Source organism: Luteolibacter arcticus, assembly GCF_025950235.1.
Classification (GTDB): Bacteria; Verrucomicrobiota; Verrucomicrobiia; order Verrucomicrobiales; family Akkermansiaceae; genus Haloferula; species Haloferula arctica.
Genome location: NZ_JAPDDT010000006.1, coordinates 288,357 through 345,746, shown reverse-complemented (window position 1 = coordinate 345,746; position 57,390 = coordinate 288,357). Strand labels below are relative to the sequence as shown.

Genomic DNA, 57,390 nt, shown 5'->3' with positions numbered 1-57,390 from the left:
GCTGAGCTCAACATTCCCGCTCCCGTCCCCCAGACGACGGTCGGGCGCGACGACTCCGCTTTCTCGCCCTACGCACCGCCGACCGCCGCGCCGCTGAGCGGCGTGGACTGGAGCGCGCATGCCTCAGGCTCGTATGTTCCCGAGGGACCCCAAATCCGGCCGTGGGTGCGTTATTGGGCGCGGATCTTCGACTTCCTGACCTTCTGCGTGATTTTCATCATCGGGGCTGCAATCGTGGCACCGGAACTCATCGAGATGAATGACACTCTCTCCACGGTCATTCTGATCTTCGCCTATGCCTTCTACGAGCCCTTGCTGTTGACAATCTTTGGAGCAACTCCATTCAAGGCCCTCCTGAAAGTGCGGGTGAGAAACAAGGACGGGTCCAAGCTGAGCTACGTCCAAGGATTCCGCCGCACGCTCTCGGTGTGGATTGCCGGTCAAGGGCTCGGAATTCCGATCATCGCTCTCGTCACGAACATCTACTCCTACAGTCGCCTGACCGGCCAGGGGATCACTTCGTGGGATCAATCCGGGAACTTCACCGTCAGCCATCAACCGGTTGAATGGTGGCGGTGGCTCTTGCTCCTCGGATTCGTCGCGGGCTTCATCGGCCTGATCATCCTCGGCAGCGAGGCATGACGAGATATCCAGCCATCACGCATTCCCCATCTGCCAGAGTCCCGGGGTGATCAGTTCAACGGCGTGGTCGTCTGGATCGCGGAAGTAGAGGCTGACGGCACCGGCGGGCCAGTTGACGCGGCTCTCGATTGGAATCCCCTGCTCTTCCAATCGGCTTTCCCACAGGCCAACGTCGTCTCTTCCGATCCCGAAAGCCACATGCAAAGGTCCCGCACCATCATGCGCGGGAATCACTCCGCCCTCGACATGCGACGGTTGCAGCGAGTTCCCACGCACGAACAACAGCAGCACCTGATCTTCCGCGATACCGAGCGCGCAAAAGTGTTCGTCACGACGCAGCGCCGGCGAACCAAAGAGGACGGTGTAGAAGCCAACGGCGCGATCGAGGTCGTCCACGTAAAGCACGGTCTCGGCGATATGGGTAGGACGGAGCATGGAGGTTATTTAGAGAGGATCGCAGGCATCCACATTCCTTGGCCAGCCGTTTCATCGGCCGCTTGCGAGAGACGGCGTCGGCTGCTTGTCTGGTCCCATGCCCCTGCCCTACCCGACCGTCATTCCCGGCCTGCGCAGCCCTTCCGAAACGACCCTCGGCCTCGTCTACTTCGGCCGCATGCTCGACAAGATCCGGCTCGCTGCGGCAGGCAAGCTGCCGGAAGGCTGGGAGGTCGCACGCGGCTTGGCCTACAAGAACAGCTTCGACGACCGCTGCTGCCGGTTTCTCGGTATCGACTACGCGGCTCTGGAAGCCGAGACGCTGAAGGACGGGAAGACGGATGAAGAGCTGCTAGAGTGGGCTTTCATTCAAGGTCGCCGACCAACCGACGAAGAAGTGGAAGTCTGGAACGGCTTCATGCTGAAGCGCGGCTGGCGCGATTCCGGGGCGCAGCGGGTGCACGAACGGCTCGCCGAAATCGGCCTGCCACCCGGCACCGTGGAGACGATGTTCGAGTTTATCGATCTGGACGAAGGACGCATCGTCGCGCCGCAGTGAGCTACTCCTTCAAGAACTTGTCCGAGAGCTTCTCTTCCACCGGCGGCTCATCGGGGCGATCGGTATCCAGGGTAAGGAAGTAAGTGCCGGTATTGCAGTAGGCGCGAAAGCGGACCTTCGTGTTGGAGAGCCACTCGATCTTGAGAAAAGAGGGTCGGAACAACTGATGCACCTCGGGATCGGACTCACGGAACTTTTTCTCCAGCTCGCGAAAGGGCTCGATCAAGCGGGTTTGCCATTCCCATTCGTCGGGTGACTTGTGAACGGCCAGCCAAGTCCGAGGGCCACCGTTGTCCGGCGCATCGGCAATGACGCAGCGGGAAGACGAGGGATTCCAAGCCGCCTGCGTGTCGCGAGGCGAGCTCACCACTGAGAAGAGCGTGTCTTGATCGATGGCGTAGCGCAGGAAGATCGAGCGAATCTCGCCCAGCGGTGGCCCGAGGTCGTGATCCACCCAGGCGACGAACATCTTGCCATCCGGTGAACTCCGGATTTCCCGGGTGGGTGGCGCAGCCACCTTGAAGGCACCCATTTCCAGCGCGATGACCGGGCGACCGCCTGCCTCCGCGGTGCGAGAGAGCGTCCCGTAGCAAGTCACCGACGACTTGGTCTCCGCCGCCGCGGCGATCAGCCTGTCATCTCCTGCAAGCCGGACTTCGCTGACGTCGCGCTCAAGGATCTCGGTCTCTCTGCCTTTCTTGGGGTTCACGGTGACCGGCCGGGGCAGGCGCAGTATCCACGACGGTTTCGCCTGTCCGGCAGGACTGGACTCTCCTTCAGGTGCCTGCTTGACGATGATGCCAGTGAGCTGCGTGTGAGTCGGAACGTAGAAGAGCTGCGTTTCTTCAGCCCTCAACGCGAAGCACAGCAGCGGGGTAAGAAGCAGCAGTTTCAGGGCAGTCACAAACGAACGATACGGACCGCCAAGAGAAGGAATTACGTCACCTCGGCTGCAATCGCGGGATCACTCCGCTGCCGGCTTGTCCTTGGCCTTGGCGGCAACCGGCGTGATCGTAAGGGTCAGAGACTCGGTCTTTGTCTTGTAGACGACCATGGTGCCCGTGCCATCGAAGGGCGCGGTGACCTCGAAGAGTTCGACGGGGGCCATCCAGCTTGTTCCCTCCCTTACTCCCTGCCTGAGGAGCGACGTGTCGCTCACACTCAGGTACATCAACTCGGGATTTTGAACGCGGAACTCCACCGTCCAGTATCTGGGCAGCTCGGCCGTGCCAGCATTGAAGGAGAGGGTGCCGCCCAGTTCCAAGCGATCCTTGACGGCCGTGATCGTCGTGACTTCCTCGAGTTTTTCTCCGCTCGGCAGCTTGGTGCGCGTAAGCGTGACCTGCATGGGCATTGTCGCCTGCTTCTCCTCGGCGGAAACGGCGGGCAGAAACGCAAGAGCGGAGGCAAGCATCAGGACGCGGTGGGTATGCATGGTTCCTCGTGAGACTTGATGAAGTTCCGCCCTATTCAAGGCGGTTCCCGTTGAAGGCAGTCAATTTGCGTTTTCGAGGATCGCCTTGCCGCCGGCCCTCCGGAATTGCGCTCCCCGGTCGCTTCCCCAAGCATGCCAAAAGATGAACACATGGATCGGGACCTCGGGCTTCCAGTACAAGGAGTGGAAGGGCTCCTTCTATCCGGAGAAGCTGTCGCTTCCGAAGATGCTGGCGTTCTATGCCGGGGAGTTCAACAGCACCGAGATCAACTACACCTTCCGTAGCTTGCCGAGCGACAAGACGATCGCCCGCTGGAAGGCCGAGACGCCGGCCCACTTCCGCTTTAGCCTGAAGGCGCCGCAGCGGGTAACGCACTTCGCGAAGCTGCGAAAGTGTGGCGACACGATCAGCAAATTCCGGAAGTCTGTGAAGGGACTCGGCAAGAAGTTGGGGCCAGTCCTGTTCCAGCTTCCGGAGACTTTCAAGGCAGACGCTGCTCTCTTGGGCGACTTCCTCGAATCATTGCCCGGCGGCCTGCGCGTGGCTTTCGAGTTCCGCCATGAGTCGTGGTTCACCGATGAGGTCTTTGACCGGCTCGCGAAGTCAAATGCCGCCCTGTGCTTGGCCGAGTCGGAAGATCTCATCACGCCGCGAGTCGCCACCGCGGACTTCGGATATCTGCGGTTGCGGCGCGACGCCTACACGGCGCGCAAGATCCGCGATTGGGCGGATTTCATCCAAGACCAGTCGGAGAAATGGCCGGAGGTCTTCGGCTACCTCAAGCACGAGGACACCGCAGCCGGCACGGGGTTTGCCAAGGCGCTGGTAAAGAAGCTGGCCCCCTAGCCTCAGTGAGCCTGCTGCGGGTGGATCTCTTCCGCGACGATGCGTCCCCCGCTCATCTTCACCACCCGATGGGCCATGGCGGCGAGCGTGGGATCGTGCGTGACCAGAACTAGCGCGGTGCCAGCCTCGCGGTTCAGCTTGAAGAGCATCTCCACGATCGGCCCGGCCGTATCCGCGTCAAGATTTCCGGTCGGCTCGTCGGCGAAGAGGATGCGCGGCCGGTGAATAAAGGCACGGGCCAAGGCGACCCGCTGCTGCTCGCCACCGGAAAGCTGGAGCGGATAGTGATCGAGCCGGTCGCCGAGGCCGACCTGGCGGAGCAGCTCCTCAGCATCCTTCTCGCGACCGGTTTCACCGCGGAGTTCGAGTGGAACCAGCACGTTCTCGATCGCGGTCAGGGTCGGGATCAGTTGGAAACTCTGGAATACGAAGCCTACCAGCCGGTTGCGCAGCGCGGCGCGAGCGTCTTGATCCAGATCCTCGAAAGCCTGACCGGCCAGCTTGACCGAGCCGCTAGTCGCGTTGTCTAGCCCGGCGCAGAGGCCGAGCAGCGTGGTCTTGCCGCTGCCGGATGGCCCGATGATGGCGAGCGAGTCGCCTTCCTCCAAGGTCAGCGAGACCTCGCGCAATACGGTCAGCTCATGGCTGGCGGTGCGGTGGACCTTGGTCAGTTCATGGATCTCAAGAAGGGGTCGTTTGACAGCATCTGCGGCGGATCCTAGGCTAGCGGGCGATGACATTGCGGGGATTTCTGGGACTGATGCTGGCATTGGCGGGCGGCGCACTATGGGCACAGGATGCGCCGGATGCAAATGGCGGGAAGAAGCGGATCGTCGTGCTCGGCGACAGCATCACCGCCGGCTACGGGCTCGACCCGCAGGAAGCCTACCCAGCGCTGCTGCAAAAGAAGATCGATTCCGCCGGCCTGCCCTATACCGTGGTGAATGCTGGCGTCAGCGGCGACACCACCGCAGGAGGCCTGCGACGGGTCTCGTGGGCCTTGGGAAAAGGCGCCGACGTGCTGGTCGTCGCGCTCGGCGGCAATGACGGCCTGCGCGGGATTTCCCCGGAGCAGACGGAGAAGAACCTTTCCGGGATCATCGACAAGGCGCGGGAAAAGAACCCGGCGATCAAGGTCGTCGTGGCCGGCATGCAGATGCCGGACAACATGGGCGCGGAGTTCACGGAAAAGTTCAAGGGACTCTTTGCCAAGGTCGCCACCGAGAAGAAGGCGGCGCTGGTGCCATTCCTCCTGGAAGGCGTCGGCGGCAGCGAGGAGCTGAATCAGCAGGACCGCATCCACCCCACCGAAAAAGGGCAGGAGAAGGTGGCGGAGAGTGTTTGGAAGGTCTTGAAGGGCGAGCTCTGATCGTACCGGGGCGTCACTTCAGCAGCAATTCCGGCAGCCATCGTTCCAGGAACGCACCTGCCGCCATGGATAGCCCTAGCAGGAGCGGGGTGACGGCAGCCAAGAGGGGACGACGCCACGTATGGAAGGACGCCCACGGCCCGGTCGTGATCCACGTGGCCGCCGCGACGAGAAGGTAAGCAACAAGCCACGATTCCCAACCGCGGGCTTCACCGACCATGGCCAGCCTCGCTGCGAAAGCAGACACGAATGGCGAGATCCACACGTAAACCGGCCAATCCTCGCCCGGATCGTCCAACACCCGCAGCGCCAGCAGGAACAGCGCGACGAACAGCAGCAGCGCTACCCAACCCGAGATGCCAATCCGGGCGGCGCTCAGGGAGCTGATGGCAAGCCATACCATTTCCCCGGGCACAGTCCCTTCCACCCTCCGGCTTACCAACAAAAAACGCCCGGAGTTGCCTCCGGGCGTCTTTTGAAATCGGACGATTCCTTGCGGAAATCAGCGCGAGTAAAGTTCGACGATGAGCTGCTCGTTGACGAGCGGGTCGATGTCGGAACGCTCTGGCACGCGGGAAACGGTGCCTTCAAGGCCTTCCTTGTCGATCGTCAGCCAATCCACCAGCGGAGCTGACTGGGTCAGGTCGAGGGCGCGAAGGGCGAGCTGCTGCGAGGACGGCTTACCGCCGATCTTGATCTTGTCGCCGGGCTTCACCTGATAGCTCGAGATGTCGACGCGCTTGCCATTGACGAGCACGTGACCGTGATTGACGAGCTGGCGGGCGGCCTGACGGCTGTTGCCGAAGCCAAGACGGTAGCAGACGTTGTCGAGGCGGGTTTCGAGAAGCTGGAGCAGGATCTCGCCGGTGACGCCACGGCGGCGGGCAGCTTCTTCGTAGTAGCCGCGGAATTGCTTCTCAAGCACACCGTATTGAAAACGGAGCTTCTGCTTTTCGCCGAGGGCGACGGAGTAGTCGCTCTTCTTCTTGCGGCCGGCGCGCAGGCCGTGCTGGCCTGGCGGGAAATTGCGGCGCTCGAGCGCTTTCGAGGAACCGAAGAGAGCCACGCCAAAGCGGCGGCTGATCTTGGTGCGGGGTCCGGTATAACGAGCCATGATCTGATAAAAGTGCGATTAAACGCGGCGCGCCTTCTTCGGACGGCAACCGTTGTGCGGGATCGGGGTGACGTCCTTGATCGAGAGCAGCTCGATGCCGAGGGCTTGGACGGCGCGGACAGCGGACTCGCGGCCGGAGCCCGGTCCCTTGACACGGACTTCAGCTTCCTTCAGGCCGTGGCCCATCGCTTGGCGGCAGGCGTCTTGGGAGACGACCTGGGCGGCGTAGGCGGTGGACTTGCGGGAGCCCTTGAAGCCCATCTTGCCGGCGCTCGACCAGCCGAGCGTGTTACCGTTGGAGTCGGTGACGCTGACGATGGTGTTGTTGAAGGTGGCGGTCACGTGGACGATGCCGCGCGAGATGTTCTTGGACCCCTTTGCCTTGTGGATCTTGATCTGGGTCTCTTCGGCACCAGCGATCTCAGCAAAGATGTCGCGCTTCTTGTCGTCCTTCTTGGGAGCGACTTCTTCCGCGGCAGGAGCAGCCACAGGCGCTGCGGCGGGTGCCGGAGCGGCGGCGGCAGCCGGGGCAGCAGCCTCGGCCGGGGCGGCTTCAGCAGCCGCGGGGATGGTTTCTTCGTCAGCCATTTGTGAAAAACGTTCTGAAATTCAGGGCAATTACTTCTTCACGCCGACGGTGCGGCGCTTGCCCTTGCGGGTGCGGGCATTGGTGCGGGTGCGCTGGCCGCGGACGGGAAGGCCGCGCTTATGGCGCAGGCCGCGGTAGCAGTTGATGGAGGTGAGACGCTTGAGCTGTGCCTGCTTTTCGCGGCGGAGGTCACCTTCGATGATGATGCCCTGGCTCTGGATCACGGTGGCGATCTTCACGAGCTGGTCTTCAGTGAGCTGACCGGTGCGGATGTCCGGGTCGATGCCCGCTTGCTCGAGGATGCGTGAAGCGGTGGTCGCGCCAACGCCATACATATAGCGGAGCGACGCTTCGATGCGCTTCTCGTTGGGGATTTCGATGCCGAAAATACGTGCCATGTGATGCTGTGGTGAGCGGAGATCCGATTTAGAGAGGAAAGACGTGAATAGACGTGAATACGCGTCCGGCCCTCCGAAGCGGGCGGGCTGTTTAGCAGACGCGACCCCTCTGGCAAGTGGGAAATCGAAATTTTCCGGTGAAGAATTTCACGAGCCTTCGGGATTGGGGGAAGATCGGAGGAATCGACCACGAAACGAGCGAAATAGACGAAATTTGAAAGCACCGGGAACTCCCCCGCCCTTCCCATTTCGCTCGTTTCGCCGATTTCGTTGTTCTCCGCTCAAAGCTCCCGAATCCGCAGATTCCGAAACCAGACCTCATCATCGTGGTCCTGTAGCAGGAGTTTCCCTGCAGCCGGGCCGGCGAAATCATCGAACTTCGCAAACTTGCTGGCCTTTTTCAGCTCCGGCCACTCCTTGCCGGCTGTGTCGATCTTCACCGCCAGCTTCCCGTTGAGCCAATGCTCCAGCACGGTGCCCTTGGCCACGATCTTGGAAACATTCCACTCGCCGGCCGGCTTGAGGTCCTTGTCCTTGGCGGCCGGGGCGATTTCGTAAAGGGAGCCGGCCGTGGTGTCCGCAACCTTGCCATTCGGGTGTCCGGCGTCATCCAGCACCTGATATTCCGGGCCCAGCCAGCCGGCAGGCGACTTTTGCACCCGGTATTTCACGCCGCTGTTACCCTTCGCGGAGATCTTCCACTCAAACTCGAATTCGAAATCCTTGTACTCCTTCTCGCTGAGGATATCCCCGCCCTTCCCGGCCCGGTGGATGCAGCCGTCCTCGACCTTCCAGCCGTCGCCCGGCTTCCCCCCCTTGGCCGCGACCCAGCCGGAGAGGGATTTCCCGTCGAAAAGCGAGGTCCAGGCGGCCTCTTTCGCGGAGGCGGCACCCGCGATGAACGCGGAGAGGAGAAGTTGGCGTAGCATACTGGCAGCCTGACTGCTAGCCCCTCCCTCACAAGTCGCATTTGGTTCATCATTCTCGACAAAACGAGACCCCTCTCTAGCTTCGCTGAAATTCCGCAAACCGCCCGCTTACATGGAAGAAACCATCGCCGACCCACCCGTCGTCCCCACCAGTTATTCGGATCACCAGCTCCCGCCCGACGATGTGGCGGCCATTGACCAGCTCGGCAAAACCTACGGCGCCCTGAAGGCGGAACTCGGCAAGGCGATCATCGGCCAGGAGCGGGTCATCGAGCAGCTCGCCATCTGCCTGTTTGCAAAGGGCCACGCCCTGCTGATGGGCGTTCCCGGCCTTGCGAAAACGCTGCTGGTTTCCTCCGTCGCCAAGACCTTCGACCTGACCTTCAACCGCATCCAGTTCACCCCGGACCTGATGCCGGCCGACATCACCGGCACCGACATCATCCAGGAATCCGGCGTCGGCGGCCGCCGCGAGTTCGAATTCGTCCGCGGCCCGGTATTCGCGAATATCGTGCTGGCGGATGAAATCAACCGTGCCCCGGCCAAGACCCAGTCCGCCATGCTGGAGGCGATGCAGGAGCTCAAGGTCACCGTGCTGGGCCGCAGCTACGATCTCCAGCCGCCGTTCTTCGTGCTCGCGACGCAAAACCCGGTCGAGCAGGAAGGCACCTATCCCCTGCCCGAAGCACAGCTCGACCGCTTCATGTTCCTGATCGAGGTCGACTACCCGAGCCGGGAGGAAGAAAAGCGGATCGCCCGGGAAACCACCGGCACCGCCCGCACCACGCTCAATCACCTGCTGGATGGCCACGCCGTCTTGGCCTACCAGCAACTCGTCCGCCGCATGCCGGTGCCGGAGCACCTCTACGACTACGCCGTCTCGATCGTCCGCAAGACCCGCCCCGGCACACCGGAAGCGCCCGCCTGGATCAAGGACTACGTCGCCTGGGGTGCCGGCCCGCGCGCGGTGCAGTATCTTGTGCTCGGCTCCAAAGCCCGCGCTGCCCTCCGCGGCAGCTACATGGCCAGCCTCGAGGACCTCGAAGCTGTCGCCGTCCCGGTCCTCGGCCACCGCGTGATCACCAACTTCGCCGCCGAATCCCAAGGCATGACCTCGAAGAAAGTTGTCGAGCGACTGATCGCCGAAATGCGCGAAGATTGAGAGACCAGAAACCAGAAGCAAGAGACCAGAAAATGCACTCACACAACTTTGAGAACCTAGAGGTTTGGCGGCGCGGCTGCCGTCTGGCGGTCGACGTCTTTGTGGCTTCTCACGGTTCCCGCGACTTCGCGCTGAAAGACCAGATCCAGCGGTCAGCACTTTCGATCCCCTCAAACATTGCCGAAGGAGCTGAACGACCAAGCGACGCCGATTTCTGCCGCTTTCTCGGCTACAGCAAGGGCTCCTGCGGCGAATTGCGGACCCAACTCATGGTTCATCGCGAGGTCTGCCGGGAGCTTGGCCTCGATCCCTTCGCCAAAACAGACTCCATGATCGAGGAAACCCGCGAGATTTCGCGGATGCTTTCCGGCCTCATGCAAAAAGTCGGCCACGAATCATGATGCCTTTCTTCTGGTCTCTGGTTTCTTGTCTCTGGTCTCTGAGGGCCGATTTTGCGCAATGAAGTATGACTTTCTGGACAGCGGCCTGCTTGCCCGGCTCGGCTCTATCCCGGTGGAGACGCGGGTGCCGATGCTTGGCAATGTGGCCGGCAAGCACCGCTCGCCGCACCGCGGGTCGTCGGTGGAATTCGCGGAGTATCGCAAGTATGTCCCAGGTGATGACACCCGCCGCTTGGACTGGAAGGCCTTCGCCCGTTCCGACCGGTTTTACATCAAGGAATTCGAGGCCGATACCAACCTCCGCGCCTACTTCGTGGTGGATGCATCGGGCTCGATGAAATTCCACGGCCAAGGCGAGTCGAAGATCGCCTATGCCAATCGCATCGCGGCCTCGCTGGCCTACCTGCTCGTCAACCAAGGCGACGCCGCCGGCCTGTCGGTCTGCACCGACAAGCTCCACCTTGAAGTGCCGCCGAGCCGCCGCCCCGCGCATTTGCAGCACATCTTCGACACGCTCGGAAAGCTCGAGCCATCCGGCGAAACCGGCCTTGTACCCGCGCTGCACACCATCGCGGAAAAGATCGGCCAGCGCGCCTTCGTCGTCATTCTTTCCGACCTCTTCACCGACCCACAGGCCTTTTCGGACGCCCTCCAGCACCTCCGCTATCGCAAGCACGACATCTGCGTCTTCCACCTGATGGACCCGCAGGAGCTCGGCTTCGAGTTCGATCGCCCGCACCGCTTCGTGGACATGGAAGACGGCACCTCGCTGGTCGTGGAGCCCACGCTGATTGCCGACGACTATCATCGCGCCCTGCGCGACTTCCTCGCGACGGTGAAGGTCAAGTGCCACGACGCCGCGGCGGACTACCAACTGGTCCCGACGAACACACCCCTGGAGCCGCTGTTGCGTGACTTCCTGACCGCACGCTTGCCGAAAAAAGGCCACTCATGAGTTTCCTCCAGCCACTGCTGCTTTGGGGCCTGCTCGCGGCGGCGATCCCGATCGTCATTCACCTGCTCAACCGCCGGCGGCACAAGACCGTCATGTGGGCGGCCATGCAGTTCCTGCTCAAGGCCACCCGCGAGTCGCGCGGCAAAAAGCGCCTGCGTCACATCCTCATCCTCACCTGCCGCGCCCTCGGCGTCGCCGCACTGGCCACCGCCGCGGCGCGACCACTGCTCAGCAATGTCCTTGGCTGGAGCGGCGGCAAGCCGGACCTGGTGGTGCTTTTGTTAGACCGTTCGGCGAGCATGGAGGCGACTCCCAAGAACGGCACCGTCCCCCGCCGCGAACTCGCGCTGGAGCGGGTGAAGAGCGCGCTCGCCGATCTCGACGGCACCCGGCTTGTGCTCATCGACAGCGCCTCCGGCCAACCGCAGGACGTGCCAAGTCCGGAAGTTCTCACCTCGATCTCCTCGACGGCTGCCACCGACACCGCCGCCGACCTTTCCACGCTTGCCTCGCGAGCCGCCGAGTTTCTTACCGAAACACCGGGCCGCGCCGAGGTGTGGATCGCCTCCGACATGCAGGCGACGAGCTGGCAACCGCAGAACGACCGCTGGACGTCCGTCCGCGCGGCGCTTTCCTCGCTGCCCGAGCAACCGAAGCTTCGCGTCCTTTCCCTCGGCGGCGAGGCTTCGCCAAACCAGTCCATCCGCCTGCTTTCCTCCCGTCGTGCCGGCGCGCAGCTCGTGCTCGACATCGAGATCACCCGCAATGACGACTCCTCCGCGCCTGTCAACCTGCCACTGACCGCCACGCTCAACGGGGTGCGCAGCACCTCGAACGTCACGCTCGCCGGCCAGAACTTCCGCTTCCGCAAGACCGTGCCGATCCCGCCGAGCGAGGATTCCGGCTACGGCTGGCTCTCGATTCCCGGCGATGGCAATCTCCGCGACAATGCCGCCTTCTTCGCCTACGGCCCGGCCCTGCCGATCAAGAGCCTGTTGGTCGCCCCGCCCGGCGAGGCTGCCGACTACCTCACCATCGCCTCCGCGCCCGGCGGCCACCATGGGCAGACCGTCGAACGACTCGATCCCGCGCAGATCTCGCGGCTCGATCTCGATGGTGTCGCCGCGATTTTCTGGGCCGCGCCACTGCCCACCGGCCAAGTCGCCGAGTCGCTCGTCCGCTTCCTCTCCGATGGTGGGCAAGTGCTGTTCTTCGCCCCGCTGGAGGACAGCGATGCTGCCTTCGCCGCCATGAAATGGTCGCCCATCACGCAGTCGGAGGAGGGCAAGTTCTTCATCCTCGATTCGTGGGATCACGACGACGGCCTGCTGAGCGACGGCCTCGATGGCACGCCGGTCCCCGCCGACCGGTTCAAGGCGGTGAAACGCCGCCTGCCCGAAGGCGAGGGCACCACCCTCGCCCGCTGGGACGATGGCCGGCCGTTCTTGTCCCGCCGTGTCTTCGACCGTGGCACCGCATGGTTCATCAGCTCGCAGCCGGACTACACGTGGTCGAATCTCGCCGATGCCGATGTGCTGCTGCCGGTCAGCCAGCGTCTCGTCATCGAGGGCGCAAAGCGTTTCGATACCGGCTACCTCGCCACCATCGGCAGCCGGCTCTCCCAGCCACGTCCCGGTGAAGGCCGCATCCGGCTCGACGACTACGGCGCGCCGGTTCCATCGAACGAAGCGTATGAAGCAGGCATCCACCGCTTCGGCGAGCGCACCCTCGCCCTCAACCGCCCGGCGGCGGAGGACGACCTGGAGCTGCTGGAGAACAATGCCGCGAAGGGACTTTTCGAGGGCCTCGACGCCACCTTCTTCGAGGACCGTAGCACGACCACCCGGGCCAATGGCAGCCAGCCGCTGTGGCAGGCCTTCCTCATCGCCATGCTCTGCTTCCTGCTGTCGGAGGCGCTGCTTTGCCTGCCGAAGAAGAGCGCGGCCTCCAATGCCCCGCTTCCGGGCCGCCCGTCCAACGCCTGACCGCCTTGTCTTTCCACTTCTACAACCTCCATTTCACCCCGACCCCGGCCACGCTGGTGATCGGGTTGATCGCGCTCGCGGCTGTCGGCGTGCTGTGCGTGTTGTCGTGGAAGCGCAGCCCGCATCCGAAGCGCACGGCCCTGTTAGAAGGCTTGCGATTCGTTTGTACGCTATTCGTCGTACTTCTGCTGTGGAAGCCGGAGTGGCTCACCATCCTCCACCCGGAGACCAAGCCGCGCATCGCCATCCTGTGGGACGCGTCGCGGTCGATGGAAACGCTCGATGCCGAGATGCCGGACATCCTTTCGCCACAGCGCGGCGTCGTTTCCCGCGCCCAGTGGACCCGCGCCGCGCTCGATAGCCCACTGTGGGATTCGCTGGAGGATGGCGGAAAGAATGAACTCGTAGATCGCTCCTTCGGCGAACCACCGGCCGATCCCGCCGCCGCCGCGCTCGCAGGCACCGACCTTTCCTCGCCGATCGAAGACCTGCTCGAAAACGAAACCAATCTCCGCGCGGCCGTGTTGCTCTCCGATGGCGACTACAACACTGGCCAGCCGCCGGTCGTGGCCGCCCAGAAGATGCTCCAGCGCGGCGTGCCGCTCTTCACGATCCCGGTCGGCAGCAAGAAGCGGTTGCCCGACCTCGACCTGCTCGCGGTGACCGCACCGGCCTACGGCATCGTTGGCGAGAACGTGCAGATCCCCTTCACCATCCGTTCCTCGTTGGAGCGCGAGGTCCGCACCATCGTCCGCCTCAAGGACGATGCCGGCCGCGAGAAGACCAAGGAGATCGTCCTGCCACCCGGTGAGACCACCTACGATGCCATCCTCTGGCGACTGGAGAAGGAAGGGGCGTCCACGCTCGAACTCTCCGTACCGGTGGCCGATGGCGAACGCATCGAGGCGAACAACTCGCGCAAGTTCACCCTCTCCGGCCGGCCTGAGTCGATCAAGGTGCTGGTCATCGAAACCCTGCCGCGCTGGGAATACCGCTACCTGCGCAACGCCCTGTCCCGCGACCCCGGCGTCGAGCTTTCCTGCCTGCTGTTCCACCCGCAGCTCGGGAGAGGCGATGGCCCGGACTACATCCAGGAGTTCCCCTCCAAGCCGGAGGACCTTTCCAAATACGATGTGATCTTCCTCGGCGACGTCGGCGTCGCCCCGGACCAGTTGACCAAGGACCAGTGCGAGCTGCTGCGCGGCTTGGTCGAGAATCAGGCCAGCGGTATCGTCTTCATGCCCGGCCCGCAGGGCAACCAGTTCACGCTGTTAGATTCCGCGCTCGGCGACCTGGTTCCGGTGATCTACGACGAGGAAACCAAGGGAGGCTTGCACGATCCGGTCGCCTCGCCGCTCACCCTGACGGGCGAGGGCCGGGGCTCACTCCTCACGATGCTGGCCGACTCCGAGGAATCGAACCCGGATGTCTGGCGCAGCTTGCCCGGCTTTCACTGGCATGCGCCGGTGCTGAAGTCCAAGGGCGGCACCGAAGTGCTTGCCGTGCACGCCAACCGCCGCGGTCGCTTCGGCCCCGTGCCGCTGATCGTCACCAAGTCGGCGGGCAACGGCAAGGTGCTGTTCATGGGCATCGACTCCGCCTGGCGTTGGCGCCGCGGCGTCGAGGACAAGTATCACTACCGCTTCTGGGGCCAGGTGGCGCGCTGGATGTCCTACCAGCGGAACATGGCCGCCGGCCAGCGGGTGCGCCTGTACTTCACCCCGGAGCGCCCGGTGCCCGGCGACACCGTCACCTTCAATGCGAACGCCTTCGACAAGAATGGCGCGCCGCTCCAGGAGGGCGACGTGTATGTCGATGCCACTGCGCCCGACGGCACCAAGGAGCGCGTCGTCCTTGAGAAGAACGACACCGCCTGGGGTGCCTATTCGGGCCGCCTGCGCATTAGCCTTCCGGGCGAGTGGCAATTGAAAGCCTCTATCGACGAAGCCGGTGCCGAGCCGGTGGAAACCAAGCTGCTCGCCCAAGGCGCGGAGCTTGAACAAACCGGCCAACCGGCGCGGCCCGACGTGCTGCAGGAGATGGCCCGCATTGCCCGCGGCCGGACGATTTCACCCGAGCAACTCCCGGAACTCATCAAGGAGATCACCGCCCTGCCCGAGCCCCGCCCGATTGAGAATCGCGTGGCCCTGTGGTCGCACTGGGCGGCCGTGGCGCTGGTGGTGCTGCTGCTGGCCATCTTCTGGACCGGGCGGAAGTTGAACGGAGCGTTCTAACAGCCCTACTCATTGTGGTAGCTGTCGGTCGGTGTGGGCAAACCTAGCATGGCGGAGCGCCGTGAAACCCAATCGCTTCGTAAGCTGTGTTACCCGGCTCTCGGGGCAGCACGAATTCCGCGCTCCTTGTAAACCCACTCCGCTGCTACAAAGCGATCGATGCCCCGCCTTCCGCAACTGATCCTGCTGTTGCTGGCGATCCTCTGTCCCGCCGCGCTGGCGCAGGACACGGGCGACATGCGCTTCGCCACCCGCTCGTGGGAGACCGACGAGGGGCTGCCGCACAACAGCGTGAACGCGATCTATCAGCGGCCGGACGGCTTCCTATGGGTGGCCACCCAAGGGGGCTTGGTCCGCTTCGATGGCATCGAATTCCTCCCGCGCCGGTCACCGTTGCTGAAAAGCCCGCGGACCTCCCGGGTGGTGGAACTGATCGACGAGAATCCGGAAACGCTCTTGATCGCCTGCGACCAAAGCGGACTGGTGCGGCTGACCCAGGACGGCTTTTCGGTCCATCCCCTGAGTGAAAAGCTGGGGAACGCACCGCGCATCATCGCGCTGTTCCAAGAGGCCGCCGATGTCTTCTGGGTGATTTCGGAGGGCCGGCAGGTATGGCGATGGGACCACGGTAAGGTGCAGCATTTCCCGCGACTGGAAGCCACGCAGATCCTGACTCCCGGCTCGCTCGCGATGGATCGCTCGGGCACAGTCTTCCTCGCCCGCGGAAGCGGCTTGGAGCGCTTCGATGGAAAATCATTGCTGCCCGTTCCCGAAATTCCCGCGCGTGCAGTGACCATCGCCCCCTGCAGCACCGGCGGGCTGTGGGTGGCTTCGGGCGACGCGCTGTGGCGCTGGGACAGCGAAACGCCAGCGCAGGTCGCCGCGACCACGCCTTGGTCCTCTGCCCCTCCCGCGGCCCTCTTGGAAGACGGTGAGGGCGCGGTGTGGATCGCCACGAAGTCCAATGGCTTGTTCCGTTGCGCGGGAACGACCTTTCAACCCATTCCCACCTCGCACCAGCGGATGGCATCCCTCTGCCGGGATGCTGAGGGCAACATTTGGGCCGGGACCACCGGAGGCGGCCTGAATCTGGTGCAACCGGCGCGCTTCCAACTGCTCGACGCCAGTGCCGGCTGGGCGCCCGCCATCGAGGGCGGTGTCTGCGAAGGCCCTCCCGGCCGAATCTGGTTTGCCAATAGCGTGCTCGGTCTGCGGCGGGTGAGCGACGGCAAGATCCAGCCGCCGCCCGATCTTCCAGGCTGGCCGGCGAAGGCAATCGCCGTCTTTCCCGATACCATGGGGCGGCTGTGGTTCGGCGGGCACAACCGCGTCGGCTCGGTGTCGAGCGACCTGACCCTGCCGCCCGAATGGCTCGACCTGCCACCTCTGGGCCGGGTCCACGCCATTCATGTCACCCGCGACGGCACCGTGTGGACCGGCGGTGAAGGCAAGCTGTTGGCCAGCGCGCAGGAGGGCAAGGTGACCCTCTACAACGAGTCCCACGGATATACCGGCGTGCAGGCGCAGGCCATTTGTGAAGATGGCTCGGGCGCGATTTGGGTCGGGACGGAAAAGGGCGCGCTATTCCGGGGAAAAGACGGGCGTTTCACTCGCCAGCAACTCCCCGGCGATCTCGAAGGCACCGGCATTCGCGCCTTGGTCAGCGACGCGGACGGCACGCTCTGGGTAGGCACGGGCGGCGGTGGCCTGCTCATCGGACGCGACGGACGGTTTGCCCTGCTCAATCAGGAGCAAGGACTGCCGGACGAGGTCGTGTCACAATTGCTGTCGGACGACTACGGCGCGCTCTGGTTCGGCACCAGCCGCGCCTTGTTCAAGGTGGACAAGAGCGAACTGCTCGACTGCGCGGATGGAAAGATCGATGCCGTGACGCCGGTGAAATTCGGCGCGGCCGACGGGTTGCCAGGCTTCTCCGCCTCCGCGAACTACCAGCCCAGCTCATGGAAAACGTACGATGGCCGGCTGTTCTTCGTCTCCCGCAAGGGCCTGGTCATCGCTGATCCCGCCCGGCAGACGCGGACGCGCAAGAGCCCGCGGGTTCACATCGAAAAGCTGCTGGTCGACAACAAATCGGTCGCGCTCGACACCGCCCGGCTTCCCTCCGCCGCCCGCAAGCGGGAGTTCATCTTCACCGCGCCTACTTTCATCTCGCCGGAGAAAGTCCGCTTCCGCTATCGCCTCGATCCTTTCGAGAGTGAATGGAACGACGCCGGCACACAGCGCACCGCCACCTACTCCCAGCTCAAGCCCGGCCACTACCGCTTCGAGGTGATGGCGACGAATGGCGACCTTTCCTGGCGCTCTGCCACGGCGACGGTCCCGCTCGAGGTCGTCCCCGCCTGGTGGGAGACGTGGTGGGCACGTATGCTCGGCTTGGCCAGCGGCACCACGCTGCTCATCCTGGCGGTCCGCTACTGGTCGCACCAGCGGCTGCAGGCACGCCTGCTGGAACTGGAAGCGACCCGCCGGGTCGATCTCGAACGCTCGCGCATCGCCCGCGACTTGCACGATGGTCTCGGTGCCAGCTTCACGCAGATCGGCATGATGGCGGAGGAACTGGCGGAAGACGTCAGCGAACCGGAGGAGATGAAAAGCTACTCCGTCCGCCTCGCCAGCCGCGTGCGCGGGATCGCCCGCGACCTGGATGCCGCCGTGTGGACCGTCAGCCCGCAGAATGACACGCTGGCCGCGCTCTCCTCCTACATCTGCCAGTACGCCATCGAGTACTTCCGCGACTCACCCTTGCGCTGTCGCGTCCACGTGGCGCCAGACATTCCCGGTCAACCGCTCTCGCCGGATGCGCGGCACCACCTGTTCCTCACCGCCAAGGAGATCATGAACAACGCCCTGAAGCATTCCGGGGCAAGTCACCTCGACCTCGACATTCGCGTGGAAGACGGGTGCTACCGCCTTGGCTTCCGCGACGACGGGCACGGCCTGCCCGAAGATGCGGAGACCAGCGGCCGTCACGGGTTGCATAACATCCGCGAACGTGTCATGGAATTGGGAGGCTCGGTCGAAATCCAGAGCTCCAGCCAGGGCACCTCGATCACCGTCATCGTCCCGCTTTCAAAGTAAAGTAATCCCCATGCCCATCAGCGTCGCCATCGTCGAAGACAACGTCGAGATCCGCGAAATGCTCACGCGGACCGTCGAGCGCGCGGCCAGCCTGACCTTTCTCAACAGCTACCCGAGCGGTGAGGAGGCATTGGAGCACCTGCCCACGCTCAAGCCGGACGTGGTAATCATGGACATCCAGCTCCCTGGCATCAGCGGCATCGAGTGCACCGTGCGCTTGAAGGCCATCGCACCCGAAATCCAGGTGCTGGTGTTCACGGTCTTCGGCGACGCCGACCTGGTCTTCAAGGCACTGGAAGCCGGGGCCAGCGGCTACATGCTGAAACGCACGCCACGGCAGGAAATCGTCGATGCCGTGAAGGACGTCTGGTTCGGCGGAGCCCCGATGAGTGGTGAGATTGCCCGCAAGGTGGTCGAGTCCTTCCGCAAGCCGCCCAAGGCGAAGGACGCCGACCTTGAGCAACTCACCAACCGCGAGGAAGAAGTGTTGGCGCTGTTGGCCAAGGGCTACATCACGAAGGAGATCGCCGATCAGATGGGCATCAGCTTCGACACCGTGCGCTTCCACCTGAAGCACATCTACCAGAAGCTCCACGTCCGCTCGCGCAGCGAGGCGCTGATCAAGTATCTCAAGTAAACGTAGCTGGAGCGTCTCGCTCCAGTCCGTTGCCGGGGCGTCTCGCCCCTGTGCTTCACTGGAGGGGCGAGACGCCCTCTCAACGGACTGTGGCAAGATGCCCCAGCACGGTTTCACGAAAAAGCCCCGGGGACTTGCAACCCCGGGGCTCGTTGGAATCACAGAAAGCAATCCAACCTGAAAAAGCTTACTTCGCGTACTTCACGCCGCAGCCGTAGGGAGGGGTCTTCGCCTTGTCCACGCTCTTACCGGCGAGCACAGCATCGAGCGCATCCGAGACGTAGCTGTCAGCGGACTCGATATCCTTTACGTCGGTCGTGTTCTTGGAATCGATCGCGCCGTTGTAGGCGACCTTGCCTTCCTTATCGATCACGAACAACTGAGGCGTGGTCTTGGCACCGTAGGCCTTGCCGACCGAGCCATCGGTATCGAGCACGATCTGGCTGGCCTTGTTGCCTTCCTTCTTCGAGCGCTCGGCGAGATCGGCGGCGGCGAGGTAGCCCTGCGCTCCTTCGGCGGAGGAATTGACGGTGATCCACACGACATCCTTGCCGGTGTATTTCTCCTGAAGCTTCGGAATGTTGCCGCTGCCGTAGTGCTTCTTCACATAGGGGCACTCGTAGTTGACCCACTCAAGGACTACGACCTTGCCCTTCTGGGAGGCCAGGGTGACTTCCTCGCCCTTCACGTTTTTCACGGAGAAGGCGGGTGCAGCGTCGCCGGGCTCAATGGCCCAGGCGGTGGATGAGCAAATCATGGCACCGAGCACGGCGCCGAGGAACGTGTGTTGTTTCATGGTTTCGATGGGTAGGGATTGAATTGAGGACGGTGTCGAGGGGCGACGGGCTGTCCAATGGAAATCCCGTCACTTCTCCTTTCGCCATGACACGATCAGCGGGCGCTCGAGCTTCCCGCCGGTCAGGACGATATCGAGTAGAGTGGCCGGGCCTTCCGCGTATTCATTCTTTTTGGCCTTGGCGGTCCAGTTGTCGGCTCCGGTTTTCACAAAGACGGGCTTCTCCCCCGCCTCGATCACTTCCGGAGTGGCAGGGAAAAGCGAACTGCCGACCGGGTCGAACTTCCCGATAATCGAGAGGTGGGCCTGAAGGGTGATGACGACCATTTTGTCACTCTCTTCCGTGACGCTCATCACGAGGTCCTTCACGGGCGCGGGAATCTTCTTTTCGGCCGCCGCTAGCACCGCCGCGTCCTTGCTCGCCGCACCATCACCGGCGGGCAAATTCACGGAAACCTCCGCATCGCCGGGCACGCAGGCGCTTTCGTTACAAGTCAGCCACGAAAGCGCCACCTTCAGCTCGGCCTCGCCGGTCGCGCCGGCGGGCGGGGTGAGATCGACGCGATAGACCGCCTCGCCCTCGTAGCCGAAGCCGGGCAGGTCGCCGGTCATGAAGCGCTTTGGCACCGGTGCCTGGAGCTCGCCGGCGGTCCAGCCCGCGGGCAGGGTCCACTTCGCGGAAAGCGGCATGCCACCCACGCCCGGATTCACCCAGTAGCTGTGCCAACCGGGCTCGATCTTCAGCTTGATGCCAACCGGCACGGGCTTGCCGGGCTGATAAGAGGTTACGCCAGCGATCAGCTCGGCTTCGGCGTGGCCGGACTTCTCGGCGGCGAAGGTGGTCATACCAAACGGCAGGCCGGCGGCAAGGAGGGCGGAGAGTTTCATCCGTGCCATCCAAGCGCCGAATGCCCTGCCCCGCCACCGGTTTGTTTTGGGTTTGGCTTTTGAAGACCGGGGCTTTTGCGAGGAGGGTGAATTCCCCCCCGCCAAGACGCCAAGATCGCCAAGTGAAGCGGAGGAGAGTGCTGAACCGAAGTCGATTGCTGGACGGTCGTCCTTTTCAACTCTGCGTCCCTCTGCGACCTCCGCGTCTCTGCGGTAATCTCGATCAGGCCGCATCCCCCGCTTGCTTCTTCATCCCTTTCGTTCGTTCCGCTCGTTTCGTTGTTCCCACCCTCATCTCCAAACTTGGCGTCCTTGGCGTCTTGGCGGTGAATCCTCTTCCCTGCCCACCGCGGCACCTCACCTCGGCAGCGTCTTCCCCGCCCCGCGCTTTTCACGGCGGTAGGCCGTGGGTGCCTGGCCCATGTGCTTGCGGAACTGCCGGGAGAAATCGCTGTGGTCGTAGAAGCCAGCCTCCAGCGCGACCTCAGTGATCGGCAAGTTGGTGGTCGCCAGCAGCTCGCACGCCTTGATCACGCGCATCCGCATCAGGTAGCTGCGCGGCGTGGTTTGGAAGGTCTTGCGGAACTTGCGCTCGAACTGCCGCACGGAGAGCCCGGCGATCTGCGCAAGCTCGGAAACTTCGAGGCGCTCGCGGAAGTTCGTCTTCAGGTGCTCCGCCACCTCGGCGAGCTCCAGGTAGGGCTGGATGGCCGCGCGCTGCTCTTCGTAACTGCGGACGGTGCCGCAGAGTCCGCAGACCTCACCGGTCTTGTCGAACAGCGGCAGCTTGTCGGTGATGAACCACTCCGGCTTGCCCTGAGAATTCGGGAACAGCTCGATCAGTCCCAGCATCGGCTGCTTGTTCTGGACGACCTTCTCGTCGTCGCGGTGGTATTTCTCCGCGAGCCGCGGCGGGAAGATCTGTTTGTCGGTGAGACCGACGATCTGGTCCTCGCGCTGGAAACCGCAGCGTTTCACGAAAGCGGGGTTTCCTGCCATCAGGCGCCCCTCACGGTCCTTCGCGAAAAAGAGGGTGCCGGGAAGGTGGTCGAAGAGATGTCGGAATTGCCCCGGGGGGAGTTCCTCCAACCATTTGCGGCGGTCGCTCGGTGTGTCCACTGGCAGAAACATACAAGTCTCTCCCGCAATCCTACAAGCTCTCTTAGCGTTTCTACGTCAGCTTGAAATTCCGCCCGGTTACGGCACGTTGCCAGCCGCGATCGAACCCTGCGCAACCAAGTTCATGCAAGCCATCCGCTTAACCCTGCTCCTGCCACTGGCCGCCCTCGGGGCGCTATTGGCCAAGCCGCTCATCACTCCCAAACCGGAGGCGCGGCGACTTGAAGTCCTGTTCTTCGGTGCCCCCACGGCCAACGGCCCGGGCCACGATCCCGTCACCCGCTACCGCATGATCAAGCGCACGCTGGGCACCGAGGGCATCGACTTCACCTACACCCAGGACCCCTCCGAAGCGCTCAGTTCAGAGACCCTCGCCAAGTACGACGCGCTGCTGATGTACGGGAACTGGGAGCAGAATGGCCCCATGCCGCCCAATCAGTTGAAGGCGCTCAAGGACTACGTCGAGGGCGGTGGTGCCTTCCTGCCCATCCACTGCGCGTCGGCCTGCTACGGCGGCTCGCCGGACTTCATCAAGCTCGTCGGCGGTCGCTTCAAGAGCCACACCGACGGGACCTTCAAGGTCACCAACGTCAACAAGAGCCACCCGGTCATGCGCGACTACGGTGGCTTCTCGGCCTGGGATGAAACCTACGTGCACGACCAGCACGGCGACGACCGCGTGGTCCTCGAAAAGCGCGACCAGGAACCATGGACCTGGGTCCGCGAACAGGGCAAGGGCCGCGTCTTCTATACTGCCGCCGGCCACGACCATCGCGTGTGGGATTTGCCAGAGTATCAGGACCTCCTCAAGCGAGCCATCTTCTGGAGCGTGGGCGCGGAGAAATACAAGAAGCTGCAGGCTCTCAAGCTGCCCAAGCTGGAGCAGGAAAAGGTCGAGATGCCCGGCTACCTGAAGCGCAAGCTCATCACCTCCGCGCAGAAGCCGCTGTCTCCTGAGGACTCGATGAAACTGGCGCAGGTGCCGGTCGGCTTCGAGCTGTCGCTGTTCGCCAGCGAGCCGGACATCGTGAACCCGATCTTCGTGAATTGGGACCACAAGGGCCGCGCGTTCGTCATCCAGACCGTCGATTACCCGAACAACCTCCACGCCGGCAACCTGGGCAATGACAAGATCATCATCTGCGAGGACCGCGACAAGGACGGCCGCGCCGACAAGTTCACCACCTTCGCCGACAAGCTCTCGATCCCGACCTCGCTGGTCTTCGCCAATGGCGGCGTGATCTGCACCAACGGCTCGGAGATGCTGTTCCTCCAAGACACCAACGGCGACGACAAGGCCGACGTCCGCAAGGTGCTCTTCTCCGGCTTCAACATGGGCGACACCCACGCCGGCGTGTCGAACCTCCGCTACGGCCATGACGGCTGGATCTACGCCACCATCGGCTACTCGGGTTTCCGCGGCACCGTCGGTGGCAAGCAGCATCAGTTCAACCAGGGAGTGTTCCGCTTCAAGCCGGACGGCTCCGCAATGGAATACCTCCAGCCGACCACCAACAATACTTGGGGCTTCGGCACCACCTCGGACTTCGACCTGATGGGCTCGACCGCCAACGGCAACCCGTCCTTCTACCTGACCTTCCCCGAGGCCACCTACGCCTCCGCCGGCTTGAAAGCGCCGCGCACCCCGCGGGCGGATGACAATCCGATCTTCAGCCCCAGCTCCGCGGACATCCGCCAGGTGGACCAGTTCGAGAAATACACCGCCGGCGCAGGCCACGCCTTCTACACCGCCGAGCGTTTTCCAGAAGACTGGCGCGAGCGCACCGCCTTCGTCACGGAAGGCACCGGCAAGCTCGTCGGCACCTTCGACATCATCCAGAAGAGCGCCGGCTACAAGGCCGTCCAGCGCTTCAACAACATCTACAACAGCGCCGATGCCTGGTCCGGCCCGGTCTGTGCGGAAACCGGCCCCGATGGCGCGGTGTGGATCTGCGACTGGTACAACCTGATCATCCAGCACAACCCGACGCCGAACAAGCAGTCGTCCGGCCTCGACGCCAAGAACGGCAAGGGCAACGCCTACGAGACCCCGCTGCGCGACACCCAGTATGGTCGGGTCTACCGCGTCTATCCGAAGGGCTCCGCGGATGATGCGAACCCGAACCTCGACCCCGCCAAGCCGGACAGCCTGCTCGCCGGGCTGGATCACCCGAACCTCTTCTGGCGCCTGCACGCCCAGCGCTTGATCGTGGAAGGCGGCATGAAGGACCTCGCCGCGAAGCTCGGTTCGCTCGCCGCTGCCGGCACCCGCGGCTCCGCCCACGCGGTGTATGCCCTCGCCCAGCTTGGCGTGCTCGACGCCTCGACTGCGAGCATCGCGCTCAAGTCCAACGTCCGCGCCGTCCAGCGCGCCGGCATCACGGTGGCGACGCCACAGCAGTTGAAGGAAGCCTACCTCGTCGGCGGCAAGATCGACGTAAAGGGCGACCGTGAACTCGCCGAGGCCCTCGTGTCCTTGTCCCGCCTCCCGGAGAACGATGCGGATCTCGGCAAGGCGCTCTTCACGCTCATCACCACGGATGAGCCACGCATCAGCGGCGACATTACGCTCAAGGATGCCTGGCAGATCGCCGCGAACCGCAATGCCGCCAGCGTGACCGCCGCCGCCAAGGCTGCTGGCTTCGCCGCCGACAGCGAGCAACAGCAAATGCCGAACCTGCTGCCGAATCCTGACTTCTCCGAAGTCTCCAACGGCCAACCGGCTGGCTGGACCGATCTCCGAACCTACGGCGGTGGCAGCGGCATGGCAAAGCTGACCAGCTCGCCGCAAGGCCGCAACGGTTCGCTGGGGCTGTCGATTTCCTCCAGCGGTCCGATCGATGCCGGTGCCGCAGTGACCGTCCCCGTCAAGCGCCGCACCCCCTACCGCCTCTCGGCTTGGGTCAAGACCATCGACCACAAGCCCAATGCCAACGGCCCCGGAGCCCTGCTCAATGTCCACGGCGGCGAACGCACCAACAGCGTGAAGGGCACCGCCGACTGGACCCAGGTCTCCACCGACATCGACTCTGGCGACCGCAATGAATTCCTCATCCACTGCCTCTTCGGCGGCTACGGCGGCGGCACCGGCACCGTGATCTACGACGACGTCTCGCTGACCGAAATCCCCGGCGGCAGCGGAGCCAAGGGCATGCTCGCCGCACTGGCCGCCAAGGCCGGAGGCGCTCCGGACCCGACCGCGGTGGTGAAGAAATTCAAGCCCGACGCCGAAGTCCACAAGCGTGGTGCCGAAGTCTATGGCATGACCTGCATTGCCTGCCACCAGCCGACCGGCACTGGCATGGAAGGTGCCTTCCCTCCGCTCGATGCCTCCGAGTGGCTCACCGGTGATCCGAGCGTGCCAATCCGCGTCGTCATCGGTGGCCTGATCGGTCCCGTCAAGGTGGCCGGCCACGACTACAACAGCGTGATGCCTCCGCATGTGGATCTGGATGATCAAAAGATCTCCGACGTCCTGACCTACGCCCGCCAAAGCTGGTCGAACGACGCCGCCCCGGTCACCCCGGCGCAGGTGAAGGAGATCCGCGACAAATACAAGGGCCGCACCACCCCGTGGACGGCCAAGGAGCTGGGTCACTGAAACCCGCGGTATCGTTCACGTTACCGCGTGAGAATCGCTCACTCTGACAGGTCGGAGTCGTTCACTGCTAAATCACGAGAGCCGGTCGCAAGACCGGCTCTTTTTCTTTCGTCCCAACGGGACGACTCATAAAAGCCCGGCACGAAAGTGCCGGGTAGGCGTGCCATACCGATCGCGTCCCAACGGGACGCCTCATGCGGGGAGGAGTCCGGGTACCGGCAAAGTAGGGATGAGGTCTTTCGCCTTTGTAGCGGGACGACTTCGTCGTTCCGGCGTGGGGCGGTCCGCCAAATGAATCGGAGTGGCGATCCGCGTTCTGACCCCGCCCAGCCTGAAGGGCGCAGCCCTTCCACTACGATGCTCAAGTCGCCAGACGGGTGTCCCACGCCACGACGCAAAGCGCTCATGCCGAGGCTTTGGAACTGATCTAACAGACCACCGACAGATGCATGAAGAGTCCCTACAGGACACCATGCGCTCCCGCGGCAAACCTGGCACGTCGTGCCAGACTTTTATGAACCGTCCCGCTGGGACGAGGAAGGGGCGTGGCCACTACGCGGCCAAAAGCAAATGCCCGAACTACCTCGTGGGATGTGCCTTCAACCAATCGCCGGAGAGAACTCGCTTGGACTCTTCCACCGGACCCTTCCATTCGTAGGACCATGCAAGGATAACTTCGTTGTCCCCGGTCGTGACCTCAGCTTTCACCCGCCGGTACTCCGCCCCTTCGATCTCGTTCGCGGAGATCCCCTCGAACTCATCGAGCGCAGTGAGTTGATCCGGGCCGACGCGGAAAAGATCGCCGTCCACGGTTTCCGGTCCACGCTCCAGCACCAGTCCGGGATACCAAGTAATCGCATAGAGCTTCCCCACGACCTTCCCGCTCGCGACGAACTCCGCACCATCCATGCGGAAGGCATTCGACCCGCCGCGGCGCAGCGTGCCGTAGACGAAGACCAGCTCGCCGGAGATGTCGTCGGACATGGGAGGATTGTAGCGACCTCATCGGCTAGGTCCACGCCGGACATAAGCCGCACCATAGAACCTCCAATCGCTCCGACGCCTGTCACCGGGCTACCGGCGGAATGCCTCGATCAGCGTCAGGCATAAGCCGATCAGGATAAGCCCGCTCGCCGCGAAAGACATGAGGAAGAGACACCCGAAAAGGACGTCGCTCTCTCCCCGACGCTTCGCAAGCCAGAGCGAAGACAGCGCTGCAAACGGCGCAAGCGCACCAAACACGTTCATTAAGACCTGGGCAAGACGAGCAAGTGAACTTGGTGAATGATTTAAGAAACTCCCGACCAAACACAAGGGAAAGCATAGGAGACAAACCAGGCTGATCCACGTGAACCATGGATACAGCGGCTGGGGATCGAATGGACGGGGAGGTTCTTCATCGAACCAATCCCCGGATTGGATCGATTGCGCGGGATCGACCGCGCCGGTCCAAGCCCAAGTCCAGGCTTCCCGGGAATCTTCAACGTCAGGGAGGGAGTGGACCAGGACCCGGCCTCTACAGAACCCGCCACTGCCAGTCGCCTCCGAGGGAGGTCCTCCAAGCTCATCTAGCATCACCAGATGCCTGGGATTGAGCCGATAGAGTTCTCCGATCACACGGGAGGAGGCAGCCTCTTCCATGACGAGCGCGGGTCCTCCCGGCAGCTTGTAAAGCGTGCCCTGCACGGTCCCATTGCCGATGAACTCCGCGCCATCCATGCGGAAGGCATTCGAGCCGCCACGACGCAATCTGCCGTAAACGAAGGCCAACTCTCCGGCGATGTCGTCGGACATGGGGGGATTGTAGCGGGCTTGCCGGAGTGGTCCACGGCGGACTTCCCGGTCGAGGGGGACGATTGAACGTGGCCCGGCACGAAGTGCCTGCCCCCTGCGATCGCGTAGCCTCTGGCCCGCAGAAGCAAGCTTGCAAGGGGGCCCCGATGGAAGAAGCGGAGCGGAGCTTCGAAGCGGAACAACAGACCGCAGCCAGACGCATGAGGTGTCCTTTCAGGACACGGGCGGTCGGCGATTGCTACCTGGCACTTCATGCCAGGCTCTTATGAGCCGTCGCGTTGCGACGAAGAATCTTCCCACCGCTTTTCCTTACACCCGGTACCCCACCTCGTCATCAAGGTAGAGCTTCAGCGCATCCAGCCCCTCCTCCAATTCGGCCGAAATAGGGATGACCTTCACCTTCGGGAAGCGCTTCTCCAGGAGATCCAGATTCTCGGCGGCACCATCGATGTCCATCTTGTTGGCGATGATCATCCACGGGAAGCGGGCGAGTTCTTCATCATACTCGCTGATCTCCTTGCGCAGGATCTGGATGTCGGAAATCGGGTCGCGGCCTTCGCTGCCGGCGATGTCGACGACAAACAGCAGCACACGGCAGCGGGTGATGTGACGCAGGAACTCGTGCCCGAGGCCGCGGTTCTCATGCGCGCCCTCGATGAGGCCGGGAATGTCCGCCACCGTGCAGCGGCGGAAGCCACCGAACTCGACGACGCCGACCGACGGCTGGAGCGTGGTGAAGGGATACGCCGCGACCTTCGGGTGGGCGTGGGATAGCTTGCCGAGCAGCGTCGATTTGCCGGCATTCGGGAAGCCGACCAGGCCGGCGTCGGCGATGCGGCGGAGCTCGAGGTAATAGACGCCGGATTCGCCCTCTTCACCGGGCGTCGATTCGGTCGGCGTGCGGTGGGTCGGGGTGGCGAAGTTCGAGTTGCCCATCCCGCCCTTGCCGCCCTTGCAGAGGACGAATTTCTGGCCGTACTCGGTCAGGTCGGCGACTGGCTCGAGGTCGATGCCCTCGTCGCCGCGCTCGAATTCGACCGCTTCCTGAACGGTCACCGCATTGCTCTTATAGACCACGGTGCCGGGCGGGACCTTCGCGATGACGGTGTCGCCGCCCTTGCCGGTCTTGCGCACGCCGCCGCCATTGACGCCCTTCTTGGCAATCAGCTTCGGGTCGTAGTGGAACTGCCGGAGATTGTCGGTGGACGGGTCCACGATCAGGATCACGTCGCCGCCTTTCCCGCCATCGCCGCCATCCGGGCCGCCGCGGGGCACGAATTTCTCCCGACGGAACGAAACGGCTCCGTTCCCTCCGTCGCCAGCTTTGGCAAAGATGCGGATATGGTCGATGAACATTGGGGCGCGGAACCTTGTGGGTGGAGCGGGCGACGTCAACGCAAAACCATGGCGCTCAACGGGGCGAACTCGACTTGCGCTTCCCCTTTTCATGGCGGCCTCGCCCAACTAGACGAGGGATATTCAGAATCAAAGCTCATGTCCGATTCCAGAACCGAGGATTTCCAACGCTACCAAGAGCTTTGCCTGACCACAGCATCCTTCAAAACCATGGAGGAGAAGGAGGCGATCGCCTGGCGCTTGCACGAAACCTCGGCCCCGGAAGGCACCCTTTTACTGGGCGACCTGCTCATCGAGCTTGGATATTCCAAGTTGAAGCCGGATCTCAAGGCCCGGACCTACACCCGCGAGACTCTCCTTCCCGGCGCGTTCCAAGCTTTGGTGGCGAAGCCCCCGGCAGACCAGTGGGACTGGTACTGGCTGGGAATCGCCTACGAAATGGGACGCGGGACGGACACCAACCACGAACTCGCCGCCAAGGCCTTTGAGCAATCCCGGCTGCTTGGAAATGACCTCGCAGGCTTTGAGGAGGCCTGGGCTGCCTATCTGGCGAATGGCCATCCCGCGGAAGGAGCGGAGCGATTCTCCCGCGTGGAAGGACCGCTGAGAAAATGCGCGGCGGCGGCCGCGGCGGCGTTCAAGTGCCTCTCCTCCCCTTCCGACCCTCCGGGATCAGAGGGCTACCTGGAAAGGATCCGGGGTCTCGCGAAACTGCTGCATGCCGACTACCGGCACACCGGCGGCTCTCGACGGATCAATGTGACCGTGGAGGCGGAATTGCGAAAAGATCTGGAAGCGCTCAAGGAAGAAGGCACCCCGCTGGGCGCCCTTACCCTCTATTTCGTCGCCAAGGGCTCACGACGCAATCCGACGGGAGAAACCGAGGACGTCTGGTTGGCGCGCTCCCTTCACCGCGACAACGGGGTGCTTCTCAAGTTCTTGCGCGATGGGACGATCCCGTCGGCTGACATTCGGAAGCTGAAGATCAAGGGGTGGGGCAAGGTGGAACTGGAAGCATGGATCTGGTCGGGCGACCGAGAGACGCCGCAGGGCGAAAACTCCGATCCGGATATCATACTTGGTCCTCTCTCAGAGGTGCCGGGTTCCACAGACTACCAAACCGAGCCGCTCAAGCTCGGAGCATTTGGATATGCCTGCCGCATCCAACTTGAAGCAACGGACGGACCTCCCGACCAGGAAACCAAGGAACGTGCAGCGTGGCTCGCTCGCGCCACGGAGAAGTTCAAAGACGAAGTAGCTGCGGCCATGACCGCGGCATACCGCGAATGGATCAGGCCGGAGTATCTGCAAGCGCTGGAGCATCCCGACCGAGGCTATCGCTACACGGCCGAGGACCTCCCCGAAGTGAACGAGCCCGGCGGGATTTGGAAGATCATCAAGGACATCCACTCCGTGGCGGTGGAAAGCGATGACGAGTTCTACCTCTCCTTCGAAACGGTCTTCGATGCGGATCACGAGTTCGTCGTCCGCTTCAAGGACTCCAGGATCCATGAGGTGATGATGGACGGATAGCCCCACCCTACACCCTCGCGTCCAGCCATTTCCCGCGAAAACGGCCCCGGGCCGAAGGCGGCTGAGGGCCGTCGAAGCCGGTGGCCCGCTGGTCCGGGCCACACGTGAGCCCTTCATTTCCGCGCGCCTTGCAAGATCCATTCCCGGACGGCCTCACGGGTAGAGGAAGGGACGGAAGGCAGCGGATACGGAGGCATGCTCTTCGTCGCCAGCATGCCGAGGAGCGGACTCTTCTCCGGATGCTTCAGATCGACCGCTTTCATCAGGCCGCCGTAGGTGGAGAAGTCGTGCTGGGTGCCCGCCCCGTGGCACGGCATGCACTGGGAGTCGATGAGGTTTTTCCGCAGCCAAGTGTAGCTCAGCTCCTCGCGACGATAGGAAACCGCAGCACTCTCAGGCCGATCGGCCGTGGCGCGCCCATACAATTGGTCGAAGTAAGTCACGACACCCTGGTAGGTGTCCCCGTTCGCGGTCTGTTCCGGAATGCTGAGAATGACGGGCTTCCCCCGTGAAGCGGCCGGGGCGGCGGGATGATCGGCCATCAGGTGGCTGAGCGTGAGGTAGGCATCCAGCCGCCATGGCTGACTCTTGGCGTCCCGCAGGTTCGCATGCACCTGAAGACACATGGACGGAAGAAGGCCGGGAATTTCCAGAAAGAGGGCACCATCATCGGCCAAGCGGACGGAACGGACCTCCAAGCGGTCGTGACCCAACTTCCCGGGGGATTTGACGGAGTATTCCGCCGAGCCGTAGGTCTGGAGCGAGTCCACGTAGTTCCATTGCTGCACGAACCAGTTTTCCGGCGCGGGAAGCAGGGAGTCCAAGGGGCCATTGAAGCGGAGCAGCAGTCCATTCCGACACGCCCGCCAACTCGTGAGCACCGTCGCCTCACGACCGGTCCAGCGGATGCGGTGCAGGCATCCTTCCGTCGAGGCATAGTCGCCCCAACCATCCAGCCCCGCGACGAAGACCTGCCCGTCTTTCGGCTGCATGGCCACCCGGCAGACCCCGCTGGAGAAATTTCCCGGCATGGGAACCATCGCTGCCTGCGGGGTTCCTTCCGCGGGATCGCGGACGATGTAGTACCAGGTGCCGGTCCCATAGCTGGTGCCGAGGATGGCCTGCCCCAGCGGACCGAAACGGGAGTCGTCCATGAAGAGTCGTCCGCCGGGGGAATTATCCACGCCGCGCGGCAGATAGAGGATGCGCCGTCGCTTCGCGGAGGAGCCTTGGTTTTCCGGATGGTCCGCCTCGTAGATGGTGCAGGTCCCGTTGTTGCGGTCTCCCTCGGAGGAGTCCGAGAGAACCAGCCCATCCTTGCGAACCGCCAAGCCCAAGGGATTTCTGGAACCCTCGCCGGTCCTCGTGAGGTCGCCGCCGTCGGCCGAGAGCCGGAAGGTGCCCGCCCTGGCATTGAAGTGGAAGTTCCCCGCGGCATCCCTTTTCAGATCGCGGCCGCACTCGTCCGGATGCGGAATGTCCTCCCGGCTGAAGCGCTCATACAGGTCCGCCTCGCCATCGCCATTGAGGTCCACCAAGCGGAAGATGAAGCGCCTCGCATTCACGTGAGGCACGCCTTCCGCGACCTCGATCCCCATCGGCAGATCCAGCCCCGAGGCGTAGCGCTTCCACTCGACCTGCTTGAGGTCGCCCTCCAAGCCCGTGATTTTCCAGACGTCTCCGACCAAGGTGGACGCGTAGGCGGTGCCGTCTGCGGCGAAGGCTAGGCCGCTGAGGGTCATGGGCGTGTGGTAGGGGTTGTTCCCGGTGGGTAGCGGGATGTCGTCGATCGCATAGGCGGCTCCCCGGCTGGCGGGATCGGCATCGAGGACACCCTCCACCTTGATGATCTCGGGAAAGCGGGACGGCCCGCCACGGAGACAAGTCCCGGGAGCAAGCTCTGCCGCGGGGATGGGGATCGCGGCCAGCTCCGCGCGGGCCGGGGCAGATTCGCTCTCCGGCCCGCTCCAGCTCACGGCAAACAGCCGGCCGCCGACCGGAACGACCGTCAATCGGACTCCGTCACCACTTTCGTGCGGTTCGATCTTCAGTCCGCCTCCTGCGATGAAGCGGTGAAAGCAAACGGTGCCATCCGTCTGGCCGCGCAAGAAGAGGTCCTGGTTCCGCCCCGCGGGCTCCACGCTCCATTTCATGACGGAACCCTTCGGAAGATCCGCAATCCGGGGCAGGCGAAAATCCACGGGGTACTGAGTCCCGGAGCGGAACTCGAGATCGCGTGCGAAGAAACGTTGCGATCCGCTTTTCGCCAGAACGACGGAAGGCCGTTCCAGAAGCTGCGCTCCCGCCAACTCCGACCGAAAGACGACCGAACTACCATCGACATGATAGCCAGTGAAGCGTCCGATGTTTTCCCCGCCCCGCAGCCAATCGCCACCCGTGCCGGAGAACGACGGCTTTCCGGCAACATCAAGCTGGAAGCCGAAGCGATCCACGGCGAACCCGAAGTTGTGTTGGGGGACCGATAGACGCCCTTGGGGAATGAATCCGGCGAATGAGCCGCTGATCCCGTCGAACACAATGACGGCAGGATCTTCGGCGGGACCGCTCAGGACGTGAAACAGTCCCGTCCCAAGGCGCGAGGTCACGGTGGTGAAGTCCGGGCCCGCAGGACGATCATAGGCGCCGGAGTCACGATCGTTGGTGCCTCCCCAGTGACCGCGGCGGCCGCCATCCAACTCTGGAAAGGGCGGCAGAGGGTCGGGTCGGTCGGAAGGATTCGCCAAATGGTAGTCCGCCTGCCGGGCATAGAAATCGTAGAGCCGGTAGCGGTTCACGGCAGCCTCCGTGAACCGCCTCCCCTCCCGGCCGCCGCCGGTGGCGTAGTAGGGAAGCGGGCTCAAATCGCTCCGCAATGACCTCGCCTCGTACTGCCCTTCCGCCATCGGGAAAAGGAGCACCCCGCACGCGATCCAACCGGCCGGATGGAGGAATGGAAAAGTCATGAGCCTTGCAGCGCGGCGCTGGTGGATGTGAGAGGAGCGGACGAAAAGCGGTCCATAGGCGCGAAGAAAAGCAGAAGTTCGCCGGTCTCTCTACGCCCCGGGTCTCCCGGACTGCGACTATTGTCTCACTCCTTCTTTACGATGAGCCATGAGGCTGCCTGAATCGTTCCGATGCGCGGCATTCGCGAAACGATCCATCCGCCCGGCGGACATTCCTTCCGGTTGCTCGAGTGGAGCCAAAGCCTGCGGGAAGTGGACTCGGTGATCTCCCCGGGCCGGACCGTGCGCGTCCCCGGAGCGGGGAATCATTGGCACTTTCATCCGGAAATGGAGCTGACCCTTTTCCATACCGGCCAAGGCACCCGTTTCGTCGGCGATCACATCGGCCCCTTCGCGGCCGGGGATCTGGTTCTGTTAGGAGAAAGATTGCCCCACTACTGGCACCCGAAAGGCGCCTCCAGCGGGATCTCCGTCCAATGGCATTTCCCGGACGACCATCCATTCTGGGGATTCCCCGAGAACCTCGTGTTGGCCGAGCTTTTCAAGCGGTCTGGCCACGGCATTTCCATCACGGGAAAAACCGCGGAAGCAGTCTCCTCGCTGATGGGGGAACTCACCAAAAGCATGGGCACCGGTCAGCTCGGGATCTTCCTGATCATCCTGGCGCGCCTGGGCAGAGCCTCCGGCCGGGATCTGCGCCTCCTTTCGGCAAGCGCCTTCAATCTGCCATCCGAGTCCGCCCATCAGGCCGCGATGGCCAAGGCGGTGCGGCATCTGATCGCGAGTTTCCGGGACGAGGTCCATCTGGAGGATGTGCTCAAGATCACCGGGATGAGCCGCGCGACCTTTGCCCGGCAGTTCAAGAGACACTCGGGCCACTCCTTTAGCGGCTTCCTCAATCGGCTGCGACTCCAGGCTGCCTGCCGGGAGTTGGAGAAGAGCGACCGCGGGATCCTCGACATCTCCCTGGCCTGTGGATTTCCCCACGTCTCTTTTTTCAACCGTCTGTTCCGGCGGGAAATGAGGTGCAACCCCACGGACTACCGGAAGCGATCGCGGGCACGGAAGGCATGACCGGAAGGAGCGCCGGCGGGAAAGAGCTACACCCTCGCGTCCAGCCATTTCCCGCGAAAATGGACCCGGGCGAAGACCAGCGCCTGGGTAACGAGATCGAGCGAAAAGATCACCCACACGACCCGCAGGTCGAACCACGGCTGGTCCTTGAGCAGCCACATCATACCGATGCGGTAGAAGATCATGCTGCCAAACGACCAGCGCATGACGGTGGTGGTGGCCCCCGCGCCGCGCATCGAGGTTTTCAGGATGATGCAGGTGGCGAAGAACGGCTGGGCGGCGGCGCAGATCAGCACCAGCGGGGAGGCGAGGTGTTGGTGGAGGTCGCTTTTCGGCGCCATCAGCGCGATCAGCTCGTCGCGGCCGAAGATGAAGAGGATGCCGATGGCCCCCATCAGCACGGCGGCGATTTTCCAGCACAAGCGCACGGCGCGGACCGCCATCTCCTTGGAACCCGCGCCGAGGTATTGGCCGGCTAGGGCCGCGCCGGCAGTGCCGATCGCCCAGCCTGGCAGGAAGCTCATCGACTCGACCCGGATGGCCAGGATGTGCGCGCCCAGATTCGCCTCGCCCGGCAGGGTGGCGATGACGTGGATGCCATACGCGTGAATCGCCCACATGAAGCCGATTTCCAGCGATTGCGGCGCGCCGACCCGGAGGATGCGGCCGAGCGTTTCGCGGTGCGGCCGCAGGCCTGCGAGGCTCCAGGCAAGCAGGCCGTTTCTCCGCATCAGCACCACCGAAACGACCACGAGACCGGAAATCCAGCCCGTGACCGTGCCCCAGGCGATGCCGGCCACGCCATGACCCTGCTCGATCGCCAGCCACCAGCTCACCGCCATGTTCACCAGATTCACCACCAGCATGGCGATGAAGGGCGTGCGGGTATCCCCTGCCCCGCGCAGGGCCGCATTGATCGCGAACATCGCGCCGCTGACCGGCCCGGACAGGGCGAGCACGCGGAGGAAGGCCTCGGCGTGGATTGCGGCCGCCGGTGACAGCCCGACGCCGCGGATCAGCGCGGGAATGCCGAAATGCAGGGCGAGCAGCGACAGCACCCCGGCGGCGATGCCGAGGTAAAGCCCTTGGCCGAGGCCACGCCGCGCGAGATCGGGATCGCGGGCCCCGGTCGCTCGCGAGACAAGCGCCATCACGCCGGTCGCCACCGCACCTTGGAGGATATTGAAAAACCACCCGACGTAGCCGCCGAGGCCCATCGCATCGAGAATCGGCACGCTGGCCGGCCCGTCGGCGATGCGGCCGGAGATCAGCAGGTCGGTGAAGCCGACGCAGAAGGCGAGGACGTTCTCCAGCAGCGGCCAGACCGCCAGCACCGCGACCTGCCGCGTGAGGGACATGCCCCCGAGCCGCCCTGCCAGCCTGACTTCCGGCACCGCGCGCTCGCTCGCTTCGATGGTGGCACCGGGTTTCATGGCAGCCGGGAAGCCGTAGCGAGGGCATTCCCGGCTGGCAACCGGCATCAGGCCTCTTGGCCGGAATCGACGCTCCGGGCGCTATTTCCGGTCATCCGAGCCGACGAACTTGTAGATCACCGCCCCGAGCACGCCGCCGATGATGGGGGCGACCCAGAACAGCCAGAGCTGGGCCAGCGCCGGGCCACCGGCGAAGACCGCGACGGCGGTGCTGCGGGCGGGATTCACCGAGGTGTTCGTGACCGGGATGCTGATAAGGTGGATGAGCGTGAGGCCGAGGCCGATGGCAATCGGCGCCATGCCGGCCGGAGCGCGCTTGTCGGTGGAGCCGAGGATGATGAAGAGGAACATCATGGTCATCACGACCTCCGTCACCAAGGCGGCGGCCAGCGTATACCCATCCGGCGAATGGGCTCCGTAGCCATTCGAGGCGAAACCTGCCCGGACGTCGAATCCCGCCTTTCCCGAAGCGATGATGTAGAGGATCAGCGCCCCTGCGATCCCCCCAGCGACCTGCGCGCCGATGTAGGGCATGACCTTCGCCGCGGGGAAGCGCCCGCCCATCCACAGGCCGACCGTCACGGCGGGATTCAGGTGGCAGCCGGAGATGTGACCAATGGCGTAGGCCATGGTCAGCACCGTCAGGCCGAAGGCGAATGACACCCCAACGAAGCCGATGCCGAGCTCGGGATACCCCGCCGCCAGCACCGCGCTGCCGCACCCGCCAAGCACCAGCCAGAAGGTGCCGAAAAACTCTGCTACATACGATTTCATATCTTGTTCGTGTTGTGGTTAGGAGGGGTGGGGTAAGCAGCAGCAAGGGCGGGAGGCCGTTAGGACAACCTTTCGCCACCATCCGGCGTATAGCCATACGCCCATTCTCCAACAAGGAGAATCATGGACGGGGACCGAAGCGTCACGAATGGGGAAACAACGAAGCGCTAAAAACGATCGAAAGGTAAAATACCCGGAGAAGCTGCTATTTCCGGCTGCTCCATTTTCGCTCGTTTCGTCCTTTTCGTTGTTCCTCCACCGCTGCCTCGACAGATCACCTGTTCGCGGCGAAACTCATCCCATGCACCGGCCTGCGCCGAGGCCCCGTTCGCCACTCTGTGAAAGCCACGCCGAAGAAATGGCGAGCATGGTGACCCATGCGCTCGGCACCGCGCTGGCGATCGTGGCACTGGTGGTGATGGTGATGAGGGCCGAGGGGGAAGCTTTCCGCACGATTTCCGCCCTGGTTTTCGGCGGCACGCTGGTCCTGCTATACGGCTCATCCACGATCTACCATGCGACCTCCTGCCCGCGGAGAAAGCCGTGGCTCCAAGCACTGGATCATGCGTGCATCTACCTCTTGATCGCCGGCTCCTACACCCCCCTCACCCTGGTCGCGCTGCGCGGGCCGTGGGGGTGGACCTTGTTCGGGATCGTGTGGTTTCTGGCCATCGCCGGAGTGCTGCTGAAGACCTTCGGCCGCGGCAGGCGCGACACCTGGTGGTCTACCGCGCTCTACATCGTGATGGGCTGGCTGGCGGTGATCGCCTTCGGCCCGATGCTGCGCGCGCTGTCACCCGCCGGTGTGGCGTGGATGGTCGCCGGCGGCCTCTGCTACACGCTGGGCGTGATCTTCTTCGCGTGGAAGCGGCTGCGCTACAACCACGCGATCTGGCACCTCTTCGTGCTGGCTGGAAGTGCCTGCCACGTGGTGGCCACGGCGCTGTATATTTTGCGGTGAAAAGTAGCCGCTGGTCGCCGCAAAGGGGCATTAATCGTAGCTGAAGTCACTTCGGCCCGCGGAATTTCAGCGCGGCCTCCGTGCGGGAGCGTACGTGGAGCTTCACGTAGATGTGCTTCAAGTGCCAGCGCACAGCCTCCGTCGACACGCCGAGTCGCTCGCCGATTTCCTTGTTGATGAAGCCCTCCGCCACCAACTCCAGCACCTCGCGCTCGCGGGCGGTGAGCTTCTCCACCTCCTCCGCCGAGGTAGATTGATCGCGGAAATGAAGAATGACCTTGCGTGCGATCTCGCCGCTCATCGGCGCGCCTCCCTGCTGGACATCGCGGATGGCGGTGAGCACCTGCTCCGGCGTGGAGCGCTTCAGCAGATAGCCGGAGGCACCATTGCGCAGCGCGCTGAAGACGCGGTCTGGGTCTTCATAGACGGTCACCATGATGACCTGCGTCTCGGGCAGCAGTTTCTTGAGCCGCGCCACGCACTCGATGCCCGACATGCCGGGAAGCTGGATGTCCATGAGCACGACTTCCGGCGCGTGCTTCGGGAGCTGGATGAGTGCCTTCTCTGCGGTGTCGCAGGAGCACACGCAGCGGAAATCCGGCGAGAGATTGATGATGGTCTCCAAGCCCTCGCGGGTGGTCCTGCTGTCTTCGACGATGCCGAGCTTGATCATGGTGTGTTCGTGTTCTTTTCCAAAGGCAAGCTGAACCCGACCGAGGTCCCCCGCCCCGGGTTCGTCTCGATGCGGCAGGCTCCACCCAGTTTCTCCATTCTCGCGAGCATCCCGGCAAGACCATCGCTGCCGGGAGAGTCCGGGGCGATGGCAAAGCCGCGGCCGTTGTCGGCGAGCGCGACGTCGAGGCGGCCCGCGGTCACGGCGATCTCGAGCTTCACCTCGGTCGCGCCGGAGTGACGGACGATGTTGTTCAGAGCTTCCTTGAAGGCGAGGAACAGCCCATGGCGGCGGCGCGAGTCGAGCGGATGCCCGGCGACCGAGTCGGCGATCTTGAGACGGCACTGGATGCCGGCGAGATCGAGGAAACGCTGGGCGAAGAGGGAAAAGTAGCCCGCCAGATCGGTGACAGAGTCGTAGCGTGGATTGACCGCCCACACGATCTCATCGAGCCCGGTGACGAGGCCGCGGCAGACTTCGCCGAGCTGGGTGAGATAGCCGTCTTTCTTCTCCTGCGGGATGGCGTCGCTCTGGACCAGCGAGGTGAGGATGCCCGCCTCGGTCAGGCCGGAGCCGAGTTCATCATGCAGGTCCTGCGCGACACGCGCGCGCTCGCTCTCCATCTCCCGGTGGCGCTCGCTGGACTGGCGTTCTTCGATCTCCGCGGCGAGTTGGCGGCTGCGCAGGGCCACCGTGCGACGGAGCGAGAACACCCAGCCGAGAGCAAGCGACAAGCCACCGGAAAGAATGGCGATCGCGAACATCGTGTGACGGGCGGTCCACCACGGGCCGCGGTGGAGGACGACAAGATCCCCGGGCTCGTGAAGCAGCAGCTCGAAGGGTTCCGCCGCCGCGCGGTCAGGCAAGCCTGCCACATACACGCCGGAGAGACGCACGATGCTGCCGCGCTCGACCGGCTTGGCGGTGCGGTCCGCCGTGGCTAGGCGCGCGACGAAACGCTGGCTGCCCGCTTGCACTTCTAGCACGCGCTCTTGCTCGCGCAGGCTGTCGCTTAGCAAGCTCGCCTCGATCGACACCCGCGTCGCATCCAGCGCAGCATCGGGCAGGCGGTCCGCGCTCACAACTTGCGGCTCCGGGATGGCTTCATGGCCGATGCCGCGGACCCGCGTTTCTAACAGAACAGGCGAAGGACCACCCAGCCGCGGGTAGCCGGAGGCCTCCACGCGGTCGCCGGGCTTCAGGCCGGAGGTATCGGCGGAGACGACGCGGAAGCCCCTGCCGCCGTCGGTCAGGTAGAGTTCCGGAGGTCGTCCATGCAGCACCGTGCCGAGCACCTTCACGCGCTTGAAGCGGCTGGAGTGCGAGGTGAAGAGTAACAGGTCCGCAGCCTTGATGGAGGGCACCTCGAAGGGATCGTCCGGGGCCGGCGCCTGCACCGTTAGCAGGGCGTTACCTAACAAACAGACGCCGGGATTGACCCGGCCGGTCGAGCTGTCCCAGTTCGCGGTGAAGACGCCGCGGATGCGCACCACGCTGCCGCGAAGGGCCGTGCGCGCCGCCGCATCCATATCGCGCACCGGCAAGGGATAGAAGCGATGGTCGACGATCCGCAGCATGCCGCCGCTGGTCAGCAGCTCCATCGCGTCCGCGGTATCGGACACGACCACGCCCTCGATCTCCACCAGCTCGGCATCAAGGCTGCCGCTCGCGATCTGATCCCACGACGGCCGTTTAGGCTCGGGCATCGGGGCGCGACCGTGGTAGCTCGCGCGCTCGCCATAGATCATCGGGGAAAAGTCGCCGGGGGCGGTATTGCCTTCGATTTCCCACAGCTCGCCGGGACGTGGAGGGACACTGGACGGAGGGGCATTGTAGTAAATGAAAACGCCCCCGGTCGAATCCTGAAGCACCAGCGAGGCCGAGGTCGTCATCGTCACCACGCCGGTCAGGCGCGCACGGTAGGGTTTGCGGGATTCCTCCGGCTGCAAGCGCCGCACTTGGCCCACCTCGGTGAGCAAGTCGGTAGGTTGGCGGGGTGAGGCGAAAAGTTCCACATCGCCCTGGCGCACGACCGCCATCCCGTCACGGCGGCCGATGCCGCGAAGTGTCACGCGACGATTGAGCAAGGTCTCCGGCTGGAGCTCGCCCTCGCCCGCCACGACCGCTTGGAACGACGCGCTCGGGCCTGCCAGATCAAGCACGAGCCATCCATCCTGCCGCGCCGCGAAGGTGACGTTTCCTTCCGCGGTCACCCAGTCGCCGCCGTTGGCGGAAGCACTGCCGTGCCACTCCCGCGTCGTCATCACTCCTCTTCCCGCCAGCGGCGTGACGCTCACCTTCGGTTCGCCGAGGTAAAGCCGCGAGCCATCGTCCGATGACACGTGGAAGGTATAGAGCCCGGTCTGCGGAATCTCGAGGAAGCCGGTGAATACCGCCCCCGCGTGATTGGGCTGGGGCACCACGGCCACGTCGAAATCGGGAACGGTCCCGCGGGAGACAGGCTCAAGCATTTTGAAATCCGGCAGCGCGTGCCATTCGCCGATATAGGTCTGGTAGGCGAGTCCCGGCGAAAAGTCGCCCTCCCCCGCAGCACGTTGAAACAAGGAGGACGCCGGCACCCCCTGCCGCGGCAAGCCCGGTCCCTCGAACTCTAGGTCCAGCGAGGTCTCCGCGTAGCCATTGAACCACTCCATGCGCAGCGGCTGCTTCCCCTGCTCCAGATGAAGCGTTCCCGAGCGGGTGACGCGCGAGTGGTGCCCGTCATTCTCCACGACCGGCGCAGTGCCCAGCCGGATCACATGGCGGTCGCGGACGATCAGGCAGTCTTCACTCTCGATTCGCAGCCGCATCCCCTCGCTGCAATCCGCGGGCAATGACGGACACTCTAACAGAACCGTGGCGGTCGCGTCCTGCAGCGCCACCCGCCTCCCCTCCGCCGAGCACACGGTGCCCTCCAGCGTGAAGGACAGGATCTCCCGGCTCTTCTGATCGGCAGTGCGCTGGAGAGCCGCCAGCGACATCGGCTCCGCCGCGTGAATGCCGAGACAAAGGCCGGCCCCGAGCAAAGCGAGGCCAGCGATCCTACCAGCGTGATGCGGGGAAAACATGATCATGAAATACACAGTCGGAGAGCAAAAGCACCGCTGGACCGGGAGAAAGTCGGCTTTCGTGCCACACCATTTCAACCGCCGAACTCGGGGGACAGGATTTCTACCGGGTCGGGTAGCTGTGCGCGGGGCGATGGAGAGGACCATGATCAAAAGTGACCTCGGGTTCAATTTCCAGGGCCCGCAAGGTCCCGTTGAGCCGCCCGACACCTCATCCAAAGCCCGTTACGATGATGCTCCCAGACCAACCCCTAAGAGCCCCCGGCCGCAGTTGCCGGGCGGCGATATTCCTCCTCCCCCTCTTCTCCAGCCTTGCCGGAGCCGTGGATTTCCCCATCGGCGTGAGTTTCGCCGACGAAGCCGCAACCTCGTCTCATATTGCCGCCGCCGATGTCGCCGGTGCAGAGATTCAGCACGCGAACTGGAACAGCTGCTGGCGCTGGGGAAATCCCACTCCCCTCAAGGATGCCAACGGTGCTTCCACGGACGTGACCATGAAATGGGACGCCACCGGCGCCTGGGTAGTCGCTGCCGCCCCGCTCGCCGGCGGCAATGGCATCCTCATGAATGGCTATCTGGACTCCAACGGACAAGCCAACGGCGCGTTCGACGGAGTCTTCGGCAGCGCCAATGATAAACCTATCGTGCTCGTCACTAAGCTGGATGAATGGATGGCAGAGAACAACCTCACCTCATACAGCGTGGTAATTTATGCCGATGGCGACTCAGCCGGCGGCGACCGCGCGACGCGGGTTTGGCTGGCCAATACGCTTCCCGGCGCGCCGGTAGGTGCCGACCCCGGCCTCGGCACCGATCTGACCAGCAGGGTCGACATCATCGACCAATCGAACTGGAACACGAACCCAACTTTCACCCGCGTCACAGGCACCTCGGGCGTGGGCAACTACACCGTCTTCAGCGGCCTGACCGCTCCTGCCTTCTACATCCGGGTCGATGAAGCCGGCACCGGCCCGTGGCGCGCGCCGCTCAACGGCTTCCAGATCATCGGCACAAACGTCGTCGAGGTTCCCGACACCGATGACGATGGCCTGCCGGACGCCTGGGAAAACAATCATGGCCTCGACCCGGAGGACGACGGCACCACCAACATCGATAACGGTCCCGAAGGCAATCCCGACAACGATGGCCGCACCAATCTCGAGGAATTCAACGAGGGTGTGGACAGTACCAACCCGCGCAAGGCGGACACCGACGAGGACGGTCTCGACGATGGTGAGGAATTCACGGCGGGAACCCTGCCACTGGATCCCGATACCGACAACGACACGCTGCCCGACGGCTGGGAAGTGGACAACGAGCTCAACCCGCTCGACGACGGCACCACCGACCCTGACAACGGCGCGAATGGCGACCCGGATGAGGACCTGCTGCTCAACTCGGGAGAATACACCCGCAAAACCGATGCCCAACTGGCGGATACCGACGACGACGGCTACAACGACGTCGATGAAGACGGCGGCGGCACATGGAGCAGCGAATTCCTCACTGGCAGCAGCGCCATCAAGGCCGACACCGATGGCGACGGCATCAAGGACGGCGATGAGAACCCCGATGAGGACTACGCCGCCGGCACCGTCACGGGCACCGACCCGAACAAATCCGACACCGACGGCGACGGGCAGAACGATCGCTGGGAGTTCTTGTTAGGAACCGACCCCAAGCTCGACAGCTCCACGCTGCCCACCGTCCCGGTGGTCAATTCGAGCTTCGAGCTGCCGGATGCCGCGGGCGGATTTCTCCGGGTCATCCCCGATAGCTGGTCCCTCAGCACCGCTCACACAATCGAGGAGACCTACGTGGAATGCCTCACCGGCAGCGGCGTCAGCGGTGGACAAGGAGCGCAATACGCGGGCATCCAGACCCTCGGAAACTACCTCTATCAGGACACCGGCGTGGCCTTCAGCCCGAATACGACCTATCTGGTGGACCTCGCCGGCGGCTACCGCAATGGCTTCCCCACGGGAACCGTCGAGTTCGGCCTGTATTCCAGCAGCGCCATCGGCACGCCGGTATCGGGCTATCCCGGCCGCATGGACTTGAATGGCGTGCGCCTCGAATCCGGAAACCCGGATGCCGACGGCGTGGTCAACAAGCTGCGCGATGCCAGCGCTCTAACAACGATAGGCTCCGGAGCCTTGGGACGTCCTTACTCGTTCGTCACTGGCAGCACCCCGCCCGCCGGAAACATCGCGGTCTACATCCGCCACGCGAGTGGCTTCCGCGTGCTCTTCGACAACGTCCGCATCATCGCGGTGCCGAATGCCACCGACGTGGACACCGACGGCCTGCCCGATGGCTGGGAACTCGCCAACAACCTGTCTCCGCGGGACAATGGCAGCATCGCGGTCGTGAACGGCGCGGCCGGCGACCGAGACATCGACGAAAGCCCGAACTCGCAGGAACTCGCCGCGGGCAGCGATCCGAATGACCTCGACACAGATGGGGACGGCCTGAGCGACGGAGTGGAATCCAACAGCGGCGATTTCATCGATGCCGACGACACGGGCACCAGTCCGATCAAGATGGACAGCGACGGCGACCAGATCGCGGACAATACGGAACTCACGCTAGGCACCGATCCCACCCTGCCCGACACGGACGGCGATGGCTTCAACGACAACGTCGAAGTCGCAGCCGGCACCGACCCGACCGACGAGGATGACTTCCCCATCACCGCGGATCCAAAGGTCACGGCCTTCAGCTTCAATGGTGCCGCCTTTGAACTCACCGTCGGCAATCTCGTCGCTGCGAAGACCTACACGCTGGCGCGTAGCACCACGCTGGACGACTTCTCTCCGATCGGCACCACGGTGACGGGAGTGACCACCCACACCTTCAGCGATGCAGACACCCCGGAAGGCGCCGCCTTCTACCGCGTCGAGGAAGTGACCGGTCCTTGAGAGCCGAGCCTTTCTTGGGTAACTCGAGTGTATGTGCGGCCATCCTGTTAGACGGGATGGCCGCATTTTTTGTAGCGGAAGGACTTCGTCCTTCCGGCGGAGCGGGGCTTCCTTGGTCATCGTCACTCCGATTCGTTTGGCGGACCGCCCCCCGCCGGAACGACGAAGTCGTTTCGCTACCTCCCCCGTCAGGTCATAAAAGCATCCCGCCCGAGGCCTCGATGCGCTGGGCATTCACCCAGCGGCCTTCCTCCGAGCAGAGGAACGCGACCACGCCGCCGATGTCGTCCGGCACGCCAACGCGGCCAAGCGCAGTCTGGGCAGAAAGCATCTCCCGGACTCCGGCATGCGCGAGGTGGCCCGCAGTGAAGTCGGTCTCGATCGCACCGGGTGCCACGACGTTCACGCCGATCCGGCGCGGGCCGAGTTCCTTTGCCAGATAGCGGGCCATCACCTCGACCGCGCCTTTCATCGCGGCGTAGGCCGAGTAGCCGGGAATCGAGAACCTCGCGAGGCCGGTGGACGTGCAGACGATGCGCCCGCCATCGGCAATCAAAGGCAGCAGTCGCTGGGTGAGGAAATAGACGCCCTTCAAGTGGACCTGATAGAGCCGGTCGAAGTTCTCCTCGGTCATCTCAGCGAAGGGCGCGGACGAGTCGATCCCCGCGTTGTTCACGAGGAAGTCGAAACTCTCCCGCTGCCACGTCTCTAACAGCGCCGTGCGGACCGACTCCGCAAAACCGGCAAAGCTAGCGGTGGAGGAAACATCCAACTGGAGCGCGACCGCCTTGCGACCGAGCGCCTCGATCTCCGCGGCTACACCTTCGCCTTCGGCCTTCTTTTCACGATAGGTAAGAATCACGTCCGCACCGCGGGCAGCGAGTGCGAGGGCGATGTTGCGGCCGAGGCCGCGGCTACCACCGGTGACGATGGCGATCTTTTGGTCGAGTTTCATGGGATCTTGTTAGAAACGGTCAGGGATTTTTGGGCGCGATGGCGTCGAGCAACGGATCATTCGATGCCATCAACTTGCAGGGCGAGACGATCTCCAGCGCTGGCCCGTTCTCCTTCGGGAAGGCCGCGGCGACGGCGAAGAGAACCAGCGAACCGAGGAGGAAGGCAGTCCTCCATTCCGGACGCCGCTCCAGAAAGGAGAAGCTCCGCTTCCGCAGCACGGGGATGATGTCCACACTCATGGTCGGATGGCGTTGAGGTGTTCAGTTCGCGCTCGCGGTTGGGCGAACGATGATCTCGTTCACGTCCACGTCATCGGGTTGATCGATCGCAAAGCCGATCGCCTTGGCAATCGCTTCCGCCGGGATGGCCACCTCGCGGAACTTGTCGATGAAGCCGGCGGTCGCCTCGTGGGTGATCGTGTGGGCCAGCTCCGAGGTGGTGACGCCCGGCGAGATGACAGTAACGCGGATGTCGGTGTTCTCTTGACGAAGGCCATCGGAGATCGCGACCACGGCATACTTCGTGGCGCTGTAGACCGCGCAGGTCGGCCAGACGGCGTGACCGGCGATCGAGGAGACATTGATCACCTGTCCGGAGCCTTGCTTCTTCATCACCGGCAGCGCGGCGGCGATGCCGTGGAGCACGCCGCGGATATTCACGTCGATCATCTGATTCCACTCGTCGATCTTGAGCGCTTCGAGCGGCGACAGCGGCATCACGCCGGCGTTGTTCACGATCACGTCGATGCGGCCGTGCTTCTCGATCGCGAGGCCGGCGAAGGCGCGCACGTCTTCGAGGTCGGTCACATCGAGCGAGGTGAATTCCACCGAGCCGCCGGCGGCATTGAGTTCGGCGGCGAGCTTCTCGAGCCGGTCGGTGCGGCGGGCGCCGATGACGAGGTGGTGGCCCTTCGCGGCGAGGTGGCGGGCGGTGGCTTCACCGATGCCGCTGCTGGCTCCGGTGACGAGGATGACTTTGCGATTGGTGTTCATTTTTCGGTTAAGGTGGTGGTGAGCGTTGATCGCTTCCACATGCCAACACCGTAGCGCCCGGCGGGATTCCCGGATATACCTGATGGGCCGGAATGATTGCCCGATCCTCCGATCCTCAAGATCCGGCTTGCCGAATTACCCGGCTTGATTGCCTATTCCTCCGCATGAGCGCAAAACAACATCCGATGGAAAATCTCATCGCCGCGGCCCGGCCGGGTCGACTGGTGGAACTGTTAGGCGGCCTCGCGCAGGGCGATGGCTTCAACGCGACACGCCTGCCCGGGGTGAAGCTGATGCGCCTGGGCTGTGCCATGGTGAGGGGCCCCGTCTCCTATGACCCTAGTATCGTGATCATCGCACAAGGCCGGAAGCGCGGCTATCTGGGCGACCAGGTTTTCACCTACGATGCGAATCATTTCCTGGTGCTCTCGGTGCCGCTGCCCTTCGAGTGCGAGACCCTCGCCTCACCCGAGGGACCCATGCTCGGGATCTCGATCGGGGTGACACCCACCACAATCGCCGAGCTGATGATGGCCATGGAAAAACCGCTCCCCATCCCGATGGGCAAGCCGGAGGCGATCCGCGCGAATCCACTCACCGAACCGCTCTACGATGCCGCGGTGAGACTGGTGGAAGCGCTGCATTCCCCGGAAGACGCGCGCATCCTGGGACCGCAGATCGTGCGCGAGATCACCTACCGCGTGCTGACCGGTGAGGAAGGCGGCCCCCTGCGCGCGCTGGCGGCGCCCCACAGTCACTTCGGCCAGATCAGCCGGGCCCTCCAGCGCATTCACGACGACTTTGCCACGCCCGTGGACATGGCCACGCTGGCGAGCGAGGCGGGCATGAGCGTCTCGACATTCCACGCCCACTTCAAGGCAGTGACCAGCTCGCCACCCTTGCAGTATTTGAAGACAATCCGCCTTCACAAGGCGCGGCTCATGATGGTGCAGGGGGGCGAGACGGCGGCTAGCGCTGCCCGCCTCGTGGGCTATGAAAGCGCCTCGCAATTCAGCCGTGAATTCAAGCGCTTCTTCGGCGCGACACCGGCCGCGGAGACGGAAAAGCTCAAGGCGAGCTTGATGCAGCTCGCGTAAGTTTTCGGGGCGTGAAATCCGTCGCCAACTTGTAATCGCCCTCCGCCGCCGGGTTTGCATGATTCGCGGCGATGAAACCCTCCCTGCTCTCCGCCGGCATGCTCCTGATCGCAGGCATCGCGATCGCCGCGGAACCGGCCTTGAAGCTCGATCTGGGCGGCGGCACGACGATGGATCTCCTGCTCGTCCCCGCGGGGCAATTCACCCAGGGATCCCCGCCCGGCGAAGCGAGCCGGGCTGCGGATGAAACCCAGCGGAACGTCCGGATCAGCCATGACTACTACATCGGCAGTAGTGCCGTGACCCGGGGCCAGTGGGAGCGCTTTGTCGCGGACACCCGCTACCGCACGGAGGCAGAGACCGGCACCAGCGGCGGCTATGGCTGGGACGGAAGTGCCCTCGCCCAACGGAAGGAGTTCACCTGGAAGACCCCCGGCTTCCAGCAGACCGCCGAACATCCGGTTTGTCTCGTCACCTTTCCTGATGCGCAGGCGTTCTGCACCTGGCTCGAACGAAAATCGGGCCGGAAGATCTCGCTGCCGACGGAGGCACAGTGGGAATACGCCTGCCGCGCCGGCACCACGACTCCATGGCACGGCGAGGACATCGCATGGCACAAGGGCAATGCCGGCAACGGCACGAGACCTGTCGATTCCAAGCCCGCCAATCCCTGGGGGCTCTTCATCGCAGGCAATGTGTCGGAGTGGTGCCTCGACTGGTATGCGCCCTACCCCGCGGGCGACGCCATCGATCCCCGACAAGACAATCCGAACCTGAGCGACAAGCCCCGCCGGGTCTTGCGCGGCGGCTCGTGGATCCGCGGCGCGAGCAATACCCGCAGCGCTGCCCGCTACCGGGCTGACCCGCGCAGCCGGAATGGCGACATCGGCTTCCGCATTCTGGCCAGCACCGAAGCCATCGTCGCGCCGCCACCACCTCCCCCGCGGCCAACCCTACCCGAGCTGCCACCGGTAGAAGCCGAGACCTCATCGCCGCCGGTGACCATTCCCGATGTCCCGCCGCAACGTGAAGCGCCGACTCGCAGCTCGCGCGAGTCTTCCCCCTCAATTCTTCCGTCGCTGTTCAAGGGTCTCTTCTGCCTGCTGATCCCGGTTGTCCTCGTGATCAAGTTCGTCCTCCTGGCCTCCCGTGCAAGAAAGGGCCGCCAACAAAGGCCCGTCGCACTTTTCCGCCCGGCTCCCCAACCCGCCCACCGGCCCCCCGTTCGCGCTCCCGTAAGAAAAACCGACGATGGCTTCTGGGTCCACGGCGATTGGCCGGAAGGCACCATGCTCACGGTCCGCTACGTGATCGCCGGCACCGCCATGGTTCAGGAACTCCTTTACCGTCCGGGAGACGATGGCCAGTTCGTCTTCACCGGCAGCGAGCCCGATTCCGTCAGCGTGGTCGCTGGCGACGAGCCGCAAGACGACCTCCCGACGACGATCTTCAGCACCCCTCCCCCGTTTCCGACCCGACGGCATGACGACGACGATGATGACCACCGTCGCCCTCCGATCTTCCCCTCGGCCTACTGACCTGACGAGCGATGTCCCATTCGCGCTCCCTTTCCGATCCGCATCCGCAGCCGGCACATGTCAGCCTGGGCGGTGCGGCCCATATTCTCGGCGGCGATCCCCGCAAGCCGTGGCTGGAGGCCCGCAGCCGCCGCAGCTTGGAAGCCGCGGGGTTCACGCTCACCCCGATCGAGAGCGGTCCCGGGCTTTTACTACGCGCCGGCCACGTGCTGCGAGCGCCCGAGACCTTCAAAGCGCCGCCGCTGTTAGAGGGACGGCCCTTGGTCGCGATAGGCCTACCTCCAAGCGGCGCGTGGGCGGATTTCCACCGCAGGCACGGCGGCGATTACCCCGGCGAGTTGCCGGTGCCGCTTTGTGAGTGGCATTCGTCTCCCGCCACGCTGCAGGCGCGCTTGAGAGGAGAACCACTGCCCTCGTCGACACGCGTCGTCCACTGGCCGGTACTCGATCTCGCGGAGACCGACGAGCGGCTGGCGGTCTATCAGATCGTCACCAGCCTCCAACACGGCGGTGCCGAAAAGATCGCGCGGGATCTTGCGGAAGAGCTGCCACGCCACGGTGTCGCGACGCGACTGGTGGTGCTGGGAAAGCCTCACCGCAAGCCCCTTGATGCGCCGCCCGGAACGCTCGACCTCTCGCATCTCCGGCGCGGCGAGCGTGCGGGCATATTGGTAAAACATGCCATCGCCCAAGGCGCGGACGTACTCCACGTCCATCTCACCGATGCCGACGAGACCCGGGTGCTGTCGAAGTCCGGCATCCCGGTGATCGCCACGGTCCACAACAGCCGCCAAGGCTGGCCGCGCAACTGGGAGACGCTGCGGTCAAACGATGTCTCGCTCCTGCTGGCCTGCTCACAAGCCGTCGAAACAGAACTGCGCGAGGCACTGCCGGAGCTACCGGTGCGCACGGTGTGGAATGGCATCCGGCCGCATGAGTTCCCCGAAACGCCGCTGCCCTCGACCGCCACGGGATTTACGCTGGCCTGTGTGGCGAATCCGCGACCCCAGAAACGGCTCGAACTGCTGCCGGCCATCGTGGCCGCGACCCGCCATGAACTCATGTCCCGCGGAGTGAACCAACTGGTGAAGCTGGTCATCGCAGGCGAGACCTCGGACAGTCTCGCCGATGCGCTCGTATCCCGGAAACTGGTCGACCGCGAAGCAGAGAAGCATGGCATCGATCTGACCTGGACCGAGGGCGAGGTCCCGGTGCGCGATGTCTTAGCAAGGGCGCACGCGCTGGTTTCTTGCAGTGCTCATGAGGGACTCAGTCTCGCCCACCTCGAAGCGATGTCATCCGGTCGGCCGGTGATCGCCTGCGACACGGGTGGCACGCGCGAACTGGCGTGGCGGAATCCCGCGGTACGTTTGTTAGATGCGGCGGCACCTCCGGAGCAGTTCGCCAGGGAGATCGTGAACGCATTGCTCGCTCCCCTACCCTCGGCGCACAAAGGGGTGTGGCGTGACTTCACGACGGAGCGCATGGCGGGGCGCGTGGCTCGCTTCGCACGGCAGGCGGCATGCCTCGCCAGGAAGGGAACCACGTTGTGGTTCGTCACAAACAACCTCTCGATGGGCGGCGCGCAGTCATCATTGCGGCGGCTGGCGAAGTCGTTTCACGCCAAGGGCCATCGGGTGCGCGTGGCATTGCTCCAGGAATATCCGGAGCATCCTACGGCGGGACGGACGGATTTGTTAGAGCACGGCATCGAAGTCTTCGTTCCTCCGCCATCGGGCATCATCGGGCCGCAGGAGTCGGTGGATTTGATCCTCGCCGAAATGACCGCCGACCCGCCCGCGGCAGTGGTGTTCTGGAATGCGATCACGCTTCACAAGCTGCTGCTCGCCGACGCGCTCCCGTTCACGCCGGTGCATGACATTTCGCCGGGTGAAATGTGGTTCTCGTCCTTCGAGCGGACGATGGAGAATCCTCCCCCGGGACTGCCGTGCCGGGTGCCACGCCACTACGGCCGCTTGTTAGAGAGCTTTGTTGTAAAATACGGGGCGGAAGCAGAACGGGCGAAGGCAATTGGCGCTCCCGTCGCAGTCATCCCGAACGGGGTGTTGCTGCCGGATCAACCTCGCCGGCGCTCACACTTCAAAGGGAAGCTGGTCTTCGGCACCGCCGCTCGAATCAGCCCGCAGAAGCGTCTGGACGAGCTGATCGAAGCGTTCCGGATCGCCTTGCCCGAGTTGCCAGACTGCGTCCTGAGAATCGCCGGCGGGGTCGAGACCGGTGCGGAAGAGTGTGCGGAATCATTGCGGGAACTCGCAATGGATCTGCCCGTCGAATGGCGGCGCGAGACGCAGGACATCGGCGGCTTTCACGCGGGCTGCGATGTCTTTGTGATGATCTCCGATCCCGCGGGTTGCCCGAATGCCTCGCTGGAAGCGCTGGCTTCGGGCCTGCCGGTGATCGCCAGCGATGTCGGCGGTGCTTCCGAGCAAGTCATCGACGGAGTGAATGGCCGGCTGGTTCCGGCGCGCGACGTTCGGGCATTCGCTAACGCCATGGTCGATCTGGCCCATGATGCTACGAAACGCGACGCGATGAGCGTGGCCGCCCGGGAACACATCCGAAGACACTTCACCCTGGAGCGAATGACGAACGACTACCTGCGACTTTTCCTCCCGGATGCCATCTAACAAACCCAGCGTATTGGTCACCGGAGCCTCCGGCTTCATCGGCAGCTACGTCGTCCGGCATCTCGCGGCGGCGGGCTTCGAGGTGACTGCCCTGGATCTCCGCGAGCCGGTGACGCTGCACCCCGAAAGGGTCCGGGAGATCCGCTGCGACCTCCGCGACGGGGCGCTGCCGGAAGGGGGCTTTGACACGATCATTCACCTCGCTGCATTGGGAGGGGTCCGCCCTTCAATGGAGCGGCCATCGGACTACCTGGCAACCAATGTCGCCGGCACGGTGCGACTATTGGAATGGGCAAGGCAGCGCGAGGTGAAGCGCGTCATCTTCGCTTCGTCATCCAGCGTCTATGGCGCGACGGATGGAACCCCGAGCGCGGAGGATGATCCGCTTTCACCCTGCAGCCCGTATGCCCTGACGAAGGTGCAAGGCGAGCAGTGGGGAGAGCTATACGCCCGGAAGTACGGCATCGATTTCCTCGCGTTGAGGCTGTTCGCCGTGTGGGGCGATGGTCAGCGCCCGGATCTGGCGCTGGAATCCTTTCGCCGGAAGATTCTCGCCAGAGAAACGATCACCATCCACGGCGACGGCAGCCAGCGAAGGGATCTCACCCATGTGTCCGACGTGGCCCGTGCGGTGGAAAAATCGATCGCTTGGACTGGCCACGGCTTCGAGGTCTTCAACATCGGCACCGGAACCAATCACTCGGTGAACGACATGCTGCGTGCGGCGGAGGCGTGGGCGGGGATGACCACGGAGGTGAAATATGGACCCGCGCATCCGGCGGACGTGCCGACGACCTTGGCGGATGTCAGGAAGGCGCGAGAAGTTCTTGGCTGGAAAGCGGAGGTGCGCTTCGCATAAGGAGTGTGGACGTTCCGTCCACACCGTGTCGACGGAACGTCGACACGCCTTACAGCGCTTCCGCGACCCGCATACCATCGAGCGCAGCACTGACGATGCCCCCGGCGTAGCCCGCGCCTTCACCACAGGGGTAAAGACCATGAACTTCCGGATGCTCCAGCGTGTCGTTACGGCGCGGGATGCGAACCGGCGAACTGGTGCGGGTCTCGAAACCTAACAACAGCGCCTCTTTCCCCGCATAGCCGCGGATCTTGCGATCGAAGAGCTTCAGCCCCGTCTGCATGCGGCGGACGATGCCCTGCGGCAGGATCTCGTGCAGTGGCGAGGACTTGCCGCCGGGGAAGTAGCTGGTTTTCGGCAGATCGGCGGAAACCTTGCCCACGAGGAAGTCGGCGACGCGTTGGCCTGGTGCGACCTGGCCGCCACCGCCCGCTTGCTTGGCCGCCACTTCGAGCGCCTTCTGGTAAGCGATGCCGGAGAGCACGCCATGTTCCTGGGCGAAGGAGTCCGTATCCTCCGGCTCGACGGTGACCACGAGTCCAGAGTTCGCGAAGGGCGAGTCGCGACGGGCGAGGCTCATGCCATTCACCACCACCTCGTCATTCTCGGTCGAGGCCGGCACGATGAAGCCGCCCGGGCACATGCAGAAGGAATGCACGCCGCGGTCATCGATCTTGGTGGCCACGGAGTAGCGCGCTGCCGGCAAAAGGTCCGGGCGTTGCTCGTCCTTGCGCAGGTGATACTGCTCGGCATCGATGAATGGCTGCGGGTGCTCGATGCGGACGCCGACCGCGAAGGGCTTGCGTTCTAACAAGACCTTCTTCTCCGCCAACAGCCGGTAGATGTCCCGCGCGCTGTGGCCGGTGGCGAGGATCACGGCATCGCCCGTGATTTCGTCACCCGCCGCGGTGACAACGCCACGAAGGCACCCCCCCTCCACGATGAATTCGACAACCTTGGTTTGGAAACGAACTTCCCCACCGGCTTCGAGGATGGAGGCACGCATCGCCTTCACCACGTTCGGCAGCAGGTTCGAGCCGATGTGGGGATGAGCGTCTGTTAGAATGCGCTGCGGCGCGCCGTGAGCGACCAGGATTTCGTAAACGCGGGCAACCGGCCCGCGCTTGGTGGCACGGGTGTAGAGCTTGCCATCGGAAAAGGTGCCGGCCCCGCCTTCGCCGAAGCAGTAGTTCGAATCCTCGATGACGACTCCCTGCCGCAAGATCGGCGCGAGGTCGAAGCGCCGCGCGGAGGCATCCTTGCCACGCTCCAGCACGATCGGCTTGATCCCACGCTCCAGACAGCGCAGCGCGGCAAACATGCCAGCCGGGCCACAGCCTACAATGACGGCCGTCCTCGCATTCGCAGTCAGCGATGGCGCGGACCAACGGGGATTCACCTCCGCCGACAACGGCTCATCGATCGCGACCTCGAGGCGGAGCTGCACTTTCACCGCCCGCTGGCGGGCATCCAGCGAGTGCTTCAGCAGCCGCACCCCGCTCACCCGCGAGGCGGGCAAGCCGAGCTTCTTCGCCGCGGCAGCTTTCCACGCGCCTTCGTCCTCGGAGGCTTCGAGGGGCAGGATGAGGTCGATCGTCTCGATCATCGGTGACAAGGCGTCATCGCAGGTGCGGGCAAAGCGGGCAAGAGCAAGCTCGTCCACATCAGTAAGCGAGCGCCCTGCTCGCGGAAAGCCGGACATTGCCTGCCCGAGTCAAACCCGCTAGGAAGCCACATCATGAGACTCCTCCATCTCGGGGCACTGCTAGCCGCCCTATCCATCCAACTTTCTCACGCCGTGGAAGACGAAGCAACCAAAGCACTTCAAGATGCGAGGGCATTCGCCGACTCGGGCCAGCATGCGAAAGCCTTGGAACGTCACGAGTGGTACCACGAGAATGCTCTCCGCATCGATCCCGCCGAATACGGAGTGCGCCTTTCTTTCGCCCTCTCGGATTGGAAGGAACTCGCCGACAAGTATCCACCGGCCCTCGCTTCGCTGAAGGCGATCCGCGATCGCGACGCGAAGGCGCTCGAAGACGGGACGGCAGAGGCTACGCTCTTCAACGACGTGCTTTCGATCAACGAAACGCTCGGCGAGGATCCATCCACCATCGCGCTTTTCAAAAGGCTCGATGCGAAACAGCCCGCACTGGCCCAGAACTGCTTCCTCTACGCCCGGGAAGACCTCCTCGCCCAGGGTGATGCGGACCTCTTCACCAAATATGCCGGAGATTTCATCACCTATTTGACCGAGGAGATCGCCCGCCACAACGACGCGGCAAGAATCTACAAGGAGCAAAAGCTCGCGATGGTGGAGGAGCTGATCGAGGACTCCAAGGAAACGCTCATCACCACCACCCTGCAACTTGCCGACATGGCCGCCAAACAGGGCCATGCCGACACCGCGACGAAGCTCAAGGAACTCACTTTCAAGAGCTTCCCCGATCCGCGACTCAAGCCCTGAAGCTCTCAGCTACCTTATCGGCCGCTTCCGCCCGCTGTCGTCCACGGCCACGTAGGCGATGGCGGTCTCGAAAATCGACGGAGCGATCGGGTTGCGGCGGTCGAAGACCTCCACCCTATAGCGAACGGAGGTAGTGCCCTCGCGCTCCTTGGTGCAGCGGATATTGAGGATCGTCCCCTGCCGCACGGAATGGCGGAACTCCACCTTGTCCATGCCGATGGTGACGAATTGACAGTGCGGAAAGTCGAGCGAAGCGGCAATCCAGCAGGCCTCATCGACCCACGCCAGCAGGCGGCCGCCGAAGAGGAAGCCGAAGTGGTTGAGGTCTTCGGGCAGGACGAGGCGGTGCGTTTCCATGGCTCAGATCAACTCAGCGCAGGCGGCGGCGGCGCTTTTCGGTGTCAAATCCGGCGTCGATCGACCACTGGCCGGCACCGGTGATGATGAGGACGAAGCAGGGAATCAGATAGAGCACTGCCATCTCCTTCGCCGCGCCGCCCTTGGCAAAGAACGGATCGTGGGCGTGGACTTGGAATGCAGCCACGCACATCGCGAAGCCGAGCACGAACGCAGCCGGTCGCGTCGCCAAGCCGATGATCAGCAAGCCGGCGGCCACAACCTCCGCCCCGATCGTGGCCACGAGGCTGACCGGGCTGCTCATGAAATTCAGCGGGAAGATCCCGGGCACCGCCCAAGTGGCCTTGAGCTTCTCGAAATTCTGGATCTTCGCGACGCCATGGCCGTAGAGCATCATCCAGCCGATCGTCAGCCGCATCAGCACCAAGCCACTCGAAGCCAACGGGTCACGAGTCCCACAGTCAAAAAAGAACTTCTTCATTCTCATTCCGCGCTCGGGGTGCCGCCCGTACCGCGGGGACGGATGATGATGCGCTTGAGGCGCTCCTCGCCACCGGGCGAGACGCTTTCCACCGTGGTGTCATCGACCAGCACGTTGTGAACGAGCCGACGGTAGTAGGCATTGAGTGGACGCATTTTGAAGGGCTTGCCGGTGGCTCTCACGCCCTCGGCGGCAGCATTCACCTCGGCGGCCAGCTTGTCTTCCTGGATCGCGCGGTAGTGCTCGCAGTCGATCCGGACCCGCGGGGCCTTGGGGAAATGCTTCCGCAGCACCCGGTTGACGAGATACTGCAGGTCATCCAGCCGTTCGCCGTCCTTGCCGATCAGCAGTTCGCTGCGTGGCATGTGAATCTGCAAGCACGGCTCCTCCTCGCTGTCGATGATCTCGATTTCCACGTGAAAGCCGAGATGGCCCAACATGGTATCGAGGATCTTCTTCGCTGCCCCAACGGGTGTCATGGCCGCCATCTAACGATTCTCACGCCCGCCGGTCAATGGCGAGGTCAGCTTCCGGACCATGTCTTTCCAATATCCGCCGCGATTCCGGACAGACGCGACTTCTCCTCCTCGGTGAAATCATGAGGCACCTGCATGCCGATGCCCAGCGTGCCGAGAACGAGCGCCCCATCCGCGGATAAAACCGGCACGGCCAGCGACCCGGAAACCTTCGTCTCGCGGGCATCCGGCCGGGCCACCCCGCCGAGGTTTTCCTGAAGATTGCACAGCTCGACCGGCTCCCGGCGCTCCGCCGCCACCCCGGCGATGCCCTTGCCGAAGGGAATGCGGGCGATCTTCGGCAGCAGGAAATCCGGCACGCCGATCTGGACTACCAGATCCAGCCACTCGCCATCGGCCCGGTGGAGGGTCCCGGTCTGGCAGGAGAAACTTTCCAGCACCCCGGCGAGCCAAGCCCTCACACTTTCCGGATTCGCGAAATCAACGGTCATGCCGTTGTTCTTCCCCCTCCCCGGCCAACGCGGCAACAAGGAAATCTTGCCCGCACCCGCCTTAGCATGAGATGCATCGAGAACCCTAGAAGCTGCGGACAGGATTTCGGATTTACACCCCCGGCTTGCGGTTTGAGATTTCGACCACGTTTGACCCAATAACCCATGAAAGTAGCACCCTTGATGACGCTGATGGCAGCCGCTTGCCTTGTCGGCTGCAAAGAATCCGGCTCTTCCTCCGCCACCTCGAAAATTCCCGTGGATACCTTTGGAAAGCTCTCCGACGGCCGTGAAGCCAAACTCTTCACCCTGACCAACAAGAACGGCCTGCGCGCCAAGATCTCCGACCTCGGCGCCACGCTGGTGTCGATGGAAGTCCCGGACAAGGCCGGCAAGCTGGCCGACGTGACCCACGGCTTCGACTCGCCGGAAGGCTACCTCTCCGACGACAATCCCTACTTCGGCGCCACCGTCGGCCGCTTCGGCAACCGCATCAAGGACGGCAAATTCACCCTCGATGGCAAGAGCTACACCCTCGCCACGAACAACGAACCGGGCGGCATCCCCTGCCACCTCCACGGCGGCAAGGTCGGCTTCAACAAGGTCATGTGGACCGGCGAAGCAAAGCCCGACGCCAACGCCGTGACCTTCACATACGTCTCCAAGGACGGCGAGGAAGGCTACCCTGGCACCCTGACCACCAAGGTCACCTACACCCTCACCGACGCCAATGAGCTGAAGTGGGAAGTCGCCGCCACCACCGACGCCACGACGGTCCTCAACATCGTCCACCACAGCTACTGGAACCTCAGCGGCGACCCCAACACCTCCATCAACGACCACATCCTCACGCTGGAGGCCGACAAGTATCTGCCGACCAATGCCGGCCTGATCCCGACCGGCGTGCAGGCCCCCGTCGCGGGCACCCCGATGGACTTCACCAAGCCGACCGCGATCGGCGACCGCGTGAACGAGGACTTCGAAGCGCTGAAGCTCGGCGGCGGCTACGACCACGCCTGGGTGCTCACGCCCAAGCCCGGCGTTCGCCTCGCCGCCCGCCTGAAGGATCCCAAGACCGGCCGCGTGCTGGAAATCTCCACCGACAAGCCCGCCGTCCAATTCTACGGCGGCAATTTCCTCGATGGCAGCTTTGCCGGCAAGAAGGGCGTGAAGTACGCCCATCGCACCGCCTGCTGTCTGGAGACCGAAAACTTCCCGGATGCGCCGAACCAGCCGTCCTTCCCGACCGCCGTCCTCAAGCCGGGCGAGACCTATACCCACAC

At 63.8% G+C, this 57,390-nt stretch carries 50 protein-coding genes (2 of these 50 running past the window's edge); 22 read left to right on the top strand and 28 right to left on the bottom strand.

Going from position 1 to position 57,390, the window contains the following annotated elements; translation table 11 throughout:
• Positions 1-642, top strand: partial view of an RDD family protein gene (locus tag OKA05_RS15745; RefSeq protein WP_264488125.1) — the 3' portion only. The gene continues 150 nt to the left of window position 1, outside the view; the window shows 642 of its 792 coding nt (coding positions 151-792); its start codon lies beyond the left edge, outside the window; it ends in the stop codon at positions 640-642.
• A gap of 15 nt (positions 643-657) precedes the next feature.
• Here the strand turns inward: OKA05_RS15745 and OKA05_RS15740 are convergent, their stop codons facing one another.
• Positions 658-1,077, bottom strand: coding sequence for a VOC family protein (locus OKA05_RS15740; protein ID WP_264488124.1), 420 nt, complete (start codon positions 1,075-1,077; stop codon positions 658-660).
• A 97-nt stretch (positions 1,078-1,174) separates the two neighbouring features.
• On the opposite strand from OKA05_RS15740, the gene OKA05_RS15735 reads away from it, so the two are divergent.
• Entirely contained in the window at positions 1,175-1,636 is a 462-nt protein-coding gene (locus tag OKA05_RS15735; protein WP_264488123.1) for a DUF5069 domain-containing protein, read from the top strand.
• A 1-nt stretch (position 1,637) separates the two neighbouring features.
• On the opposite strand, the gene OKA05_RS15730 is transcribed toward OKA05_RS15735, so the two are convergent.
• Both OKA05_RS15730 and OKA05_RS15725 read right to left on the bottom strand, forming a co-directional pair.
• Positions 1,638-2,540 carry a hypothetical protein gene (locus OKA05_RS15730; RefSeq protein ID WP_264488122.1) on the bottom strand — a complete coding sequence of 301 codons (903 nt, stop codon included), beginning with the start codon at positions 2,538-2,540 and terminating at the stop codon, positions 1,638-1,640.
• Between the two features lie 60 nt (positions 2,541-2,600).
• A complete protein-coding gene (locus OKA05_RS15725; RefSeq protein ID WP_264488121.1) occupies positions 2,601-3,071 on the bottom strand; it encodes a hypothetical protein in 471 nt (156 codons plus the stop codon).
• 142 nt (positions 3,072-3,213) lie between these two features.
• On the opposite strand from OKA05_RS15725, the gene OKA05_RS15720 reads away from it, so the two are divergent.
• Positions 3,214-3,918 carry a DUF72 domain-containing protein gene (locus tag OKA05_RS15720; RefSeq protein ID WP_264488120.1) on the top strand — a complete coding sequence of 235 codons (705 nt, stop codon included), beginning with the start codon at positions 3,214-3,216 and terminating at the stop codon, positions 3,916-3,918.
• A gap of 2 nt (positions 3,919-3,920) precedes the next feature.
• Here the strand turns inward: OKA05_RS15720 and OKA05_RS15715 are convergent, their stop codons facing one another.
• A complete protein-coding gene (locus tag OKA05_RS15715; RefSeq protein WP_264488119.1) occupies positions 3,921-4,658 on the bottom strand; it encodes an ABC transporter ATP-binding protein in 738 nt (245 codons plus the stop codon).
• On the opposite strand from OKA05_RS15715, the gene OKA05_RS15710 reads away from it, so the two are divergent.
• Complete coding sequence (locus OKA05_RS15710) at positions 4,652-5,287, top strand: arylesterase (protein WP_264488118.1); 636 nt, start codon at positions 4,652-4,654, stop codon at positions 5,285-5,287. The genes OKA05_RS15715 and OKA05_RS15710 overlap by 7 nt on opposite strands.
• Before the next feature lie 13 nt (positions 5,288-5,300).
• Here OKA05_RS15710 and OKA05_RS15705 read toward each other — a convergent pair whose 3' ends face one another.
• From OKA05_RS15705 to OKA05_RS15685, 5 genes are all read right to left on the bottom strand, one after another.
• Complete coding sequence (locus OKA05_RS15705) at positions 5,301-5,690, bottom strand: hypothetical protein (protein WP_264488117.1); 390 nt, start codon at positions 5,688-5,690, stop codon at positions 5,301-5,303.
• A gap of 99 nt (positions 5,691-5,789) precedes the next feature.
• The gene (gene rpsD / locus OKA05_RS15700; RefSeq protein WP_264488116.1) at positions 5,790-6,401 is read right to left on the bottom strand and encodes a 30S ribosomal protein S4; all 612 of its coding nucleotides are present in this window, start codon (positions 6,399-6,401) and stop codon (positions 5,790-5,792) included.
• 18 nt (positions 6,402-6,419) lie between these two features.
• A complete protein-coding gene (rpsK, locus tag OKA05_RS15695) occupies positions 6,420-6,989 on the bottom strand; it encodes a 30S ribosomal protein S11 (protein WP_343226970.1) in 570 nt (189 codons plus the stop codon).
• 30 nt (positions 6,990-7,019) lie between these two features.
• Positions 7,020-7,388, bottom strand: a complete 369-nt coding sequence (rpsM, locus tag OKA05_RS15690) for a 30S ribosomal protein S13 (protein WP_264488115.1) — start codon at positions 7,386-7,388, stop codon at positions 7,020-7,022.
• A 281-nt stretch (positions 7,389-7,669) separates the two neighbouring features.
• Positions 7,670-8,317, bottom strand: coding sequence for a 3-keto-disaccharide hydrolase (locus OKA05_RS15685; RefSeq protein WP_264488114.1), 648 nt, complete (start codon positions 8,315-8,317; stop codon positions 7,670-7,672).
• Positions 8,318-8,429: 112 nt separating this feature from the next.
• On the opposite strand from OKA05_RS15685, the gene OKA05_RS15680 reads away from it, so the two are divergent.
• The 7 genes from OKA05_RS15680 (at position 8,430) to OKA05_RS15650 (ending at position 18,790) form a co-directional block, all read left to right on the top strand.
• Positions 8,430-9,479 carry an AAA family ATPase gene (locus OKA05_RS15680; RefSeq protein WP_264488113.1) on the top strand — a complete coding sequence of 350 codons (1,050 nt, stop codon included), beginning with the start codon at positions 8,430-8,432 and terminating at the stop codon, positions 9,477-9,479.
• Positions 9,476-9,880, top strand: a complete 405-nt coding sequence (locus OKA05_RS15675) for a four helix bundle protein (RefSeq protein ID WP_264488112.1) — start codon at positions 9,476-9,478, stop codon at positions 9,878-9,880. The genes OKA05_RS15680 and OKA05_RS15675 overlap by 4 nt, the downstream gene beginning before the upstream one ends.
• Before the next feature lie 58 nt (positions 9,881-9,938).
• Positions 9,939-10,835: a DUF58 domain-containing protein gene (locus OKA05_RS15670; protein WP_264488111.1), complete on the top strand. Its 897-nt coding sequence runs from the start codon at positions 9,939-9,941 to the stop codon at positions 10,833-10,835.
• Positions 10,832-12,820: a BatA domain-containing protein gene (locus tag OKA05_RS15665; protein ID WP_264488110.1), complete on the top strand. Its 1,989-nt coding sequence runs from the start codon at positions 10,832-10,834 to the stop codon at positions 12,818-12,820. Before OKA05_RS15670 ends, OKA05_RS15665 begins: the two co-directional genes overlap by 4 nt.
• Positions 12,821-12,825: 5 nt before the next feature.
• Entirely contained in the window at positions 12,826-15,054 is a 2,229-nt protein-coding gene (locus OKA05_RS15660) for a hypothetical protein (RefSeq protein WP_264488109.1), read from the top strand.
• 159 nt (positions 15,055-15,213) lie between these two features.
• Positions 15,214-18,153: a sensor histidine kinase gene (locus OKA05_RS15655; protein WP_264488108.1), complete on the top strand. Its 2,940-nt coding sequence runs from the start codon at positions 15,214-15,216 to the stop codon at positions 18,151-18,153.
• A gap of 10 nt (positions 18,154-18,163) precedes the next feature.
• Positions 18,164-18,790 carry a response regulator gene (locus tag OKA05_RS15650; RefSeq protein WP_264488107.1) on the top strand — a complete coding sequence of 209 codons (627 nt, stop codon included), beginning with the start codon at positions 18,164-18,166 and terminating at the stop codon, positions 18,788-18,790.
• Between the two features lie 187 nt (positions 18,791-18,977).
• On the opposite strand, the gene OKA05_RS15645 is transcribed toward OKA05_RS15650, so the two are convergent.
• From OKA05_RS15645 to OKA05_RS15635, 3 genes are all read right to left on the bottom strand, one after another.
• Entirely contained in the window at positions 18,978-19,586 is a 609-nt protein-coding gene (locus OKA05_RS15645; RefSeq protein ID WP_264488106.1) for a redoxin family protein, read from the bottom strand.
• A 69-nt stretch (positions 19,587-19,655) separates the two neighbouring features.
• Positions 19,656-20,474, bottom strand: coding sequence for a protein-disulfide reductase DsbD domain-containing protein (locus OKA05_RS15640; protein ID WP_264488105.1), 819 nt, complete (start codon positions 20,472-20,474; stop codon positions 19,656-19,658).
• Between the two features lie 357 nt (positions 20,475-20,831).
• The gene (locus OKA05_RS15635) at positions 20,832-21,593 is read right to left on the bottom strand and encodes an AraC family transcriptional regulator (protein ID WP_264488104.1); all 762 of its coding nucleotides are present in this window, start codon (positions 21,591-21,593) and stop codon (positions 20,832-20,834) included.
• 124 nt (positions 21,594-21,717) lie between these two features.
• On the opposite strand from OKA05_RS15635, the gene OKA05_RS15630 reads away from it, so the two are divergent.
• On the top strand, positions 21,718-25,194 hold the full coding sequence (locus OKA05_RS15630) for a PVC-type heme-binding CxxCH protein (protein ID WP_264488103.1): 3,477 nt from the start codon (positions 21,718-21,720) through the stop codon (positions 25,192-25,194).
• 579 nt (positions 25,195-25,773) lie between these two features.
• Here the strand turns inward: OKA05_RS15630 and OKA05_RS15625 are convergent.
• From OKA05_RS15625 to obgE, 3 genes are all read right to left on the bottom strand, one after another.
• Entirely contained in the window at positions 25,774-26,178 is a 405-nt protein-coding gene (locus OKA05_RS15625) for a gamma-glutamylcyclotransferase family protein (protein WP_264488102.1), read from the bottom strand.
• A gap of 90 nt (positions 26,179-26,268) precedes the next feature.
• Positions 26,269-26,988 (bottom strand): gamma-glutamylcyclotransferase family protein, encoded by a 720-nt coding sequence (locus OKA05_RS15620; RefSeq protein WP_264488101.1) that lies wholly within the window; start codon positions 26,986-26,988, stop codon positions 26,269-26,271.
• Between the two features lie 309 nt (positions 26,989-27,297).
• On the bottom strand, positions 27,298-28,344 hold the full coding sequence (gene obgE, locus OKA05_RS15615; protein WP_264488100.1) for a GTPase ObgE: 1,047 nt from the start codon (positions 28,342-28,344) through the stop codon (positions 27,298-27,300).
• Between the two features lie 138 nt (positions 28,345-28,482).
• Between obgE and OKA05_RS15610 the strand changes: the two genes are divergently transcribed.
• Positions 28,483-29,877, top strand: a complete 1,395-nt coding sequence (locus tag OKA05_RS15610; protein ID WP_264488099.1) for a hypothetical protein — start codon at positions 28,483-28,485, stop codon at positions 29,875-29,877.
• Positions 29,878-29,990: 113 nt separating this feature from the next.
• On the opposite strand, the gene OKA05_RS15605 is transcribed toward OKA05_RS15610, so the two are convergent.
• Positions 29,991-32,840 carry a hypothetical protein gene (locus tag OKA05_RS15605; protein WP_264488098.1) on the bottom strand — a complete coding sequence of 950 codons (2,850 nt, stop codon included), beginning with the start codon at positions 32,838-32,840 and terminating at the stop codon, positions 29,991-29,993.
• Positions 32,841-33,011: 171 nt separating this feature from the next.
• Here OKA05_RS15605 and OKA05_RS15600 point away from each other — a divergent pair, with 171 nt between their 5' ends.
• The gene (locus OKA05_RS15600; protein WP_264488097.1) at positions 33,012-33,914 is read left to right on the top strand and encodes an AraC family transcriptional regulator; all 903 of its coding nucleotides are present in this window, start codon (positions 33,012-33,014) and stop codon (positions 33,912-33,914) included.
• Positions 33,915-33,940: 26 nt separating this feature from the next.
• On the opposite strand, the gene OKA05_RS15595 is transcribed toward OKA05_RS15600, so the two are convergent.
• Both OKA05_RS15595 and aqpZ read right to left on the bottom strand, forming a co-directional pair.
• On the bottom strand, positions 33,941-35,347 hold the full coding sequence (locus tag OKA05_RS15595) for an MATE family efflux transporter (protein WP_264488096.1): 1,407 nt from the start codon (positions 35,345-35,347) through the stop codon (positions 33,941-33,943).
• Between the two features lie 81 nt (positions 35,348-35,428).
• Positions 35,429-36,121 carry an aquaporin Z gene (aqpZ, locus tag OKA05_RS15590; RefSeq protein WP_264488095.1) on the bottom strand — a complete coding sequence of 231 codons (693 nt, stop codon included), beginning with the start codon at positions 36,119-36,121 and terminating at the stop codon, positions 35,429-35,431.
• 358 nt (positions 36,122-36,479) lie between these two features.
• On the opposite strand from aqpZ, the gene trhA reads away from it, so the two are divergent.
• On the top strand, positions 36,480-37,082 hold the full coding sequence (gene trhA / locus OKA05_RS15585) for a PAQR family membrane homeostasis protein TrhA (RefSeq protein ID WP_264488094.1): 603 nt from the start codon (positions 36,480-36,482) through the stop codon (positions 37,080-37,082).
• A 46-nt stretch (positions 37,083-37,128) separates the two neighbouring features.
• Here the strand turns inward: trhA and OKA05_RS15580 are convergent, their stop codons facing one another.
• Complete coding sequence (locus OKA05_RS15580) at positions 37,129-37,755, bottom strand: response regulator (protein ID WP_264488093.1); 627 nt, start codon at positions 37,753-37,755, stop codon at positions 37,129-37,131.
• A complete protein-coding gene (locus OKA05_RS15575; RefSeq protein ID WP_264488092.1) occupies positions 37,752-40,829 on the bottom strand; it encodes a PA14 domain-containing protein in 3,078 nt (1,025 codons plus the stop codon). The genes OKA05_RS15580 and OKA05_RS15575 overlap by 4 nt, the downstream gene beginning before the upstream one ends.
• A gap of 335 nt (positions 40,830-41,164) precedes the next feature.
• Here OKA05_RS15575 and OKA05_RS15570 point away from each other — a divergent pair, with 335 nt between their 5' ends.
• Positions 41,165-43,744 carry a hypothetical protein gene (locus tag OKA05_RS15570; protein ID WP_264488091.1) on the top strand — a complete coding sequence of 860 codons (2,580 nt, stop codon included), beginning with the start codon at positions 41,165-41,167 and terminating at the stop codon, positions 43,742-43,744.
• A 193-nt stretch (positions 43,745-43,937) separates the two neighbouring features.
• Here the strand turns inward: OKA05_RS15570 and OKA05_RS15565 are convergent, their stop codons facing one another.
• Genes OKA05_RS15565 through OKA05_RS15555 form a run of 3 tightly spaced genes read right to left on the bottom strand, consistent with a single transcriptional unit; the run spans position 43,938 to position 45,693 of the window.
• Positions 43,938-44,699 (bottom strand): SDR family NAD(P)-dependent oxidoreductase, encoded by a 762-nt coding sequence (locus OKA05_RS15565; RefSeq protein ID WP_264488090.1) that lies wholly within the window; start codon positions 44,697-44,699, stop codon positions 43,938-43,940.
• 19 nt (positions 44,700-44,718) lie between these two features.
• Positions 44,719-44,940 (bottom strand): hypothetical protein, encoded by a 222-nt coding sequence (locus OKA05_RS15560; RefSeq protein WP_264488089.1) that lies wholly within the window; start codon positions 44,938-44,940, stop codon positions 44,719-44,721.
• A 21-nt stretch (positions 44,941-44,961) separates the two neighbouring features.
• Positions 44,962-45,693 (bottom strand): SDR family oxidoreductase, encoded by a 732-nt coding sequence (locus tag OKA05_RS15555; RefSeq protein WP_264488088.1) that lies wholly within the window; start codon positions 45,691-45,693, stop codon positions 44,962-44,964.
• A gap of 164 nt (positions 45,694-45,857) precedes the next feature.
• On the opposite strand from OKA05_RS15555, the gene OKA05_RS15550 reads away from it, so the two are divergent.
• The 4 genes from OKA05_RS15550 to OKA05_RS15535 all read left to right on the top strand — a co-directional run bounded on the left by OKA05_RS15550 (position 45,858) and on the right by OKA05_RS15535 (position 51,835).
• The gene (locus OKA05_RS15550; RefSeq protein WP_264488087.1) at positions 45,858-46,790 is read left to right on the top strand and encodes an AraC family transcriptional regulator; all 933 of its coding nucleotides are present in this window, start codon (positions 45,858-45,860) and stop codon (positions 46,788-46,790) included.
• Positions 46,791-46,861: 71 nt separating this feature from the next.
• A complete protein-coding gene (locus tag OKA05_RS15545; RefSeq protein WP_264488086.1) occupies positions 46,862-48,328 on the top strand; it encodes a formylglycine-generating enzyme family protein in 1,467 nt (488 codons plus the stop codon).
• 11 nt (positions 48,329-48,339) lie between these two features.
• Positions 48,340-50,976, top strand: coding sequence for a glycosyltransferase family 4 protein (locus OKA05_RS15540; RefSeq protein WP_264488085.1), 2,637 nt, complete (start codon positions 48,340-48,342; stop codon positions 50,974-50,976).
• Positions 50,966-51,835, top strand: coding sequence for an NAD-dependent epimerase/dehydratase family protein (locus OKA05_RS15535; RefSeq protein WP_264488084.1), 870 nt, complete (start codon positions 50,966-50,968; stop codon positions 51,833-51,835). Before OKA05_RS15540 ends, OKA05_RS15535 begins: the two co-directional genes overlap by 11 nt.
• Positions 51,836-51,884: 49 nt before the next feature.
• Here OKA05_RS15535 and OKA05_RS15530 read toward each other — a convergent pair whose 3' ends face one another.
• Positions 51,885-53,441, bottom strand: coding sequence for an NAD(P)/FAD-dependent oxidoreductase (locus OKA05_RS15530; RefSeq protein WP_343226972.1), 1,557 nt, complete (start codon positions 53,439-53,441; stop codon positions 51,885-51,887).
• 132 nt (positions 53,442-53,573) lie between these two features.
• Here OKA05_RS15530 and OKA05_RS15525 point away from each other — a divergent pair, with 132 nt between their 5' ends.
• Positions 53,574-54,302 carry a hypothetical protein gene (locus OKA05_RS15525; protein WP_264488082.1) on the top strand — a complete coding sequence of 243 codons (729 nt, stop codon included), beginning with the start codon at positions 53,574-53,576 and terminating at the stop codon, positions 54,300-54,302.
• 9 nt (positions 54,303-54,311) lie between these two features.
• Here the strand turns inward: OKA05_RS15525 and OKA05_RS15520 are convergent, their stop codons facing one another.
• From OKA05_RS15520 to OKA05_RS15505, 4 genes are read right to left on the bottom strand one after another with little or no spacing between them, the layout of a single operon-like run.
• On the bottom strand, positions 54,312-54,659 hold the full coding sequence (locus OKA05_RS15520) for an acyl-CoA thioesterase (protein ID WP_264488081.1): 348 nt from the start codon (positions 54,657-54,659) through the stop codon (positions 54,312-54,314).
• Positions 54,660-54,672: 13 nt separating this feature from the next.
• Positions 54,673-55,140 (bottom strand): DoxX family protein, encoded by a 468-nt coding sequence (locus tag OKA05_RS15515; RefSeq protein ID WP_264488080.1) that lies wholly within the window; start codon positions 55,138-55,140, stop codon positions 54,673-54,675.
• Between the two features lie 2 nt (positions 55,141-55,142).
• A complete protein-coding gene (locus OKA05_RS15510) occupies positions 55,143-55,619 on the bottom strand; it encodes a Jag family protein (protein ID WP_264488079.1) in 477 nt (158 codons plus the stop codon).
• 44 nt (positions 55,620-55,663) lie between these two features.
• Entirely contained in the window at positions 55,664-56,107 is a 444-nt protein-coding gene (locus OKA05_RS15505; RefSeq protein WP_264488078.1) for a GAF domain-containing protein, read from the bottom strand.
• A 165-nt stretch (positions 56,108-56,272) separates the two neighbouring features.
• Here OKA05_RS15505 and OKA05_RS15500 point away from each other — a divergent pair, with 165 nt between their 5' ends.
• Positions 56,273-57,390, top strand: partial view of an aldose epimerase family protein gene (locus OKA05_RS15500; RefSeq protein WP_264488077.1) — the 5' portion only. The gene runs 28 nt beyond the window's last position; the window shows 1,118 of its 1,146 coding nt (coding positions 1-1,118); it begins with the start codon at positions 56,273-56,275; the stop codon falls past the right edge of the window.

Bases quoted from the DNA above. Each gene is read 5' to 3' on its own strand.
- OKA05_RS15740 (WP_264488124.1), bottom strand. From the start codon at position 1,077: ATGCTCCGTCCTACCCATATCGCCGAGACCGTGCTTTACGTGGACGAC.
- OKA05_RS15735 (WP_264488123.1), top strand. From the start codon at position 1,175: ATGCCCCTGCCCTACCCGACCGTCATTCCCGGCCTGCGCAGCCCTTCC.
- OKA05_RS15725 (WP_264488121.1), bottom strand. From the start codon at position 3,071: ATGCATACCCACCGCGTCCTGATGCTTGCCTCCGCTCTTGCGTTTCTG.
- OKA05_RS15720 (WP_264488120.1), top strand. From the start codon at position 3,214: ATGAACACATGGATCGGGACCTCGGGCTTCCAGTACAAGGAGTGGAAG.
- OKA05_RS15710 (WP_264488118.1), top strand. From the start codon at position 4,652: ATGACATTGCGGGGATTTCTGGGACTGATGCTGGCATTGGCGGGCGGC.
- OKA05_RS15715 (WP_264488119.1), bottom strand. From the start codon at position 4,658: ATGTCATCGCCCGCTAGCCTAGGATCCGCCGCAGATGCTGTCAAACGA.
- OKA05_RS15705 (WP_264488117.1), bottom strand. From the start codon at position 5,690: ATGGTATGGCTTGCCATCAGCTCCCTGAGCGCCGCCCGGATTGGCATC.
- rpsD (WP_264488116.1), bottom strand. From the start codon at position 6,401: ATGGCTCGTTATACCGGACCCCGCACCAAGATCAGCCGCCGCTTTGGC.
- rpsK (WP_343226970.1), bottom strand. From the start codon at position 6,989: ATGGCTGACGAAGAAACCATCCCCGCGGCTGCTGAAGCCGCCCCGGCC.
- rpsM (WP_264488115.1), bottom strand. From the start codon at position 7,388: ATGGCACGTATTTTCGGCATCGAAATCCCCAACGAGAAGCGCATCGAA.
- OKA05_RS15685 (WP_264488114.1), bottom strand. From the start codon at position 8,317: ATGCTACGCCAACTTCTCCTCTCCGCGTTCATCGCGGGTGCCGCCTCC.
- OKA05_RS15680 (WP_264488113.1), top strand. From the start codon at position 8,430: ATGGAAGAAACCATCGCCGACCCACCCGTCGTCCCCACCAGTTATTCG.
- OKA05_RS15670 (WP_264488111.1), top strand. From the start codon at position 9,939: ATGAAGTATGACTTTCTGGACAGCGGCCTGCTTGCCCGGCTCGGCTCT.
- OKA05_RS15665 (WP_264488110.1), top strand. From the start codon at position 10,832: ATGAGTTTCCTCCAGCCACTGCTGCTTTGGGGCCTGCTCGCGGCGGCG.
- OKA05_RS15655 (WP_264488108.1), top strand. From the start codon at position 15,214: ATGCCCCGCCTTCCGCAACTGATCCTGCTGTTGCTGGCGATCCTCTGT.
- OKA05_RS15650 (WP_264488107.1), top strand. From the start codon at position 18,164: ATGCCCATCAGCGTCGCCATCGTCGAAGACAACGTCGAGATCCGCGAA.
- OKA05_RS15645 (WP_264488106.1), bottom strand. From the start codon at position 19,586: ATGAAACAACACACGTTCCTCGGCGCCGTGCTCGGTGCCATGATTTGC.
- OKA05_RS15640 (WP_264488105.1), bottom strand. From the start codon at position 20,474: ATGAAACTCTCCGCCCTCCTTGCCGCCGGCCTGCCGTTTGGTATGACC.
- OKA05_RS15630 (WP_264488103.1), top strand. From the start codon at position 21,718: ATGCAAGCCATCCGCTTAACCCTGCTCCTGCCACTGGCCGCCCTCGGG.
- OKA05_RS15625 (WP_264488102.1), bottom strand. From the start codon at position 26,178: ATGTCCGACGACATCTCCGGCGAGCTGGTCTTCGTCTACGGCACGCTG.
- OKA05_RS15620 (WP_264488101.1), bottom strand. From the start codon at position 26,988: ATGTCCGACGACATCGCCGGAGAGTTGGCCTTCGTTTACGGCAGATTG.
- obgE (WP_264488100.1), bottom strand. From the start codon at position 28,344: ATGTTCATCGACCATATCCGCATCTTTGCCAAAGCTGGCGACGGAGGG.
- OKA05_RS15610 (WP_264488099.1), top strand. From the start codon at position 28,483: ATGTCCGATTCCAGAACCGAGGATTTCCAACGCTACCAAGAGCTTTGC.
- OKA05_RS15605 (WP_264488098.1), bottom strand. From the start codon at position 32,840: ATGACTTTTCCATTCCTCCATCCGGCCGGTTGGATCGCGTGCGGGGTG.
- OKA05_RS15600 (WP_264488097.1), top strand. From the start codon at position 33,012: ATGCGCGGCATTCGCGAAACGATCCATCCGCCCGGCGGACATTCCTTC.
- OKA05_RS15595 (WP_264488096.1), bottom strand. From the start codon at position 35,347: ATGAAACCCGGTGCCACCATCGAAGCGAGCGAGCGCGCGGTGCCGGAA.
- aqpZ (WP_264488095.1), bottom strand. From the start codon at position 36,121: ATGAAATCGTATGTAGCAGAGTTTTTCGGCACCTTCTGGCTGGTGCTT.
- trhA (WP_264488094.1), top strand. From the start codon at position 36,480: ATGGCGAGCATGGTGACCCATGCGCTCGGCACCGCGCTGGCGATCGTG.
- OKA05_RS15580 (WP_264488093.1), bottom strand. From the start codon at position 37,755: ATGATCAAGCTCGGCATCGTCGAAGACAGCAGGACCACCCGCGAGGGC.
- OKA05_RS15575 (WP_264488092.1), bottom strand. From the start codon at position 40,829: ATGATCATGTTTTCCCCGCATCACGCTGGTAGGATCGCTGGCCTCGCT.
- OKA05_RS15565 (WP_264488090.1), bottom strand. From the start codon at position 44,699: ATGAAACTCGACCAAAAGATCGCCATCGTCACCGGTGGTAGCCGCGGC.
- OKA05_RS15560 (WP_264488089.1), bottom strand. From the start codon at position 44,940: ATGAGTGTGGACATCATCCCCGTGCTGCGGAAGCGGAGCTTCTCCTTT.
- OKA05_RS15555 (WP_264488088.1), bottom strand. From the start codon at position 45,693: ATGAACACCAATCGCAAAGTCATCCTCGTCACCGGAGCCAGCAGCGGC.
- OKA05_RS15550 (WP_264488087.1), top strand. From the start codon at position 45,858: ATGAGCGCAAAACAACATCCGATGGAAAATCTCATCGCCGCGGCCCGG.
- OKA05_RS15545 (WP_264488086.1), top strand. From the start codon at position 46,862: ATGAAACCCTCCCTGCTCTCCGCCGGCATGCTCCTGATCGCAGGCATC.
- OKA05_RS15540 (WP_264488085.1), top strand. From the start codon at position 48,340: ATGTCCCATTCGCGCTCCCTTTCCGATCCGCATCCGCAGCCGGCACAT.
- OKA05_RS15535 (WP_264488084.1), top strand. From the start codon at position 50,966: ATGCCATCTAACAAACCCAGCGTATTGGTCACCGGAGCCTCCGGCTTC.
- OKA05_RS15530 (WP_343226972.1), bottom strand. From the start codon at position 53,441: ATGATCGAGACGATCGACCTCATCCTGCCCCTCGAAGCCTCCGAGGAC.
- OKA05_RS15525 (WP_264488082.1), top strand. From the start codon at position 53,574: ATGAGACTCCTCCATCTCGGGGCACTGCTAGCCGCCCTATCCATCCAA.
- OKA05_RS15520 (WP_264488081.1), bottom strand. From the start codon at position 54,659: ATGGAAACGCACCGCCTCGTCCTGCCCGAAGACCTCAACCACTTCGGC.
- OKA05_RS15515 (WP_264488080.1), bottom strand. From the start codon at position 55,140: ATGAAGAAGTTCTTTTTTGACTGTGGGACTCGTGACCCGTTGGCTTCG.
- OKA05_RS15510 (WP_264488079.1), bottom strand. From the start codon at position 55,619: ATGACACCCGTTGGGGCAGCGAAGAAGATCCTCGATACCATGTTGGGC.
- OKA05_RS15505 (WP_264488078.1), bottom strand. From the start codon at position 56,107: ATGACCGTTGATTTCGCGAATCCGGAAAGTGTGAGGGCTTGGCTCGCC.